The organism is Pseudomonas fluorescens, assembly GCF_902497995.1.
Classification (GTDB): domain Bacteria; phylum Pseudomonadota; class Gammaproteobacteria; order Pseudomonadales; family Pseudomonadaceae; genus Aquipseudomonas; species Aquipseudomonas fluorescens_BK.
Genome location: NZ_CABVII010000021.1, coordinates 57,252 through 114,922, shown reverse-complemented (window position 1 = coordinate 114,922; position 57,671 = coordinate 57,252). Strand labels below are relative to the sequence as shown.

49 protein-coding genes, 1 tRNA gene and 1 pseudogene (2 of these 51 cut by a window edge) are annotated in these 57,671 nt (G+C 58.9%); 31 read left to right on the top strand and 20 right to left on the bottom strand.

Going from position 1 to position 57,671, the window contains the following annotated elements; all coding sequences use genetic code 11:
* Window positions 1–335, bottom strand: partial view of a carboxypeptidase regulatory-like domain-containing protein gene (locus tag F8N80_RS22985; RefSeq protein WP_150744880.1) — the 5' portion only. It extends 115 nt beyond the left edge of the window; only the first 335 of its 450 coding nucleotides appear in the window; its start codon is at window positions 333–335; the stop codon falls past the left edge of the window.
* A 261-nt stretch (window positions 336–596) separates the two neighbouring features.
* Here F8N80_RS22985 and F8N80_RS22980 point away from each other — a divergent pair, with 261 nt between their 5' ends.
* Genes F8N80_RS22980 through F8N80_RS22965 form a run of 4 tightly spaced genes read left to right on the top strand, consistent with a single transcriptional unit; the run spans window position 597 to window position 3,612 of the window.
* The gene (locus tag F8N80_RS22980) at window positions 597–1,676 is read left to right on the top strand and encodes a PDDEXK nuclease domain-containing protein (protein ID WP_150784760.1); all 1,080 of its coding nucleotides are present in this window, start codon (window positions 597–599) and stop codon (window positions 1,674–1,676) included.
* Window positions 1,677–1,724: 48 nt separating this feature from the next.
* On the top strand, window positions 1,725–2,699 hold the full coding sequence (locus tag F8N80_RS22975; RefSeq protein ID WP_150784759.1) for an alpha/beta hydrolase family protein: 975 nt from the start codon (window positions 1,725–1,727) through the stop codon (window positions 2,697–2,699).
* A 37-nt stretch (window positions 2,700–2,736) separates the two neighbouring features.
* Window positions 2,737–3,153 (top strand): hypothetical protein, encoded by a 417-nt coding sequence (locus tag F8N80_RS22970; protein ID WP_150744877.1) that lies wholly within the window; start codon window positions 2,737–2,739, stop codon window positions 3,151–3,153.
* A 6-nt stretch (window positions 3,154–3,159) separates the two neighbouring features.
* A complete protein-coding gene (locus F8N80_RS22965; protein WP_150744876.1) occupies window positions 3,160–3,612 on the top strand; it encodes a hypothetical protein in 453 nt (150 codons plus the stop codon).
* Between the two features lie 75 nt (window positions 3,613–3,687).
* Here the strand turns inward: F8N80_RS22965 and gabP are convergent, their stop codons facing one another.
* Window positions 3,688–5,079 (bottom strand): GABA permease, encoded by a 1,392-nt coding sequence (gabP, locus tag F8N80_RS22960; RefSeq protein WP_150744875.1) that lies wholly within the window; start codon window positions 5,077–5,079, stop codon window positions 3,688–3,690.
* A 562-nt stretch (window positions 5,080–5,641) separates the two neighbouring features.
* Here gabP and F8N80_RS22955 point away from each other — a divergent pair.
* The 11 genes from F8N80_RS22955 (at window position 5,642) to F8N80_RS22900 (ending at window position 23,507) form a co-directional block, all read left to right on the top strand.
* Entirely contained in the window at window positions 5,642–6,415 is a 774-nt protein-coding gene (locus F8N80_RS22955; protein ID WP_150744874.1) for an ABC transporter ATP-binding protein, read from the top strand.
* A gap of 13 nt (window positions 6,416–6,428) precedes the next feature.
* On the top strand, window positions 6,429–7,175 hold the full coding sequence (locus F8N80_RS22950; RefSeq protein WP_150744873.1) for an ABC transporter substrate-binding protein: 747 nt from the start codon (window positions 6,429–6,431) through the stop codon (window positions 7,173–7,175).
* Between the two features lie 78 nt (window positions 7,176–7,253).
* Complete coding sequence (locus tag F8N80_RS22945) at window positions 7,254–7,949, top strand: ABC transporter permease (RefSeq protein WP_150744872.1); 696 nt, start codon at window positions 7,254–7,256, stop codon at window positions 7,947–7,949.
* Window positions 7,946–8,635 (top strand): ABC transporter permease, encoded by a 690-nt coding sequence (locus F8N80_RS22940; protein ID WP_064675426.1) that lies wholly within the window; start codon window positions 7,946–7,948, stop codon window positions 8,633–8,635. Before F8N80_RS22945 ends, F8N80_RS22940 begins: the two co-directional genes overlap by 4 nt.
* The gene (locus F8N80_RS22935; protein ID WP_150784758.1) at window positions 8,616–9,845 is read left to right on the top strand and encodes a methyltransferase; all 1,230 of its coding nucleotides are present in this window, start codon (window positions 8,616–8,618) and stop codon (window positions 9,843–9,845) included. Before F8N80_RS22940 ends, F8N80_RS22935 begins: the two co-directional genes overlap by 20 nt.
* A gap of 299 nt (window positions 9,846–10,144) precedes the next feature.
* Window positions 10,145–11,386 (top strand): nucleoside deaminase, encoded by a 1,242-nt coding sequence (locus tag F8N80_RS22930; RefSeq protein WP_150784757.1) that lies wholly within the window; start codon window positions 10,145–10,147, stop codon window positions 11,384–11,386.
* A 129-nt stretch (window positions 11,387–11,515) separates the two neighbouring features.
* Window positions 11,516–11,591, top strand: a tRNA-Thr gene (locus F8N80_RS22925).
* A gap of 428 nt (window positions 11,592–12,019) precedes the next feature.
* Window positions 12,020–13,747, top strand: a complete 1,728-nt coding sequence (locus tag F8N80_RS22920; RefSeq protein ID WP_150784756.1) for a ShlB/FhaC/HecB family hemolysin secretion/activation protein — start codon at window positions 12,020–12,022, stop codon at window positions 13,745–13,747.
* Between the two features lie 30 nt (window positions 13,748–13,777).
* Window positions 13,778–22,309: a two-partner secretion domain-containing protein gene (locus F8N80_RS22915; RefSeq protein ID WP_150784755.1), complete on the top strand. Its 8,532-nt coding sequence runs from the start codon at window positions 13,778–13,780 to the stop codon at window positions 22,307–22,309.
* Window positions 22,306–22,839: a hypothetical protein gene (locus F8N80_RS22910; RefSeq protein WP_150784754.1), complete on the top strand. Its 534-nt coding sequence runs from the start codon at window positions 22,306–22,308 to the stop codon at window positions 22,837–22,839. The genes F8N80_RS22915 and F8N80_RS22910 overlap by 4 nt, the downstream gene beginning before the upstream one ends.
* 452 nt (window positions 22,840–23,291) lie before the next feature.
* Window positions 23,292–23,507: a hypothetical protein gene (locus F8N80_RS22900; RefSeq protein WP_150744858.1), complete on the top strand. Its 216-nt coding sequence runs from the start codon at window positions 23,292–23,294 to the stop codon at window positions 23,505–23,507.
* A 101-nt stretch (window positions 23,508–23,608) separates the two neighbouring features.
* On the opposite strand, the gene F8N80_RS22895 is transcribed toward F8N80_RS22900, so the two are convergent.
* The 5 genes and pseudogenes from F8N80_RS22895 to F8N80_RS22875 form a co-directional block, all read right to left on the bottom strand.
* Entirely contained in the window at window positions 23,609–23,965 is a 357-nt protein-coding gene (locus tag F8N80_RS22895; protein ID WP_224790743.1) for a hypothetical protein, read from the bottom strand.
* On the bottom strand, window positions 23,931–24,329 hold the full coding sequence (locus F8N80_RS22890; protein ID WP_150784752.1) for a carboxymuconolactone decarboxylase family protein: 399 nt from the start codon (window positions 24,327–24,329) through the stop codon (window positions 23,931–23,933). The genes F8N80_RS22895 and F8N80_RS22890 overlap by 35 nt, the downstream gene beginning before the upstream one ends.
* A gap of 257 nt (window positions 24,330–24,586) precedes the next feature.
* Complete coding sequence (locus tag F8N80_RS22885; protein ID WP_150784751.1) at window positions 24,587–25,297, bottom strand: SDR family NAD(P)-dependent oxidoreductase; 711 nt, start codon at window positions 25,295–25,297, stop codon at window positions 24,587–24,589.
* A 43-nt stretch (window positions 25,298–25,340) separates the two neighbouring features.
* A pseudogene (locus F8N80_RS22880) lies at window positions 25,341–25,995 on the bottom strand (DsbA family oxidoreductase).
* Window positions 25,992–26,213 carry a tautomerase family protein gene (locus F8N80_RS22875; RefSeq protein ID WP_150744855.1) on the bottom strand — a complete coding sequence of 74 codons (222 nt, stop codon included), beginning with the start codon at window positions 26,211–26,213 and terminating at the stop codon, window positions 25,992–25,994. The pseudogene F8N80_RS22880 and the gene F8N80_RS22875 overlap by 4 nt, the downstream one beginning before the upstream one ends.
* Before the next feature lie 220 nt (window positions 26,214–26,433).
* Between F8N80_RS22875 and F8N80_RS22870 the strand changes: the two genes are divergently transcribed.
* The 3 genes from F8N80_RS22870 to F8N80_RS31240 all read left to right on the top strand — a co-directional run bounded on the left by F8N80_RS22870 (window position 26,434) and on the right by F8N80_RS31240 (window position 28,193).
* Window positions 26,434–26,757 carry a helix-turn-helix domain-containing protein gene (locus F8N80_RS22870; RefSeq protein WP_150784750.1) on the top strand — a complete coding sequence of 108 codons (324 nt, stop codon included), beginning with the start codon at window positions 26,434–26,436 and terminating at the stop codon, window positions 26,755–26,757.
* A gap of 464 nt (window positions 26,758–27,221) precedes the next feature.
* Window positions 27,222–27,515: a DUF3077 domain-containing protein gene (locus F8N80_RS22865; RefSeq protein ID WP_150744853.1), complete on the top strand. Its 294-nt coding sequence runs from the start codon at window positions 27,222–27,224 to the stop codon at window positions 27,513–27,515.
* Window positions 27,516–27,854: 339 nt separating this feature from the next.
* On the top strand, window positions 27,855–28,193 hold the full coding sequence (locus tag F8N80_RS31240; protein ID WP_191632965.1) for a hypothetical protein: 339 nt from the start codon (window positions 27,855–27,857) through the stop codon (window positions 28,191–28,193).
* 32 nt (window positions 28,194–28,225) lie between these two features.
* On the opposite strand, the gene F8N80_RS22850 is transcribed toward F8N80_RS31240, so the two are convergent.
* The 6 genes from F8N80_RS22850 to F8N80_RS22820 all read right to left on the bottom strand — a co-directional run bounded on the left by F8N80_RS22850 (window position 28,226) and on the right by F8N80_RS22820 (window position 36,327).
* Window positions 28,226–28,516 (bottom strand): type II toxin-antitoxin system RelB/DinJ family antitoxin, encoded by a 291-nt coding sequence (locus tag F8N80_RS22850; protein WP_150748714.1) that lies wholly within the window; start codon window positions 28,514–28,516, stop codon window positions 28,226–28,228.
* Window positions 28,517–28,835: 319 nt separating this feature from the next.
* Window positions 28,836–30,122: an OprD family porin gene (locus tag F8N80_RS22845; protein ID WP_150748715.1), complete on the bottom strand. Its 1,287-nt coding sequence runs from the start codon at window positions 30,120–30,122 to the stop codon at window positions 28,836–28,838.
* A gap of 525 nt (window positions 30,123–30,647) precedes the next feature.
* The gene (locus F8N80_RS22840) at window positions 30,648–30,860 is read right to left on the bottom strand and encodes a hypothetical protein (protein ID WP_150748733.1); all 213 of its coding nucleotides are present in this window, start codon (window positions 30,858–30,860) and stop codon (window positions 30,648–30,650) included.
* Window positions 30,861–31,103: 243 nt separating this feature from the next.
* On the bottom strand, window positions 31,104–32,210 hold the full coding sequence (gene aguA, locus F8N80_RS22835; protein ID WP_150748716.1) for an agmatine deiminase: 1,107 nt from the start codon (window positions 32,208–32,210) through the stop codon (window positions 31,104–31,106).
* A 5-nt stretch (window positions 32,211–32,215) separates the two neighbouring features.
* Complete coding sequence (gene aguB, locus F8N80_RS22830) at window positions 32,216–33,094, bottom strand: N-carbamoylputrescine amidase (protein ID WP_150784749.1); 879 nt, start codon at window positions 33,092–33,094, stop codon at window positions 32,216–32,218.
* Window positions 33,095–33,414: 320 nt separating this feature from the next.
* Window positions 33,415–36,327, bottom strand: coding sequence for an aminotransferase (locus F8N80_RS22820; RefSeq protein WP_150784748.1), 2,913 nt, complete (start codon window positions 36,325–36,327; stop codon window positions 33,415–33,417).
* A gap of 130 nt (window positions 36,328–36,457) precedes the next feature.
* Here F8N80_RS22820 and F8N80_RS22815 point away from each other — a divergent pair, with 130 nt between their 5' ends.
* The 3 genes from F8N80_RS22815 to F8N80_RS22805 are packed head-to-tail and all read left to right on the top strand — an operon-like array spanning window position 36,458 to window position 40,149.
* Window positions 36,458–38,266: a sensor histidine kinase gene (locus F8N80_RS22815; RefSeq protein ID WP_150748719.1), complete on the top strand. Its 1,809-nt coding sequence runs from the start codon at window positions 36,458–36,460 to the stop codon at window positions 38,264–38,266.
* A complete protein-coding gene (locus tag F8N80_RS22810) occupies window positions 38,263–39,654 on the top strand; it encodes a sigma-54-dependent transcriptional regulator (RefSeq protein WP_150748720.1) in 1,392 nt (463 codons plus the stop codon). The genes F8N80_RS22815 and F8N80_RS22810 overlap by 4 nt, the downstream gene beginning before the upstream one ends.
* A gap of 39 nt (window positions 39,655–39,693) precedes the next feature.
* Window positions 39,694–40,149, top strand: a complete 456-nt coding sequence (locus F8N80_RS22805) for a thioesterase domain-containing protein (protein ID WP_150748721.1) — start codon at window positions 39,694–39,696, stop codon at window positions 40,147–40,149.
* 95 nt (window positions 40,150–40,244) lie between these two features.
* On the opposite strand, the gene cysQ is transcribed toward F8N80_RS22805, so the two are convergent.
* On the bottom strand, window positions 40,245–41,072 hold the full coding sequence (cysQ, locus tag F8N80_RS22800; RefSeq protein ID WP_150748722.1) for a 3'(2'),5'-bisphosphate nucleotidase CysQ: 828 nt from the start codon (window positions 41,070–41,072) through the stop codon (window positions 40,245–40,247).
* Window positions 41,069–41,635 (bottom strand): ADP compounds hydrolase NudE, encoded by a 567-nt coding sequence (gene nudE, locus F8N80_RS22795; protein WP_150748723.1) that lies wholly within the window; start codon window positions 41,633–41,635, stop codon window positions 41,069–41,071. Before nudE ends, cysQ begins: the two co-directional genes overlap by 4 nt.
* A gap of 90 nt (window positions 41,636–41,725) precedes the next feature.
* Between nudE and yrfG the strand changes: the two genes are divergently transcribed.
* Window positions 41,726–42,388 carry a GMP/IMP nucleotidase gene (gene yrfG / locus F8N80_RS22790; protein WP_150784747.1) on the top strand — a complete coding sequence of 221 codons (663 nt, stop codon included), beginning with the start codon at window positions 41,726–41,728 and terminating at the stop codon, window positions 42,386–42,388.
* Window positions 42,389–42,603: 215 nt separating this feature from the next.
* Here yrfG and lysM read toward each other — a convergent pair whose 3' ends face one another.
* Window positions 42,604–43,053 (bottom strand): peptidoglycan-binding protein LysM, encoded by a 450-nt coding sequence (gene lysM, locus F8N80_RS22785; protein ID WP_150748725.1) that lies wholly within the window; start codon window positions 43,051–43,053, stop codon window positions 42,604–42,606.
* A gap of 127 nt (window positions 43,054–43,180) precedes the next feature.
* On the opposite strand from lysM, the gene F8N80_RS22780 reads away from it, so the two are divergent.
* The 4 genes from F8N80_RS22780 to F8N80_RS22765 all read left to right on the top strand — a co-directional run bounded on the left by F8N80_RS22780 (window position 43,181) and on the right by F8N80_RS22765 (window position 48,194).
* Window positions 43,181–44,068, top strand: a complete 888-nt coding sequence (locus F8N80_RS22780; protein ID WP_150784746.1) for a LysR family transcriptional regulator — start codon at window positions 43,181–43,183, stop codon at window positions 44,066–44,068.
* Window positions 44,069–44,160: 92 nt separating this feature from the next.
* Window positions 44,161–45,015, top strand: a complete 855-nt coding sequence (gene fdhD, locus F8N80_RS22775; RefSeq protein ID WP_150784745.1) for a formate dehydrogenase accessory sulfurtransferase FdhD — start codon at window positions 44,161–44,163, stop codon at window positions 45,013–45,015.
* The gene (locus F8N80_RS22770) at window positions 45,012–47,360 is read left to right on the top strand and encodes an FdhF/YdeP family oxidoreductase (RefSeq protein ID WP_150784744.1); all 2,349 of its coding nucleotides are present in this window, start codon (window positions 45,012–45,014) and stop codon (window positions 47,358–47,360) included. The genes fdhD and F8N80_RS22770 overlap by 4 nt, the downstream gene beginning before the upstream one ends.
* Before the next feature lie 345 nt (window positions 47,361–47,705).
* Entirely contained in the window at window positions 47,706–48,194 is a 489-nt protein-coding gene (locus F8N80_RS22765) for a glycine zipper domain-containing protein (protein WP_150748729.1), read from the top strand.
* Between the two features lie 69 nt (window positions 48,195–48,263).
* Here F8N80_RS22765 and F8N80_RS22760 read toward each other — a convergent pair whose 3' ends face one another.
* On the bottom strand, window positions 48,264–48,695 hold the full coding sequence (locus F8N80_RS22760) for an acyl-CoA thioesterase (protein ID WP_150784743.1): 432 nt from the start codon (window positions 48,693–48,695) through the stop codon (window positions 48,264–48,266).
* Window positions 48,696–48,906: 211 nt separating this feature from the next.
* On the bottom strand, window positions 48,907–50,883 hold the full coding sequence (locus F8N80_RS22755) for a RecQ family ATP-dependent DNA helicase (RefSeq protein ID WP_150784742.1): 1,977 nt from the start codon (window positions 50,881–50,883) through the stop codon (window positions 48,907–48,909).
* A gap of 267 nt (window positions 50,884–51,150) precedes the next feature.
* Here F8N80_RS22755 and F8N80_RS22750 point away from each other — a divergent pair, with 267 nt between their 5' ends.
* From F8N80_RS22750 to F8N80_RS22730, 5 genes are all read left to right on the top strand, one after another.
* The gene (locus tag F8N80_RS22750) at window positions 51,151–52,224 is read left to right on the top strand and encodes a S8 family peptidase (RefSeq protein WP_150784741.1); all 1,074 of its coding nucleotides are present in this window, start codon (window positions 51,151–51,153) and stop codon (window positions 52,222–52,224) included.
* A 273-nt stretch (window positions 52,225–52,497) separates the two neighbouring features.
* The gene (locus F8N80_RS22745) at window positions 52,498–52,794 is read left to right on the top strand and encodes a hypothetical protein (RefSeq protein WP_150748732.1); all 297 of its coding nucleotides are present in this window, start codon (window positions 52,498–52,500) and stop codon (window positions 52,792–52,794) included.
* Window positions 52,795–53,200: 406 nt separating this feature from the next.
* Entirely contained in the window at window positions 53,201–53,497 is a 297-nt protein-coding gene (locus tag F8N80_RS22740; RefSeq protein WP_150747234.1) for a hypothetical protein, read from the top strand.
* A 365-nt stretch (window positions 53,498–53,862) separates the two neighbouring features.
* On the top strand, window positions 53,863–54,351 hold the full coding sequence (locus F8N80_RS22735; protein ID WP_150784740.1) for a helix-turn-helix domain-containing protein: 489 nt from the start codon (window positions 53,863–53,865) through the stop codon (window positions 54,349–54,351).
* 2 nt (window positions 54,352–54,353) lie between these two features.
* Window positions 54,354–55,625: a type II toxin-antitoxin system HipA family toxin gene (locus F8N80_RS22730; RefSeq protein WP_150784739.1), complete on the top strand. Its 1,272-nt coding sequence runs from the start codon at window positions 54,354–54,356 to the stop codon at window positions 55,623–55,625.
* Window positions 55,626–55,856: 231 nt separating this feature from the next.
* Here the strand turns inward: F8N80_RS22730 and F8N80_RS22725 are convergent, their stop codons facing one another.
* A complete protein-coding gene (locus tag F8N80_RS22725; RefSeq protein WP_150747231.1) occupies window positions 55,857–57,398 on the bottom strand; it encodes a phosphoenolpyruvate carboxykinase in 1,542 nt (513 codons plus the stop codon).
* A gap of 179 nt (window positions 57,399–57,577) precedes the next feature.
* On the bottom strand, window positions 57,578–57,671 hold the 3' portion of the coding sequence (gene hslO, locus F8N80_RS22715) for an Hsp33 family molecular chaperone HslO (protein WP_150747229.1). It continues 809 nt past the right edge of the window; 94 of the gene's 903 nt are visible here — the last part of the coding sequence; its start codon lies beyond the right edge, outside the window; its stop codon occupies window positions 57,578–57,580.

Below are 57,671 nucleotides of genomic sequence, written 5' to 3'. Positions count from 1 at the left end.
GGCAGCTGAACGTAAACCAGCGGGCCAGCCTGACTCAGGGTCAGCACGGGTTGCCCCTGGGATTTCTGAATGACCACATCCACATCGGGGATGTATTTGTTTTCCGGTCCGATAGCGAACGTCATGTGCAGGTTGTAGCCAGTAGTCTGCTGGATCGCCTTCGCCTCATCCTCGCCAACTCCGCCGGAGAGGTAGGTAATCCCGTTTTGCTCTTGCCGCTGAACTTGCACGCCTGTGCTGTCGATCGGTTCAAGACTGGCCGCCTGCAACATCATGGGAAACATCAACAACCCCACGGCAGCGAGCGGCAAAATGAACGCATGGACATGTTTCATGATGGGCACTCCCGGGCTCCGCAGAGCCCAATCGTTACCTTGTCTTTGATTTCCCTGTGCCCGGCCGGTTTTAGAATGATTCGGCCTTGAACGCACTGCGAAATGGACTACAGGCTGTACTGCTCAAGCAGGGACTGCCGTCGGAGCGATCCCGCAGAATCAATCGGGTTTTCCTTACCATTTACCAGACGCGCCCGGCATCGCCGCCCCACCCGCCTCTGCAATCCTCTTCTGCCTGTTCATACATTTGCGGAAGACTTCATGAGCACACTCAGACCCGATAACGCCCAAGACCCACAACTCGCTTCACTGCTTGGCAATCTTGGCGAGCTGATCCGCGATGCACGCCAGAAGGCGCTCCGAACGGTCGATACGGTCCAGGTGCAAACCTGCTGGCAGATCGGAAGGCATGTTGTGGAGTTCGAGCAGGAGGGGGCTCGGAGAGCGAGTTACGGGAAGCAATTGCTGACGAATCTGGCGCAGAATCTGACGGAGGAGTTTGGTAAAGGCTTTGACGCCTCCAACCTTCGCTACATGCGCCTGTTTTACCAAGCATTCTCAATTCGTGACGCACTGCGTCACGAATTGAGCTGGACCCACTATCGCAAGTTACTGCGCGTCGATAACGAACACGCTCGCCATTGGTACATGAATGAATCAGCCATCCAGAACTGGTCATCCCGCGCCCTGGAACGCCAGATCAACACCCTCTACTACGAACGCCTGCTGACAAGCCGCGACCGTCCTGCCGTAGAGCAGGAAGCCGCCACCAACATCCAGAAAATGAACGCACACCCGCGTGATTTCATTCGAGATCCGGTGATGCTGGAGTTTCTTGGCCTGCCCAACGCGGGCTTGACCCAGGAAACCAATCTCGAACAAGCCTTGATCAATCAACTCCAGGGCTTCCTGCTCGAACTGGGCAAAGGCTTCGCCTTCATCGCCCGCCAACAACGCATCAGCACTGACAGCAAGGATTTCTACATCGACCTGGTGTTCTACAACTACCTGCTCAAGTGCTTCGTCATCTTCGATCTGAAGCGCGGCGAACTCACCCATCAGGATGTGGGCCAGATGGACATGTACGTGCGCATGTATGACGACCTCAAACGCGGCGCGGAGGATGGCCCGACCGTCGGCATCATTCTCTGCGCGCAAAAAGACGAGTCAGTGGTGCGCTACTCGGTGTTACAGGGCAACGAACAACTGTTCGCCAGCAAGTACAAGCTAGTGCTGCCGAGCGAAGAGGAGCTGCGTGCGGAACTGGACCGGGAACGGGCCGCCATTGAGGAGCGACTGTTCGATCAGGCACCCGGATCCATACGAATGGATTGTCCATAAGCTGCGCGAGGACTATCGTTGGCAGCTACCCGCATAGGTCCGAAGCCGATGAATTTGCAGGACATGCCACCGCTGGCGCCCTTTCAAATCGAGTTGCCGCCGAACACCGCCATTGCTGGCGAAGTGTTCAAGGAGCCCGCCGCAGACGGCTTCATCCTTGGCGGCTTCACTTGGCGACACCCCTCTGGAGACATCGCGCGCCCGATCGTCATCATCAACGCCGCCACTTCGGTTCGCTGCCGGCACTACTCACGATTTGCCGATTACCTGTTCGCCAACGGCTTCGACGTCATCACTTATGACTACCGCGGCATCGGTGAGTCTCGACCGGCGTCATTGAAAGGCTTGCAAGCCACATGGTCCGACTGGGGCGCACTGGATTTCGAGGCGATGCTCAAGCGCGCCCAGCGAGAGTTTCCGGGCCAGCCCATCGATATCGTCGGCCACAGCTTTGGAGGCTGTGCAGCAGGCCTGGGAGCCTCTGGACACCTGATCCGACGCCTGGTGACCGTGGGCGCGCAATTTGCCTACTGGCGCGACTATGCGCCCGCTCATCGCTGGCGGATGTTCGGCAAGTGGCACCTGGTGATGCCTGTGCTGACGCTGCTCTATGGCTACTTCCCCGGAAAACGCCTTGGCTGGCTGGAAGACACGCCCGCTGGCGTGGTTCGCGACTGGAGCATGCCCACCGCAGAATACGAAACGCGCCCCAGCGGTCGCGTTCTCGCCGCAAAACACGGCTCGTTGCCCTTCGCGATGATGACAGCCAAAACCCTGGCCATCAGCATCAGCGACGATCCTTACGGCACAATCGCGGCCATAGAACGCCTGCTCGGCTACTTCACCGGGAGCACCAATACCCACTTGCGAATCACTCCCGAAGACATTGGCGAAGAAGAAGTCGGACATTTCGCCTTTTTTCGCAGCCCATACCAAGCCACACTATGGCCCATTGCATTGTCCTGGCTGCAAAGCGGCGAACTGGCCCCCGATACCCCCGGGCGGCTAGTGCCACGTAGCTGATCGACTTGCCCACTCAACGAAATACGGAACGACGCCCATGGCATCCGCCAACAAGCAGCAAAAACGCGCCACCCGCGCCAAGGCAAAGGCCAAGCAGAACCGCAGCCAACGGGCCGCCGCGCCGATCGAGCTGGACCCGAACGACGATCGCATCGACTTCGAATCGGTTGACCTGACCGATCTGTTCAAAGAAATGATCGAGGCGCAAAAGATCAGCCAGCAAGCCATGTGCGCGGCCTTTCTTGAACACCCGCTGCTCGCGCTGGTGCTCGAGCAGGAAGGCGAAGAAACCGCGACAGACTTCATCATCGGCGCGCTGATCGAGTACCGCCAATGGTCCACCGAAGTGGACGAAGCCGGCGCCCTGGCATGGATTGAATCCCCGGCCTTCCAGGCAGATTACGTGGCTGCGTCCGAAATCATCGCAGCCCAAAACCAACAGAAACCGAACTGAGTTCCCATGGCCTCCCTGAACAAGCAACAGAAACGCGCCAAACGCGCCAAGATCAAAGCCAAACAAATCAACATCCACGGCAGAAAACCCGCCGCACTGGACGATGACCTGGGCGAAATCGGCGAGCCGATCCCGGAATACACCCTGTCGATGTTCAGCAAAATGCGCGACGCGGAAGCTACCAGCCGCGACGTCATGCTGCAGACCTTGCTGTCGAACCTCGCCGAAATCATCAGTGACCACCCAGACCTGCTGGACATGGAAAACGCCGACGACGAAGCCATGGCCGCCACCCACCTGGCCGCCGACATGCTGATCGACTACCGCATGTGGGCCGACGGCATGGATCGCGATGCGGCCCAGGCCTGGCTGACCGATCCGCAGTTCATCACCGACTTCGGCAAGGCACTGGACAGCTATCGCCAGACGCTGGATGCGCAGGAAGAAAAGGGCGAGTAGCCGCCCTTCCCTTCAAAAACAAAAACGGCCGCGTGTCATCACTGACAGCGGCCGTTTTGCGTCACAGGGTACGAATCAGTTCAGCACTGCCGCACCCAGCCTCTGCAGCTTGCGACGGCGAGCCACAAGCAAACCGGTAGCCACCACCAACACGCTCAACAGGCCGGTCGCGAGGATCTCCACACGATGGGCTTCCTGGAACAGCATGATCGTCAGGATGCCAACGATGAACACGATCACCGCATAGGTCAGGCCAGGGAACAGCCACATCCGGAAGGCAATCTTCTCACCGGCGGCCATGCGCTTCTGACGCATGCGCAACTGGGAAACCGCAATCACCAGGTACACCAGCAACGCGATGGCGCCGGAGCTGGCCAGCAGGAATTCGAACACGGCGGCCGGAGCCACGTAGTTGGCGAATACCGCGAGGAAGGCGGCGGCGGTGGACAGGATCACGGCCCAATACGGCGTGCCGCTGCCATTGGTGCGCGTGGACACGGCCGGCGCATCGCCGCGTTTGCCCAGGGAGAACAGCATCCGCGAGGCAGTGTAGAGCGCCGAGTTCAGGCAGCTGGTCACGGCAACCAATACCACGATGTCGACGATCAGCTTGGCGTTCGGGATGCCCATGCGCTCAAGCACGGTCTGATAGGAACCGACAGCGGCGAGTACCGGGTCATTCCAGGGCACCAGCGCCACGACGATGAAGATCGACACGAGGTAGAACAAGCCGATCCGCCAGATCACCGAGTTGGTGGCCTTGGAAATTTGCTGGCCCGGGTTCTTCGATTCCGCGGCCGCGATGGTCACGATCTCGGTACCCATGAAGGAGAACATGGTCGTCAGCATCGCCGCCAACACCGCACCCATGCCGTTTGGCAGGAAACCTTGGGTATCGAACAGGTGCGAGACGCCGCTGACCTGGCTGGTCGGCAGGAAGCCGAAGATCGCCAGAACGCCGAGGACAATGAAACCGATGATTGCCAGGACTTTGACCAGGGCGAACCAGAATTCGAATTCACCGTAGTTCTTCACGCTGAACAGGTTGGTCACCGTCAGCAGCAAGGTGATGACCAGGGTGAAGACCCAGATCGCTACGTTGGGGAACCAGGCATGCAGGATGGTTGCGGCGGCGTTGGCCTCCAGCGGGATCACCAGCACCCAGAACCACCAGTAGAGCCAACCGATGGTGAAACCGGCCCAGTGACCGATCGCGCGATCGGCGTAGGTCGAGAAGGAGCCGGTGTCCGGCGAAGCGACGGCCATTTCGCCGAGCATGCGCATCACCAGCACCACCAGGGTACCGGCGGCCGCGTAGGCCAACAGCACAGCCGGGCCTGCTGCAGCGATGGCGTGGCCGGAGCCGACGAACAGGCCGGCACCGATAACCCCGGCGATCGACAGCATGGTCACGTGACGCGGTTTGAGCCCCTGTTCGAGGCCATTGGAGCTTGGGGTACTGCTCATTGAAACTACCTTTGTAAGGAAAAGCGAATGCGTACATCCCGCCAGGTGTTCCTTCTTGTAAAAAGAAACCAACGGAGCGTTCCTTATTCTGCACGCAATAATTGCGCCAAAATATTACAAACCCCCAGAATCCGGGGCCTGTAGCCTGAGCGGACAGTCATCGCAAGTCATTGAAATGCATGGCACTTTGCCAAAACGTTACCCTGCGACACATTTCAAGAACGAAACAGCGCACCGGAAACACACTAAAAAAATGCTCGACGCACACTAAAAGTGCGGATCCGCAACGTTTGGGCGGTTTGCGCTTCCAACCCCCCGGCAAAGCTGGCAACATCGCGCCCTTTTTTGCGCCACCCGCCGCGCTTTTTATTTGAAAGCAGGGTTCAAACGGCCGTTTGGTTGATAGCAGCGCGACAGTCTGCTGTACCGATGCGACAACCTGCCACACACCACCCGTTTACCGCCCCTGGCGCTGTTGGCTGCCATTCAGACGCTATGCTAGCTTGGCCGCCTCGCCAGGAAGGCCACCAACAGCAGGAGCGAAACATTATGAGGAACGCACATGGCTGAGGCCACGCCCGCGCTTGAAATCCGCAACTTGCACAAACGCTACGGACAGCTTGAGGTGCTCAAAGGCATCTCGCTGACCGCCCGCGACGGCGATGTGATCTCGATCCTGGGTTCCTCCGGTTCCGGCAAGTCCACGTTCCTGCGCTGCATCAACCTGCTGGAAAACCCGCACCAGGGCCAGATCCTGGTGGCCGGTGAAGAACTCAAGCTCAAAGCGGCGAAGAACGGAGAACTGGTCGCTGCCGACAGCAAGCAGATCAACCGCCTGCGCAGCGAGATCGGTTTTGTATTTCAAAACTTTAATCTGTGGCCGCACATGAGCGTGCTCGACAACATCATCGAAGCCCCGCGCCGCGTGCTCGGCCAGAGCAAGGCCGAGGCCATCGAAGTCGCCGAAGCCTTGCTGGCCAAGGTCGGCATCGCCGACAAGCGCCACGCCTACCCGGCGCAACTCTCCGGCGGTCAACAGCAACGCGCGGCCATCGCCCGCACCTTGGCGATGCAACCCAAGGTGATCCTGTTCGACGAACCCACCTCCGCCCTTGACCCGGAAATGGTTCAGGAAGTACTTAATGTCATCCGTGCATTGGCCGAGGAAGGCCGCACCATGTTGCTCGTGACCCACGAAATGGGCTTTGCCCGTCAGGTCTCCAGCGAAGTGGTGTTCCTTCACCAAGGCCTGGTAGAAGAGCAAGGATCGCCACAGCAGGTGTTCGAAAGCCCGCTTTCGGCGCGCTGCAAACAATTCATGTCCAGCAACCGCTAACGGAGCTACCCGCATGCAGAACTATAAAAAGATCTTCCTGGCTGCTGCCGTCACCCTGGCCTTCAGCGCCGGTGCCGCCGCCCAGACCTTGAAGATGGGCATCGAAGCGGCGTACCCGCCGTTCAACAACAAAGATGCCAGTGGCAATGTCGTCGGCTTCGACAAGGAAATCGGCGACGCCCTGTGCGCCAAGATGAAAGTCGAGTGCACCGTGGTCACGTCTGATTGGGACGGCATCATCCCGGCCCTGAACGCCAAGAAGTTCGACTTCCTGATCTCCTCGATGTCGATCACCGACGAGCGCAAGCAAGCGGTGGACTTCACCGACCCGTACTACTCCAACAAGCTGCAGTTCATCGCACCGAAAAACGTCGACTTCAAAACCGACAAGGACTCCCTGAAAGACAAAGTGATCGGCGCCCAACGTGCGACCCTCGCCGGCACCTGGCTGGAAGACAACATGGAAGGCGTTGAAGTCAAACTCTACGACACCCAGGAAAACGCCTACCTCGACCTGACCTCCGGTCGTCTGGACGCCATCCTGGCGGACAAGTACGTCAACTATGAGTGGCTGAAAAGCGACGCCGGCCGCGCCTACGAGTTCAAGGGCGACCCGGTGGAAGAAAGCGACAAGATCGGTATCGCTGTGCGCAAGAACGACCCGATCCGCGAGAAGCTGAACACCGCGCTGAAGGAAATCGTTGCTGACGGCACCTACAAGAAGATCAACGACAAGTACTTCCCGTTCAGCATCTATTGATTCTGACTTGCCTGACGGGCGCCGTTCGCTGACGGCGCCCGTCCCTGGTATTGCCTGCCGCGATTTGAAAAGACATCCATGACTATCGATCTCTACGGATTCGGCCCGGCGCTCGCCGCTGGTGCGCTGATGACTGTGAAACTGGCACTCTGCGCCTTGTGCGTGGGGCTGGTGCTCGGTCTGCTCGGCGCCTTGGCCAAGACTTCCCCGTACAAGCCGCTGCAATGGCTTGGCGGCACTTATTCGACCCTGGTGCGCGGTATCCCGGAATTGCTCTGGGTGCTGTTGATCTACTTCGGCACGGTCAACCTGATGCGTGCCTTGGGCGAGTTCTTCGGCAACCCCGACCTCGAACTCAATGCCTTCGCCGCTGGCGTGATTGCGCTGGGCCTGTGTTTTGGCGCCTACGCCACGGAAGTGTTTCGTGGGGCGATCCTGGCGATCCCCAGAGGACACCGTGAAGCCGGCATGGCCTTGGGCCTGTCGAAGTTTCGCATCTTCACCCGGTTGATAATGCCGCAGATGTGGCGCATCGCCCTGCCGGGCCTGGGCAACCTGTTCATGATCCTGATGAAGGACACCGCGCTGGTATCGGTGATCGGCCTGGAAGAAATCATGCGTCACACACAAATCGGCGTGACCATATCCAAGCAACCGTTCACCTTCTATATGGTGGCCGCCTTCATGTACCTGGGCCTGACCATTCTGGCCATGACCGGTATGCACTTTATGGAACGACGCGCCGCTCGCGGCTTCGCGAGGAGCACCCAATGAACTGGGAAGTCATCATCAAATGGCTGCCGAAACTGGCTCAGGGCGCGACCCTGACCCTGGAACTGGTGGCCATTGCCGTGATCGCCGGGTTGCTGCTGGCGATTCCGCTGGGCATCGCCCGTTCTTCGCGACGCTGGTATGTGCGGGCAATTCCCTACGGCTACATTTTCTTTTTCCGTGGCACGCCGCTGCTGGTTCAACTGTTCCTGGTCTACTACGGCCTGGCGCAGTTCGACGCGGTCCGCAACAGCTCGATGTGGCCCTACCTGCGCGATCCGTTCTGGTGCGCCACCGCGACCATGACCCTGCACACCGCAGCCTACATCGCCGAGATCCTGCGCGGCGCGATCCAGGCGATTCCACCGGGTGAGATCGAAGCGGCGCGGGCACTGGGCATGTCCCGGGCCAAGGCGCTGTTCTACATCATCCTGCCCCGGGCCGCGCGCATCGGCCTGCCGGCCTACAGCAACGAAGTGATCCTGATGCTCAAGGCCAGCGCCCTGGCGAGCACCGTGACCCTGCTGGAGCTGACCGGTATGGCCCGCACCATCATTGCCCGGACCTATCTGCCGGTGGAGATCTTCTTCGCCGCGGGCATGTTCTATCTACTGATGGCTTATGTGCTGGTTCGCGGCTTCAAGCTGCTGGAGCGCTGGCTGCGCGTCGATGCCTGTCAGGGACGCTGATGCCCGCGTGCTGACGGGCGAAGACTTGTTCGCCCGTTTCGCCGCGGTGGATGCGTTTCTGGTCGAGCATCAGGGGCTGTGGAAACCTCGGCCGTTCACTCATCTGCAACTTCCCTGGGAAGCGTCCTACCCGGAGTTGGCGCTGTGGCTACGGGCGCGGTCGCTGGAAGACGCAGAGAACAGCCATAACCAACCTTGCTTGCTGGATGCGCCGCAGCCGTTTGCTTCATGGGCGATGCTGTCGCTTGAGTTGAGCGCGGTGGGTGAATTGCCGGCGCATACGCTGGAAGCGGCCGGGCATCGCTTGAATGTCGATGTGCCGGGGCGCAAGTGGCAGCAGATTGAGGCGTTCGCCAGTCGGCTCGCATTGGCCTCTCCCCCGCAGCATTGGCTGGACTGGTGCTCTGGCAAGGGCCATTTGGGGCGACGCTTGCTGCGACCCGGCCAGCAACTCACCTGCCTGGAATATGACCCGGCATTGGTCGCCAGCGGCCAGGCCCTCAGCCAACGTCATCAACTGCATGCGCTTCACGTCGAGCAAGACGTGCTCGCGCCGGGTGTCACCGCCTTACTGAATGCTGACCACACGCCGGTAGCGCTGCACGCCTGCGGTGATCTGCATGTGCGACTGATGCAGCTCGCCAGCGCGACAGGCTGCAAACAAATGGCCATCGCGCCCTGCTGCTACAACCGGATCAGTGCCAGCGAATATCAGCCGCTTTCCATCGCAGCCAAGGGCTCCAACCTGCAGCTGACACTCGATGATCTTTCGCTACCGATGAGCGAAACAGTGACCGCCGGCGCCCGCGTCCGACGTCAACGCGACACTTCAATGGCCCGGCGCCTGGGCTTCGACCTGCTGCAACGGCAACTGCGCGGCGTTGACGACTACCTCCCCACCCCCTCGCTGCCCAGCGCCTGGCTGGATAAATCCTTCGCCGATTACTGCCATCATTTGGCCGCGCTTAAAGACTTATCCACAATCGTTGCGCAGGACTGGTCAGCCCTGGAAGCGGCCGGATGGCAGCGGCTGGCCGAAGTGCGCAACCTGGAGCTGCTGCGCGGACTTTTCCGACGCCCATTGGAGTTGTGGCTGGTACTCGATCGGGCGCTTTTCCTCTCAGAGCAGGAATATACCGTTCGCCTCGGCACCTTCTGTGACACCCCGCTCACACCGCGTAATTTCCTTCTGCTCGCCGAGCGCTCCTAAAGCGTCTAAACCTGTGGATAACTCTGTTGATGAAATTATCCTGGATCCAATATCTACGGCTGTTTCGGCGCTGAAACACAATTGTTCAAATTCCGTACACCTGTAAAAAAACCGGAAAAACAGGCAGTTGCGAGCAGCTGAAAAAGAGTCTGCAATTTTTCCTCTAAGCAGCAGTGGGAAAGATCCCGTTGTGCATAAGCGTTAAGTCAAATGAGCATAAACGTCCCCGCAAATCCTCAACTATCTTTGCCAAGCGCCAGAATTGTCTGGCACTCAATCAGCAAGGAGCTGGGAAAAACATGAGCGCATTGAACAGTGCACAGGAAGCCGTCGACACCGTCGCCAACCAGGCCATCGAAGCTGCGCTGCAGCAAACCTTCGCCGTAGGCGGTGCCATCATCAACACTGCCACCGGCGAAGTCATCGCTGCGCTGCATAACAACGTGCTGATGCCCTTTCCCAGCACTGGCACCACCTACTTCCTGCCCCATGACCCGACCGCCCACGGTGAACGACAGTTGGTGGACTGGTACTACGAAAACGTCGCGCCACTGAACCTGCCGCCACCCAGCCAATTGACCGTGGTCACTACGCTGGACCCGTGCGCCATGTGCGCCGGCTCGCTGCTGACCGCAGGCTTCAACGTCGCCGTCAGCGCTATCGATGACTACGCCGGTATCAACTACAACAGCCAATTCGACTTCCCGTCGCTACCGCCGCAGATCCGCCAGCAAGCGCAAGACACCTGGGGCTATTACGCAATTGCGGCACCGGTCAGCCGCGCCTATCAGGGCTCGAACAGTCCGGTGTTCGCTGGCGAAACCATCGATTCGGCGGCCTACTTCCTCACCAGCTCCATCTTCTCCGCCAGCGTCAACACCGTGCGCGAGGCCAGCAACAACAGTGGCCTGCCGCCGGATCAACTGCAAAACCCGGCAAACCTTCCGGCCAACAGCAAAGTGCGCAAGGCACTGACCGCGCTCAGCCCGTTCGCCCTGACCGTCCAATCGGCCAACCCCCGGGACCCCGGCGCAGAACTCGCCCCGCCACTCCTGAAAACCGCGCAAAAAGGTAAGGTATTCAACTCGGTGGCCCTCATCGATCCGTTCGGCAACCTGCTGGTGTGCCTGGCAGGCGTCGAGAACCAATCCCCGATTCGCACAGCCTTCATGGAAACCACCCGCAGCTATGCAGTCATGCGCTGGACCCTGATGAACGACCCCGACCCGATCGTTCGCGCCCAGGCCGAGCAATACCTGACCCATCCGAAGTACGGCACCTTCGTCTTCCTCTACGCCCCCGACCCCACCACACCACAGGCCGTGATGACCTTCGGCGCCTACGGCTCGACCATGGAAGGCCCCGTGCCGCAGAGCTATCCCTCCAACCTGCAATACGTGCTGCTGCCGGGCAACACCACTGCACAAGCGTTGTCGACACTGGCCCAGAACCTGCCGCCGTTCTACACCCAAAGCGTGCAAGTGGCGCCCGCGCAGGTGCTGAGCCAGGACCTGATCAACGCCGTCAAAAACGGCGTGTAAGGCGCTAAAGCAAACCCATTGGCCAGCCCCGCGCAAGGGTTCGCGGGACTGGCCTGACGCCTGCGCAAAAATAGTCTGAATTCAGGGGTTTACAGAACCAATCCAATCGCTATAATCGTCGCCCAACACGCCGGTATAGCTCAGTTGGTAGAGCAACTGACTTGTAATCAGTAGGTCCCGGGTTCGACTCCTGGTGCCGGCACCATACAAGGTTCCAGAGAAGGCTTTCAAAATCTCTGGAACCCCCGAAAAACCCGCCTTCTGGCGGGTTTTTTCTTTTTGGCGTCTGAGACCTAGCACTGCTTCAGCTGTCTCCGGTTTTTTGCTGACTGCATGCCAAACTTGCGCCACACAGTCCAGCACCCAATCTCCCGTTGCACGCTAACGTCGGTCCTAAGCGTCAACCCAGCCGCCTCGAATCATTGGCTCTCCTTTTCGATTTCCTCCCAGTACGTGACACATCTCACAATAATTTCCTCCCCGCTGAATTTTTCAAAATATATGCAGTCTGTTTCACGTCACTGCTGACCGAAGTCATTTTGCCAGCATTTCTGACATCAGTTTCAGGGTGACTGTCACCCTACCCCTGCGGGCATCAATCTGCGCCCTCAGCACTTATTACGATGGAGCGTTATGTTTATCTCCCCACGGATGTGGCCGGTGCTGTGCACGCTATTGCTTGGCTTGAGTGCGCAACACAACGCCTATGGCGCCAGCCTGCCAACGCCTGGCGATCAGGACCTGATCCGTGATCGCCAGAATCGCCTGATTGAAGAGCAGCAGCGTCGACTGGAAGAACTCAAGGAGTTGCCGGGCAAGCCAGCATTGCCCGCAACACCTGCCGCTCCAGTGGATACACGTTGTTTTCCTATCAAGGACATCGAGCTCAAGGGCGCCGACAGTCTTTCCGCTGCCGACCGCAAGGGCTTGCTCAAGCCTTATATCGGTCAATGCCTGGGCGTCTCGCAACTCAACGAATTGCTAAAGGCCATCACCGACCATTACATCGGCAAGGGCATGATCACCAGCCGCGCTTACTTGCCGCAGCAAGACCTCTCCAGCGGCCATTTAAAAGTGCTGGTGGTCGAGGGCAAACTTGAGGGTTTGAAGGGCGCCGAGGGCAGCAATATCTCCGATCGGGAGCTGTCCATGACGTTTCCCGGCAAAACCGGCGACTTGCTCAATCTGCGTGATATAGAACAATTGGTGGATCAGTTGAACCGCCTGCCCTCCAACCAGGCACAAATGGAATTGACCCCTGGGGTTCAGGTCGGCGGCAGCAATGTGCTGGTCAGGAACACCCCGCAAAAGCCTTGGCGTGCCAATCTGTCGCGCAACAATGACGGTCAGAAAAGCACCGGTGAACAGCAGTGGGGTGCAGGCCTGGAGTGGGATAGCCCGTTGGGGCTGGCCGACCTGTTGATGGTGCGCGGCGGCCATGACGCGGTGAGCGATCATCAGCAAACTTCGAAAAACGCCATGCTCTATTACAACGTGCCTTGGGGCTGGTGGAACTTCAGTTATACCTACAGCCAGAGCGAATACCGCTCTCAGGCCCAGGGCGATGGTTTCAATTTCAGCCAGAGCGGCGACAGCGAGAATCACCAATTGCGCGCTGAACGTCTCATCCATCGCGATGGGGTGAGCAAAACGTCGATCAATGCCGGCTTCGCCCACCTGCGCACCAACAACTACATCGAAGACAGTCGTCTGGATAACAGCAGCCAGCGTATTACCGAAGCCCAGTTGGGTATCAACCATGGCCGGCGTATCGGCCATTCGTTCGTCAACCTGGATCTGGGCGTGCAGCAGGGCATTGGCGGGCTGGATGCGCAAGGCAACGACCAGCGTCGTGATGAGGCCGGCAACCTGACGCCCAACGCTCGCTATCGAAAGTACACCGCCACGGCCAGTTACCTGTTGCCGTTCACCTGGCTGGGCGAGTCCTTTACGTTCAGCAGTCTTGCCACGGGCCAGCGCAGTGAGGACGTGTTGTTCAGTCCGCAACGCATCAGCCTTGGCGGCAGTTCATCGGTGCGTGGCTACAAAGACCAGTTTTTATCCGGGGACAGCGGCGGTTACTGGCGCAATGAGCTGCGCTGGACCCGCCCGATAACCGTCGATTGGCTGCGCCCGGCACTGAGCGAATACGGCACCAGTGTCGGCTATGACCAAGGTGTGATCAGCAATGGCCGATACAACAGCGAAGTGCATGGCCGAATGTCCAGCAACTCGCTGGAGTTCTTTGCCCGCGGCAAGTACCTCGCCACTCGCGTGACGTTTGCCCACTCGCTGGAACGCCCCACGGTGCTCTCCGAGCGCGAGGCGCCGATCTATTTCCAGGTCGACCTGTTTCTTTAATTGATTTGTTCTTGCGTCGGGTTTTTGAATATGGATGTTCACCAGTTTGCCTTTCTGTCCCGCCAGCCTTCGGCTGCCGTGGCCCCTCGCACGCACTTCCTGGGCATGCCCAAACGCTTGTTGGCATTACTGTTGGCGAACGTCATGTTCTGGCAGCCGATCTGGGCCCAGGCCGAGGGCATCGCCGTCAGCGGCAGCACCCAGACCGGCCTGGGACAGGCCGGCAACGGCGTTCCGGTGATCAATATTGCCGCGCCCAACGGTGCCGGGCTCTCGCACAACCAGTTCAAGGATTACAACGTCGGTAGTCAGGGCGTGATCCTCAACAACGCGACGAACGCGGTGCAGAACACCCAGCTGGGCGGCAACATTCTGGGTAACAGCCAGCTCGGCGGACGGGCAGCCAGCACCATCCTCAACGAAGTCAACGGCGGCAGCCCCAGCCAGCTCAACGGCTACACCGAAGTGGCAGGCCAGTCGGCACGGGTCATTGTCGCCAACCCTTACGGTGTGAGCTGCAACGGTTGCGGTTTCATCAACACGCCACGTGTGACCCTCAGCACTGGCAAGCCTGTACTCGACGGCAGCGGCAAGCTTGATCACTTCGAGGTCGATGGCGGCAGCATCACCGTCGATGGCATGGGGCTTGATGCGGCCAACATTGATCAATTCGACCTGATTACCCGTTCGGCGAAGATTAACGCAGACATCCATGCCCGGCAGTTGAATGTCATTACCGGTGCCAACAACGTCAACGCCGACAGCCTGGCTACCACGCCTCGCGCGGCCCGTGATGCCGACAAGCCTCAACTGGCAATCGATGCGGCGGCGTTGGGCGGGATGTATGCCAACACCATCAAACTGGTGGGCACCGAGCAGGGTGTCGGGGTCAAGCTGGCGGGCAACATGGCCGCCAGTGCCGGCGATATTCAAATCGATGCCGGCGGCCATCTGAGCATGGCGCAGACATCGGCCCAAGGTGCCTTGCGGGTCAACGCGCAGAGTGTCGAGATGACCGGCAAGGGTTACGCCGGCAGCGTCGATGTGCGCACGCCCGGCGAGCTGGTCAACCGGCAGAGCCTGGCCGCACGCGATCGCATCGACATCAAGGCCGACAATCTCAGTAACCCGGGCGTAATTGCCGCTGGCATCGAGGCCGATAACAGCCGCAACACCACGGGCGACCTGAGCATCACCAGCCCCTCCGTGACCAACAGCGGCAGCCTCGAAGCCAGTCGTTCGTTGAGTATTCGTGCGAGCAAAACCCTGACCAATCAAGGCGTGGTTCAGGGTACGGCGGTCGACTTGGCCAGTGCCCGGGTGACCAATCAGGGTGCTGCCGCGCGAATCGTCGGTGACCGCTCGCTGGTGTTCAATACGCCGGCCATCGTCAACCTGGCCGGGGTGATCCGTTTTGGTATGCAGCAGGCGGCCACCTTGCAACTCGACAGCCTGGACAACCGCGATGGCTTGATCCAGGTGCTGGGCGGCAACCTGACAATCAATGCCCGCCAGCTGGATAACCGTGGCGGGCAAATCGACGCCGACGGCCTCATTGTCGATGCCGGCACCCTTGATAATCGCTCCGGGTTGCTTTCTGCCAGCGCAGGTAATGCGCAGGTGAACTCCCGCGGAAAATTCGACAACACTTCCGGCACTCTCCAGGCACAAAACCAGCTTTCAGTCACGGGCCAGGAGGTCATCAACCAGGGCGGCAAACTGCTGGCGGTCAACGGTGATCTCGATCTGCACGCCTCGGGTCTCGATAACCGGCTTGGCAGCGTGCTGGGGGCCAAGGTCCGCCTTCGCGCGCCTGGCGGGCAGGTCGACAACCGCGGCGGGAAAATCATCGGTGAGCGCATTGATCTGAGCGCCACGGGGTTCGACAACAGCAACGCAGGGCTGCTGGTTTCCGGCGCCCAGGGCATGAGCCTGATCTTCGATCCGGCGGCCATCAAGGCGCAGTTGCTCAATAACAACGGGCGCATTCAGAGCGACGCCGGCCTGTTGCTGCAAGGTGGCTGGCTGGATAACAGCGCAGGTACGGTACTCGGTAAAACCATCCAGGTGGATGCTCAACGCCTGATCAACAACAGCAAGGGCGCGCTGGTCAGTAACGGTGGCGATGTTGTCCTGAATGTCAGCAATGTGCTGAGCAACCTGACCGGGGTAATCGATGCCGGTAACAACACGGCTACCGTCACCGGCGTGAGTCTGATCGACAACCAGGGTGGCACGATTCGCGGCCGACAACTGGGCGTTCAGGCGGTCACTTTGCTCAACGGCCAGAAGGGGCAACTGGTTGCAGGCAGCGGCGGGTTGACCTACAGCGGTAACCGGCTGGACAACAGCAGCGGAGTTATTCTCGCTGACGGTGGGCTGGCTGATTTTAAACTCGGCCAGGGCAGCATCGCCAACCTGGGCGGCACGATCCAGGGCGACACCGTCGAGGTGACCGCCGGCCGTCTCGATAACAGCAGCGATGGCACCAAGGCCGGCATGATCGCCAGCCTGGCAGGCGAGCTGAAGCTGACCGTCGATACGCTGAGCAACCGCGTCGGCAAACTCTTCGCCAAGACCGCCCTGGTGTTCACTGGCGCCACGCTGGAAAACAGCGGAGGACAGCTCAGCGGCAACACCCTTGACCTGACGGCCGCCCACTTGATCAACCAGGGCGGCCTGATCGAATCCAACACCTGGTTTGCACTCCAGGGTGGCGCATTGGACAACAGCGCTTCGGGACGGATCCGCGCGCTGGGCAATTACGCCAGTGCACCGGGCGCCGCGACAAACGACAGCAGCAGCTTCGACTTCAGCAACACCGTCAATAACCACAACGGCACCATCGAAGTCGGTAACTCGTCGTTCACTTTCAAATCCCGTGCGCTGGACAATCGTAGCGGCAGCCTCGAACACGCCAACACCGGGTTGTTCACGCTTCATCTCGATCGCCTGACCGGTGCCGGTGGTGATATCACCGGCCTGGGCAGCGGCGACTGGAACTTTGGCGCGGTTGATGGCCTAGGGCGTGCACAGCTCAACGAGGCCCTGACTTACACCAATGATTCGCTGACGCTCAAGTCCGGCGATCGCCTGGCCAGCAGCAGCGCTCTGGTGCTCAACCTTGGCAGCCTGAACAACGGCGGCGAGCTGCTCAGCGATGGCGACCTCACGTTGAACCTTACGGGTGATCTGTTCAACAGCGGTCGGTTATCCGCGCAAAAAATGCTGGACATCACCGCCCATGACGTCAGCCAGAACGGCGGACGCATGGGTGCCGGCACCGACACACGCCTCAACCTGAGCGGTACGCTGGATAACCTGGGTTACCTGACTGCCCGCCAGAATCTGCGCATCGACGCGGCGCAAATCGACAACCGCGGCACACTGGGTGCGCAAGGCAAGGTCGACCTGACCGCCACCGGCGGCATCACCAATGGCGCCGATACCTTGCTGTTCAGCGGCGGCGACATGAGCTTGCGCGCCAGTAGCCTGCTCAACTGGTATGGCGACCTCTACAGCGCAGGCAATCTGAGCTTCGCCGGCGTTGGCGGCGTCGCCGCACAAAACTTCAGCAACCTCTCCGGCACTGTCGAAAGCCAAGGCACCATCAACCTCTACGCCGTCTCACTGGAAAACGCCAAGGCCGAATTCGAGCTGGGCCAGCAACGGGTGAATGGCACCTTGAGCTGGGTGTGCGGCCAACACTGTGGCGGTCATGACTCCTTCAAACGCGGCCAGATCACCCTCGGCCAAACGTTCATCGAGCGCGCCATCAAGGACTCTGCCTCGGCGCGCCTGGTCGCAGGCAAAGACCTCAACATCCAGGCCTCAAGCGTGCAAAACCGCTACAGCCTGATGGCCGCCAATAACAACCTGACCATCATTGCCGATGACCTGCTCAACCAGGGCGCGTCCACCCGCACCGGGCAGAACACCATCAAGATCGGCACACCGGCACGCATTGCCACCGGTTACTGGGACCAGATGGAGTTCGTCGACGTCCCGGCCTTCAACGCGGCCGTTGCCGCCGGCCATTACGACGACGCCCGCTTCGAGCTGCTGAAATCGCGTTCCAGCGACAGTCGCTTCCAGGAGCAAAGCAACGTCACCGTCTGGACCGACAACCCTGAGCCGACCTACGCCGCCACGATCCAGGCCGGCGCCACCGTCAACCTGAATGTCACGCGTGCCGTGCAAAACGGATCGCTGCACCAGAACACGCTCGAACAACTGACCGGTACGCTGGGCGAGGACCAGACCGGGGTCGCGGTCGGCGGGATCGACATCAACCTTAACCCGCAGGCGACCGCTATCGACGCCGTGACGCCTGCCGCCCTGCAACCCGTCGAGCGTATAGCAGCGGATGGCAGCCTACACACCGTGTTCAAACCGGTGGATTACAGCGGCCTCCCCTTCACCTCCGTGGACCCGACGGCCGGCCCCACCTTCCAATTGCCCAAGGGCGATTACGGGTTGTTCATCAAGAACCCCGACCCCACCAGCCACTACCTGATCGAGACCAACCCTAATCTCACGAACCTGTCGCAGTTCTTTGGTTCGGACTACCTGCTCAAACAGTTAAACGTCAGCGCCGACAGCAACTGGCGCCGACTCGGCGATGGCCTGTACGAGCAGCGACTGATTCGCGATGCGGTGCTGGCGCAAACCGGCCAGCGTTTTCTCGCGGGCGGTTTGACCAGCGATTACGACCAATACCGCTACCTGATGGATAACGCCCTCGCCAGCAAAGACGCACTGCGCCTGAGCCTTGGCGTCACGTTGACGGGCGAGCAAGTCAGCGCGCTGACCCATGACATCGTCTGGATGGAAAACCGCGTTGTCGACGGGCAAAAAGTCCTGGTGCCGGTGCTGTACCTGGCCCAGACGAACACCCGCAATGTACGCGGTAGCAGCCTGATCCAGGGCCGGGACCTGAACCTGTTCACCGGCGGCGACCTGGTCAACGTCGGCACACTGCGCGCCAGCAACAACCTTAACGTCCAAAGCGCCGGCAGCGTCTATCAGGGTGGGCTGGTCGAGGCCGGCAACGACCTGCAAATACTGGCGCAAGACAGTATTCGCAACGCCATGGCCGGCGAGATCCGCGCCAGCCAGGTCAGCCTTGTCGCGCTCAAGGGCGACATTATCAACGACCGCACCGCGATCCAGGTTCGCGACGGGTCCGGCATGCGTACCCTGACCGACGCGGGCAGCAGCATCAGCGCCCGGGACAACCTGGCCGTTGCGGCCGGCCGCGACCTGGCCAACCACGGCGCATTAAACAGCGGCGGCAACGCAACCCTGACGGCGGGCCGGGACATCAACCTGGCGGCCAAAACCGATACCACCGAGAAACACGAATTCAGCGACGGTGGCCACAAGTCGAGCATTACCACTGACGTGAAGAACCTCGCCGCAAGCGTTACCGTCGGCGGCAACCTGAACATGAAAGCCGGGCAAGACGTCAACATCCTCGGCAGCACCGCCACCGCCAGCAAAGACCTGAAAGTTCAGGCCGCGCGCGACCTGAACATCGTGTCGGTCAGCGATATGCACAACGTCGAGGGTAAGGAAAAGGACGGCAAGAAGCGCATCAAGACTTCGAATGATCAGACGACTCAAGTGGCGAGTTTGCTGGCGGCGGGCGGGGACTTTACCAGCCAGGCTGGGCGCGACACGACAATTGTGGCGAGCAAGATCAGTGCAGGGAATGAGGCGTATCTGTACAGCGGGGATAAGTTGAATCTGCTGGCCGCGCAGAACAGCACTTACACCCTCTACGACATGAAAGAAAAAGGCGGCTGGGGCGCCAAGAAAACCCAACGTGATGAAGTCACCTACATCACTAACGTAGGGACTGAAATCAAGACCGGTAGCGACCTGACGTTGGCCAGTGGTGGCGATCAGCTGTATCAGCGAGCCAAGCTCATCAGTGGCAACGACCTGACGATTGCCAGCGATGGGGCTATCACCTTCGAGGCAGTCAAGGACTTGCATCAGGAGAGTCACGAGAAGAGCAAGAGCGACTTGGCCTGGACCAGCTCCAAGGGCAAGGGCAACACCGACGAAACGCTACGCCAGAGTGAGTTGGTGGCGCAGGGGCAGCTGGCGATCAAGGCCGTAGATGGCTTGAAGATTGATATCAAGCAGATTAATCAGAATACGGTTAGCCAGACCATTGATGTGATGGTGAAGGCTGATCCGCAATTGGCTTGGTTGAAAGAGGCTGAGAACCGCGGGGATGTGGATTGGCGGCATGTGAAAGAGTTGCATGATTCCTTCAAATACAGCCACTCCAGCCTCGGCCAGGGGGCGATGCTCGCGATCATCATCGTTGTAACGGTGTTGACGGCAGGTGCCGCCAGTACGCTTGCGGCAGCAGCCGGTAGTGCTGCAGGCGCCGGCTCGACTATGGCGGCGGCAACGGCAGCCACAGCTGCAACGACGACCGGTGCGGCTGTAGCGGGTACAGCAGCAGGTTTAGGAAACATCATTGCCACCGCGTCGTTGACCTCCCTTGCCAGTACGGGCGTGGTCAGCACGATAAACAACAAGGGCAATCTGGGAGCCGCATTCAAGGAAACCTTCAGTAGCGACAGCATGAAACAAACGCTGATCGCGGGCGCCTCAGCAGGATTTGTGAATTACGCCAGTGGCAACTGGTTTGGCGCGCAGAGCGACCCTATCACTAACAAAGTGAGTGGCCCCAGTGTAGTACCACATTGGAACGATCCAGCGTCGATTGGTCGGTTCGGTACGATCCAGTTGGCGGGCGGAGCGGTGCGCGGAACGCTTTCTGAAGCCCTTGGGCAGGGCGGCTTCAAGGACGCAATGAAGGGCAGCGTCTTTGATGTGCTACAGGCTACTGCTTTCACAGGTGTTGGTGATTTTGGCGAAGCCTTCAAACTTCAAGACAGCGGGCTAAGTAAAACTGCTCTGCATGCTGTCGTGGGTGGGTTGCTTTCAGAAGCAATGGGTGGCGACTTTAAGACGGGGGCGATCGCCGCGGGCGCTAATGAGGCGCTTATCGCGAGCTTGGATAATACACAGTTACTGAGTAGCGATGACCCCACAGAGCACGACCGGCTGGTAAATGCTGCGTCCAAACTGGTGGGGTTGCTGGCGGCAGCAAGTGTTGATGGCGACGTTTCTCTAGGCTCGGAAATCGCCGGGAATGCACAGTCTTACAACCGCAAATTGCACGTTCAAGAAGAGAAAAGACTTGCTATCGAGGCTAAGAATTTAGAGGCCTCAACTGGCAAAAGCCAATCTGGCTTCGAATGGAACGCTCTACTGACATTCGTAGCAGGTGGTGAAGTCGATAAGCAGACCAACAATGAACTACAGGGAATTCTGTCCGGCTATAGCCCGAATAACCCAGAGGGACAGCACTTGGCTGACGACCTGCGTGTCGCCCGAGGAGTGGTCACTCAACTGCAGAACGAGAAGGTGCTTTTGACGTGGGCGGATGGGAGCCCCATCGTCGCGAACGGCGACAAGGTCGTTGCATTCACGTCTACGGACAGACAGTACAACGACTCGCACCTCTTCAATCCTTCGAACAACTCCACCTACAACAACGCCCCAGGTGGCATGGGTGTCGTACCGGACAAGTGGGCTGAGCAGTACGGGGATTCCATTGCTATCAGGAAACTTCCTGAAATTGGTGCACTCAGTGCCGATACTGCGGCCCAAGCAGAACAAATGGACCGGTTACGTGTTCTAGCGAGTGGCGGAGTCAATTCGAATATCGATCTCAAGCTACTTGCTGAGCTTATGCCCATAGCCGGGGTGGGCAAGGGAACGCTTCTAAGCGCAATCAAGGACTTGGCAGCGCGAGATGTATTGGCGGTCAAAGGTGCGGAGGCTATTGCTGGGAAGGGGATTGAGTCTGTTGCAGGGAAAGACGTATTGGAGAAGCGCCTCATCGAGTTGAACGCTACTCGTGATGCCGAAGGATTTGGGTTGGCTGCGCAGCGTGACTTTGTTCCAGGCAAGGAGCATCGTGCGGAGAACATCAATGCAGGGCAGGTTACGGACCGTGATGGCCTTCCGCGTGTCGATGATGAGAAGACCTCGAACGATCTGTTCTTGAAGGAGCAGGCAGGTGGAGTGGCGCCTCCCTATTGGGGAACGCAGCGTGCGGCCTGGAAAGAAGGAACGATCGTGACGGATAAGGTATTAGATAAACCACGTACTATGACGATGACCATAAACGAAGATCAGCTTATCAAGATGCAGAATGCATTGGATTCTGGTAAAAACCCGTCCTCTGCTCTCGGAGGGTGGGCAACGGATACTCCGATAAACTCTGTAGCGGACGTTCGAAATAAACTTGCAGTTTCTGAAGAGTTTAAAAAAGGGCCGTTGTTTCAAGTTGAATTTACGGTTAAGCCAGGTGTGGGCATTCGAGAGGGTGCCGTAGGCGATATGTGGGATGCGATCAATGGGGTTCGTTTACCAGGAAGCGGGCATCAAATAAATTTTATGGATAAAGCGCCCCGAACCAACCCAGAAATGTATGAAGTTAATATGAGTTCCTTGAGGGAGCTAGAATGATGCAGTTGATTAGTGAAGTTAGAACAAGAAGAGAGTTTGATGATGGGCAGCAATTGGAACAGTTTGTCCGTTGGGATGGAGTGCGCACAGGTTTCGATGAGCTTAAAAAAAATATGATCCATGCTCAAAAGCACAAGGTTGCAAGTGTTAATCAGGTCTTAGTTTTAGATAGTGGTGTTGAAATTAGTATACCGATACACGAGAGGCTTAATTTGCTTCCTGATAGAACTGGTGTTTTGGTGGTTTTTGAGAAGGAACCCTCAAGATTTAGTTGTCCTGAAGCTCCCTGGTTTTTTGATTTTCCCCATAATGCCGCGATCTACAATGCCGATGGGTCACTGCGTTTTCAACTGCACAACCCTGAAGGTGAAAATAGTTATATTGGAGGAATCCACAGCGGTGCGATGCCCAATCATCCTGACATGTTAGGTGTCTTGGTAGGAACGGTAGGGCATGATCCGGAATGGCTTTATTTGGTTGATTGTAATAATCCAGAAATAATAAGTACGGGCAAGTGGATTCGCTATTAGTTTTGGGGGGATAGGGGACGGATTCATTTGTTTGCTTCGGGTGTAATGGCCAGAAAATAAATCTGTCCCTTGTTCCCTTCCCTTGTTCCCTCTAAATCGAAGTCATCACCATGCCCACCATCACCATCCCCGACGACGAAGACCTAGAGCCTGAGCTGTTCGATCCAGCACCTGGACCTGCGCCTGAGCAGTACGACTTGTTCACTGAGGTGTCGACCTCGCAGGATGCACCAGGGGAAGCGCATAAGGTAGCCTGTGTGGTTGCCTCATACCCATTCCGTACCCCCTTCAGAAACAGTGCAGATTCTGAACAAATGTGTCACGTAACCACCGCAAGTAACGTTAACGGCTAACATCCCCACTTGAGGAAATTGCCAGCACGGTATAGCGAGTAGAGCACTAGAGATCGGCAGGCGATCCATAAATTCTTGCTAAGTGCGGAGTGCCTCGCCATGCCTACCCTATCTATTGACGTTGAAACCCGCCTTGCGCTCGCACAGGCGGTACTGCAAAGCCCCGAAACCATTTCTATCGTTACGCTGCCCTCCGGCGTGCGGCTACCGCTGCTCAATCACTTCGGCCATGTCGCCCTGGAGGTGATCGCCGGGGAGGATTTGTTTGGTGACGTTAGCGCGCAGATAGCAGCGCTGGAGGAAAATCGAGACTGAGCATTTTGACTGGCCCGGCTAGTCCGGGCCTCTTTACAGCAGGTCGCGGCCCCGTCGCGAAAGGCTTCGGGCCAATTCAGCGGCGGATCGCTTCGGCCTTCTCAGAGGTCATTGCTCCCGGATGCCGCTCCCGCCCTGGGGCTTTCGCCGAGAAAGGGGGCAGTTTCAACTTCCAGCATCAGCAACACCATTTCCGTCAACTCGGCGTCGGACTTCTGTCCCGCATAGAGGTCATGGAGTGCTTTGGCGAAGGGAATGCGCAGGTCCTGGTTTTCTTCGCGGGCAGTATCGCTGTACTGCATGAGTTCGCCGATGGCTCGCAGCACAGCCGCTTGCCACCGAGCGGTGGTCCTCGGACCATCGCTGGTGATTGCAATCAACTTATCCTTCGTCAGCTGGCGAAGGGCTGGTTCGCGCAACGGCTTAAGCGGCTTTGGATTGCGAGTGATCTTTGACATACCGGACGATACTCAGGGTTTCCTGCCGGAACTGCTCGTAGTCGATCTGCTGGGCGTTAACAAAGGTGCTGCCCATCATGGTCAACGCGCCCATGAAGCTGGCTTCGGATATTTCCTCGTCGCTCGCGCCAAACAAGCGCGCGGCTTCGGTATGGAACAGGGCGCAATACTTACAACGAGTTGCCCCGGACACTGCCAGACCTATCAACTCCTTGTACTTATTGGGAATCTTGGTATCCGCCAGCCAAAAGTCCCGGGCTACGCCCCAGAATCCGCTCGCTCCGCCTTCCGGCATCTGCTTAATCCACTCTGGTACTTGACCCAGGGTCTGTTCAATTTCCCGATAGGTATCTTGAATGGCCATTTGACACCTCCTACCTCTATAGAGACATCTGCTCCAGAGATACAAGTTTAGTTCGCTGGCGGCGATGCCAGAGCCCGCAGCAGGACGACTCCAGCAATGAATTCTTAAACATCGTAGAAACAACAGGATGGATTTAGATTTTTTCGGCGCAATGACGCCAAGTGGCCAGTGCGAGAAATTCTAATGTCGATGAAACCGCTTTGACCGGGAGCCCCAAACAGCGCCGCCGAGGTTAGTCGGCGACGCTTGCACTGGCTTTAATGACCTGCGCTCTGCCCACCATCAACGTGCAGAATTTCCCCGGTAACAAAGTTGGCGCCGTCCAGATACACAACCGCCTGAGAAATGTCCCTGATCTCGCCCATGCGCCCCACCGGGTGCAAATTCCCCAGCGCTTCGTGAGTTTCTTCACCGTGCATCGGCGTCTTGATGATGCCGGGAGAAACCGCGTTCACCCGAATCCCGCGCTTGGCGTACTCGATGGCCAACGACTTGGTCGCCGCGTTCAGGCCACCCTTGGTCAACGAAGCCAGTACCGATGGCACACCGTCGATGGCGTGATCCACCAGGCTGGTGGTGATGTTAACCACGTGTCCGCTGCCTTGTTTTTCCATCTCGGTAATTGCGAGCTGGGTGATGTAGAAGAAGCCATTCAGGTTCACCGAGAGCACATTGGCGTAGTCTTCAGCGGTGTACTCGGTGAACGGTTTGGCGACGAAGATCCCGGCGTTGTTAACCAGGGTGTCGATTCGGCCGAAACGTTCGATCGTTTCACGGATCACTTGCTGAGCGACCTCCGGGTTACCGATGTCGCCCGCCACAGTGAGGATGTCCGGGTCGGTGGACGGTTTGATCGAACGCGATGTCGCGACAACTTTGTAATCCAGATCACGAAACGCCTTGACCATGCCTGCGCCGAGACCTTGGGAGGCGCCAGTAATTACGATGACTTTTTTCGAATTGCTCATGATGAACCTCTACTCATAAATGATGGTTTGAAAAAACAAGTAATCAGGCTTCGGCGGGGGCTTTCGCCATTTGTCTCAACATCTGTTCGTAGTACTCGACCGACTGCGAACCGGACACCAGATGACGACCGTTGAGGATCATGGCCGGGACCGAGTTGATGCCGTGCTGACGGTAAAACGCTTCAAGCTCTCGCACTTCGTTGGCAAACGCTCCGGACGCCAACACCTCTTGAGCCGCCGCCGCATCCAGTCCTGCTTCAGTGGCCAGACGAACCAGCGTCTCGCAATCGCTCGGGTCCTGGCCGTCGGTGAAGTAAGCGCGCAACAGGATCTTCTTGAGTGCGACCTGCCGCCCTTCCTGCAACGCCCACAACATCAGCCGGTGAGCATCAAACGTGTTGTAGAAGTGAGTGCGCTTCTCCAGATCGAACGTGAAACCGATGGCCGCGCCACGTTCGATCTGCATGGCCTTGCCAGCGGCGACGTCTCCGGCGGTGCGCCCGTATTTGCGCATCAAGTGCGCCACCGCCTTCTCGCCTTCCGCCGGCATGTCCGGGTTCAATTCGAACGGCTTGTAGGTCAGCTCGACCGAGACCTCACCCGACGTTCCCGATCGCTTGTTCCAGCGCCGTCCCGCCCAAGGCGCACCACGGGCACACCACGTCGGAGATGAAATCGATGGAGACCGACGGCGTCACGACTTCCCCTCCCCTTCAGCCAGTTGCTTGCGGTACTGGGTGGTGGTGATGCCGGCATAGCCCCAGTTATCGGTGTCGACTTCTTCGATCACGATGTGGGTCAGGTGCGGGTCCTTGTGGAGCACGCGTTCCAGTGTTTCAGTGATTTCGGCGATCACCTGAGCTTTCTGCTCAGAGGTAACGCCATCGCGGGTGATGCGTACGCTTACGAAAGGCATGAGGAAGATCTCCAGTGACCTGCTCATCGGGGTGATGGGTAGGTGTTGGAGCTCAATGTATGGGGTTGGCTGCAGGGGATAAAGGTGGGGGCGGGAACATCATTAGTTACGTGGTGTAATGAGTTTGTCGTGCAGACAGAAAAACGGTTGCATCAAATGATCAATCAGCCAACCTTAATTTATCTTAAATTTTAGATAACGGCCAAGAGGGTAAACGTCCATGACAATTCAATTCTTCGACAGCCCCTTCCATGTCACACATGACGAGGAAGTCGCCAGCAAAAAGGCTTTGAAAATAGAGCTATCAATCTTCATCACTGACTGCATAAAAAAACTGGGCCTCAAACAGAATGAAGCCGCAGCCCGGTTGAACGTGACCCAATCGCGCATCTCAGAGCTCACCACTGGCAAGATCGAGAAATTTACGATCGATGCAATGATGGACATGTTGGATAAACTCGGCTTCCGCACCACTTTTACCTTAGCGTCCAGCGATGCCGGGGCTATGCCTCAGATCGTTATTTCGCGAGCTAGCGCCTGCTAGATTTCCATTCCTGATGCCGCCTTCAGAAGATAAAAATTATGCCTGGACACCAATTATTGCCCAGCCATAAAAATCACCAAAACCTCTCACTTACGCCACCACCTAGCCACGATTGCGCACTCCTCTCAGGCTACCTTCGTACCGTCGCTGCCAATTCAGCGACCGGGCCTGAGAACCCGGGTAATATGCGCGCGCACCAGCGCCCTAAATCACGATTGCCGGCGTTTTTTTGTGCCTGCATTTCCGTGCAATGGCGGCTGTGCGTGGGAGACCTTCGGGTCTGCCGGGTCGTGCATACCGGTTTCTCAGCCTGCGCATAGCTGCCACCCATTCGCCTGAGAACGAACGTGGCAGCTCTACTTTGATTTCGGAGTATTGCTAATGCACGCTATTGATCCGTTCAAGACTTCCACCTCTGCTGCATCGGTCATCACCCACCACCGCCCAAAAAACGGAGGTGCCCAATGACCAACCCCCAAGACCTCAAAACCATCGGTCTCACCCACTTCTCCTTCCACGCCAACGAACCGCTGTTCCGCATCAACGCCGGTGTCCCGGTGATCCAAGCCCTCTCTCACGCCTCGGACCTGCTCCACGTCACCAAACTGCTCGCTTCCGATGCGGCCATGGTTCGCGACACCGACCGGCATGCCTGGGCGTCGCACTATTTGCAGGATATGAGCAAGGCGATCATCGATGATGTGGTGAAGGTGCTCGACGCGCCGTGTAACAATCGAGCCAGTAACGTCGCTCCATAAGCAAATCGCACGCAGTAAAAAGCCCCAAATTATCGGGGCTTTCTGGCGCTGAGCAATCTTCTTTTCGACCATGTTGCTGATGCGGCGGGCCTGTCGGCTTGCCATGGCAGAAGCGGTTCGGTCATGGATGCGATCCTGATCATTTTGTATGTTTTTTGAGCAGAGAGAGGCTTCCCTCATGTCGCCAGTGTAGACATGAGGCCTTAACGTGTCGCAATTTTCCACTTTTTGCGACACGTCTTGGGAACATGTCGCCGCGGACGACATGTTCGCGACACGTGTTACCAAAACGGGATTTTGGCGACATGACGTTGTGATCGCTTTTCGTAGGAGCCAGGCTTGCCGGCGATAGCGATCCTGAGGACGCCTTCGCCGGCAAGCCTGGCTCCTACAGAGTTCGGTGTTCTAATCGACGATCACGGTTTGCACAGTGATTTGCTTGAGGGCATGAAAGGGTGCAAGTGCCGCTTCATCCGCAGTAGCCCCGGTAATCAACCGTCACTCCCGCTCAATCGGCGTCCAATGCTGCTGCCGGGCACGGCCGAACTTGTCAGTGTCGCCAAGGACGACAAACTGCGCTACCTGTTTGATGATGCATTCCTTGAGATAAGCCTGCTGCGCACTCGCTTCGCACAAACCGAATTCCGCGACGTTTGTAACGTTCCCACGACTTCTTGAATTCAGACGTTTGTGCGCATTGCGCGGGCAGCTCAGCGCGTTTTTGCTTTTTCTCCGGTTTCGCCATCAGCGTCCCTCAGCATTTCGTCTATCGAGTCGAACCGCTGGCGAATATCTCGAGCTTGCATCATGGCGCGGGCCGTCTTCTCCGAAGGGACGCGAACCTCAAACGGAAGGCCCTGAGTCGCTACGACCTGACGCAAAAAAAGACGCATGGCGTCACTGATGCTCAGGCCGCACGCACTCAAGACCTCAGTAGCACGCGCCTTCAAATCTTCATCGATACGGCAACGCACATCTGTGGTTTTCAGCAATGCACCCATGGTGATAACCTCATCGCTAGTTTGTAGCTACATTGGCGCTACCTCGTTTCATTGTGGGTGAGCAGAGTCTTTCAGGTCAACTTCAGCTCGATGGTCGGTTTCAATACTTGGGATGGGGCCATCAGCGGGACCTATTTTCAATCGTTCAAGCACGCAATGAATAGCAGCCCTGATCCCTTTCGCGCTCCAGAACCGTCCCGATTCAGTGCAGGAAATATCTGATAGCGCTGAGCTCTGAATCGCACCCACAAAAAAGCCCCGAACCAGTCGGGGCTTTTTTTCTCAGCCTTGAATCAGGCTTCGATACCGCAACCGATCATCAGAAAACGTTGATCGGGTAATCCACAAACACCCGTACTTCGTTGCCGCTGACGTTGTATTCGCTGGATTTCTGCGACACGCGCAGGACCGAGCTGCGCAGTCTCACGCTCAGGTCTTTGGCCGGGCCGGTTTGCACGACGTATTTGAACTGATTGAAAATTTCGCGCTCGGTGCCGCCTTCGCTGGTGGACGTGGTGATGTTGTCGCCACGCACATAGGCGAAGTTGTAGGTCAGGCCTGGAACACCGAACGTGGTGAAGTCGAGGCCGTAGCCCAGCTGCCAGCTGCGTTCGTCTTCGGCGTTGAAGTCGGACCAGTAGGAGTTCGCCAGGTAGATGGTGTTGCCGCCGTCGCCGACGCGACCCTGATCCTTCTGGTAGCCGCCGTAGGCGTAGCCCAGGTTGCTGTCGCCCGTGCTGCGCTGGTGGGCGAGGGTGAACGAGTGTGCGCCGGTGGCAAAGGTGGCGGCCAGGCTCCAGATCTTGTTGTCGTCACCGGTGGCACCGCTTTCGCGGACGTAGGCATCGTCCAGCTTGGTGCGGTAGCCGTTGAAGTCCAGGGTCAGGGACTGATCCTTGTCGATCGGGAACGCATAGTTGGCGTTCACGTATTGCTTCTTCAGCACGTCTTCGACGTCGGAGGCGTACAGCGCTGCCTTGAACTGCTCAGTGAACTGGTAGCTACCACCCAGCACGTTGATCGATTTCAAGCCACCGCTGTCACGGCCTTCCGCGCTTTTGCGCGATTCGGCGGTGAAGCGACCGGCGTTCAGCTCCAGGCCCTTGATCTCCTTGGAGGTGATCAGGGTGCCGGTGAAGCTTTCCGGCAGCAGGCGGCCGTTGTCGTAGCTCAATACCGGCAAGACCGGCATCTGGTCGCCGTAGGTCAGCGTCGTACTGGAGAGACGGAATTTGACCGCTGCGCCGCCCTTGGACAGGTCGTCAGCCGCGCTGCCGCTGTCGCCCTTTTTAAAAAAGTCGATGCCTTGCGCGCCGGTGCGACCTTTGCCGCCATCCAGACGCAGTGCGTACATACCGAAAGCATCCACACCCACACCGACGGTGCCTTGGGTGAAGCCGGACGAGAAGGTACCGATGGCCGCTTGGCCCCACTCGGCTTTGTCCGGGTTGCCGTCTTTGTAGTCACGATTGATATAGGCATTGCGCAGCAGCACCTTGAGGCTGCTGTCTTCAACAAAACCCTTGGATTCGGCCTGGTCGTTAGCCATGGCCTGTGTGGCACTCAACATCCCCAGAGCGATCAGGCTGATTCGCTTGTTCAACATTTTGTTTTTTTCCTTATTGCGGGTTGATACGCGCTGTGTCCAACGGCTGAAATGGCGCTTTTGCGCTCTTTTTTCACCTTAAAACAATAAGGCCCGCCCACGACGAGTCGCGGCGGGCCTTATTGTAATTTTATGAGTCATGGCGGTTAGCCACAGGCGTTGGCGAATCGTAGCCGCGCCGTCAACAGTGTGTCAATTTCATGAATCGTCTGTGAATAGGCAGAAATCGTCTAAGAAAAGATTTATCCACGTTTACTCTCTGTCCGATTTAAACCATTTTACCTTCAGCTCAGACGTGCCAATCAGTCATATAAAGGGTTACAAACTATCTATTTGAGAATATGTCATTGGTAACGACTACAGCGCAGATCCAACCGGGTGAACCACATAGTCTGGGGTGAGCGTGATCTATAACGTCTAACATCAATGTCGATCACAGATAAAAAACCACACGCGAAAAACCTCTCGCCCATAAAAAAGCGCCACCATCCCGGCAGCGCTTTTATCAATCCATTGTTTTGCTTTTTATCCTTCCATCACATCCCACAATGCTTCCAGCTCCGCTTCGCTGAACAAACCAGCGGGGTAGCGCTCGATCATCGTCCGGCGCGGATCAGTGTCTTTGATCGGACGCGTTCCATTGGACTTCAACCAGTGCGCCAGGATCTGGAGCGATTCCCTGTTTACTGCCAGGGGATGCAACGCCCGCTCGCTCACTGCTTTCACTTCGGCGTTCATTTCCACGCTCTCTCCTGGTTCGTGAGCGGCTAACTTATCCAAGGTTTATGACAGAACATCGCAGTTCTCCCCTCCCTGCTTTACACCAGGACAGATACAAGAGCTGTGCCAAAGTATCGGAATCGTCGACGGACGAAGACAAAAAGCCCGCAATCGCGATGGGCTGCGGGCTCTTTGCAAGGCGCTGGGGAGAAAGCCTTGCCGAGTCGATTTTGCAGGTAACTCAAGCTGTTACAACCGCACTCACTCCTGGTGTGGCGCAGGTTGTTGTTGGGTAAGGCAGTGGATATTGCCGCCACCCAGTAACAGTTCGCGACCCGGTACCATCACCACTTCGTGCTGCGGGAACAGCGCCTGCAAAATCTCTTTTGCCGGACCGTCCAATGGGTCGTCGAAACTCGGCGCGATGATGCCACCGTTGACGATCAGGAAGTTCACATAGGAACCGGCCAGACGCACCGTCGGATTACGTTCCTGAGTGCCATCCACCGGGTCGACACCTGCGCATTCTTCTTCGGTCGCATACAGCGGCCCCGGTATCGGCATCTTGTGCACTGTGAATGGGCGACCCTTGGCGTCGGTGCTGCCTTGCAGCACTTTCATTGCGGCCTGACAGCGCGGGTAGTTCGAATCTTGCGGATCATCGGTCCAGGCCAACAGCACTTCACCCGGGCGCACGTAGCAGCAGAAGTTATCCACATGACCATCGGTTTCGTCGTTGAACAAACCATCCGGCAGCCAGATGATTTTATCCACAGCCAGATTCGCGCTGAGCACCGCTTCTATTTCTGCCCGGTTCATGTGCGGATTGCGATTGCGGTTGAGCAGGCATTCTTCAGTGGTGATCAGCGTGCCTTCGCCATCGACGTGGATCGAGCCGCCTTCGAGCACGAAGCCCTCGGTGCGGTAGCGCTGGCTGCGCTCGATCTCGAGGATCTTGCCGCCCACTTGCGAATCACGGTTCCACGGCGAATACAGGCCTCCATCGAAGCCGCCCCACGAATTGAAGTCCCAGTTCACACCACGGACTTCACCACCGTTATTGATCACGAACGTCGGGCCGGTGTCGCGCACCCAGGCGTCATCGCTGGACATTTCGACCACACGGATATTCGGCACGTCGAGACGGGCGCAAGCATTTTCATATTGACCGGCGGACACCGCCACGGTCACAGGTTCGAAACGGGCGATGGCTCTGGCCACCGCCACGTGCGCGGCTTGCGCCGGTTTGCCACCCAGGCGCCAGTTGTCCGGGCGCTCGGGCCAGATCATCCAGGTCTGGGTGTGTGGCGCCCATTCGGCCGGCATGTAAAAGCCGTCAGCGCGAGGGGTGCTGTTCAAAGTGGTCATGGCGATCAGGACTCCAGGGAACCGTCGAGGGTTTTCAGCGCGCCGTACAGGTTCGGGCGACGATCACGGAAAGACCCCCACGCGCTGCGGATGTGCTCGAGCTCGTCGAGGTCGAAACTGTGTACCAGAATACCTTCTTCGGTTTTGTTGAGCTCCTGAACTTTGTCACCAAACTGGTTGGCGATGAACGACGAGCCGTAGAACGTGATGTCGTAGCCATCCTGCTCTTCGTTGCCGATGCGGTTGCTGGCGATCAGCGGCATCAGGTTGGCGCCGGCATGGCCTTGTTGCACACGCTGCCAGTGGTCACGGGACGAAATGGTTTTGTCGTGCGGCTCGCTGCCGATGGCGGTCGGATAGAACAGGATTTCCGCGCCTTGCAGCGCCATGCTGCGCGCGCACTCAGGGAACCACTGGTCCCAACAGATGCCCACACCGATTTTCGCGTAACGGGTGTTCCAGACTTTGAAGCCGGTATCACCCGGGTTGAAGTAATACTTTTCGTGATAGCCAGGGCCGTCAGGGATGTGGCTTTTACGATAAATCCCGAGGTTGCTGCCGTCGGCATCGATGATCGCGATGCTGTTGAACCGCGCGCGGCCGGCCAGTTCGTAGAAGCTGATCGGCAGCACCACTTGCAGTTCCTTCGCGACTTTCTGGAAGTGCTTGATGGCGACATTGTCTTCAACGGTCGTCGCCAGCTGCAGGTAATCAGGGTTCGGCTTCTGGCAAAAGTACGGAGCTTCGAACAACTCCTGGATCAGGATGATCTGCGCGCCTTTGGCCGCGGCCTCGCGGACCAGCTTCTCGGCGGTCTCGATATTGGCTTCAAGGTCCCAGGAACAAGCCATCTGGGTAGCGGCGACGGTAACGATACGGCTCATGAATCGGCTCCTGAGCAAGTGCTTTGAGGGTCGAGTGTGGCATTGACCGATGACAGAAATGGGAAGCGCCGGGCGCGGTGAGGCACACCGTGGGCAACGACGACTTTATAGCCGATAAATATCGACTATAAAAGCGACAATCTCTCCATTCGTCGAAATATAGTCGATTAAATACGATAATAATCGAATTAAACGCGCTCCCTGTGGGAGCGGGCTTGCTCGCGAATGCGGTACATCAGTAGACATCAATGTTGGATGAGTAACCGCATTCGCGAGCAAGCCCGCTCCCACATTAGTCCGTGTACACAGGGAAAATGTGTTTACAGACCTTCCGCGAGCACCTTCGCCAACATGTCGACAAAGAAATCCACACTCCGGCGCGAGGTGACCATCGGCGGTTTGATCTTGAGGATGTTCAGGTAGTCACCCGTCGGCTGCATGAAAATCCCCAACTCCCGCAGGCGATCACACAGCACCGTGGTTTCTTGCGTCGCCGGCTCCAGGGTTTCACGGTTGCGAATCAGCTCGACGCCCAGATAAAAACCGGAACCATGCACCGCGCCCACCAGCGGATGACTATCGATCAGCGCCTCAAGACGCCGCTTGAAATACCCGCCCACGACCTGTGCGTTTTCCCAAAGTTTTTCTTCTTCCATTACCTCCAGCACCGCCATGCCGATCTGGCAACTGACCGGACTGCCCCCGGCCGACGAGAAGAAATACCCCTCGGCCTCCAGCGCTTCGGCGATTTCCCGGCGGGTGATGACTGCTCCCAGCGGCTGCCCGTTACCCATCCCCTTGGCCATGGTGATGATGTCCGGCACCACGCCCTGCTCTTCAAAGCCCCAGAAGAAGTTGCCCATGCGTCCGTAACCGACCTGCACTTCGTCGGCGATGCACACGCCGCCCTGGGCGCGAACCAGCGCGTAGACCTGTTGCAAGTAGCCCGGCGGCAGCGAAATTCCACCGGCGTTGCCGTACACCGGTTCACAGATGAAACCGGCGAGCTGACGGTTCTGCCCGGCAATTTTTGCCAGGTTGTGTTCGACACTGCGCACGTAGTCCGGCGCACTGTCGGCGCCGCGGAATTCGCCGCGATAGGTGTTAGGCGCGGTCACCGGATGTACCCAGTCCGGGCGGCTGCTCAATGCCTTGGGGTTGTCGGCAATCGAGGTCGAGACCGCGTCCGCTCCCACTGTCCAGCCGTGATAGGCCTCCAGCACGCTGAGCATATCGCGACCGCCGCTGTAGGCCCACGCCAGGCGAATCGCCAGGTCATTGGCCTCGCTGCCGCTGTTGACCAGGAACACGCGGTCCATGGAGTCCGGCGACAACTTCAGCAAGCGCTCGGAGAACTCGGCAATCGCCGCGTAGTTGAACCGCGAGTTGGTGTTGAGCAGCGACCACTGACGGCTGGCGACCGCGGCCATGCGTGGGTGTCCGTGGCCCAGCACCGCAACGTTGTTGAGCATGTCGAGGTAGGACCGGCCCTGCATGTCGATCAGGTGATTGCGCCAGCCGCGTTCGATGCGGGGCGGGTCGAGGTAATAGTGTTTTTGGGTGCGGGCGAAACTGGCGTCGCGGCGAGCCAGCAATGTCGCCGAATCGAGCTCCTCTTGTGCATCGCAGGCCAGCCCCAGCACCGATGCCGGCGACGGGCACAACGCTTGCCAGGCAGCGGCGCGAGATGGCGTGCAAAACAGCGGCGCATCGAACGATGGGCCTCGGCACAACTGCACCACCAACGGCCCGCTGACCGAACCCAACACCTGGCCTTTGACCAGCGCCGCGCCTGTGTGCAACGACGGCGTCACGCCCCATAACCGCACGCTCAATTGCGGGCCGTCCAGTTGCACCATGCCTGCCGCCGGTTGATGAACCACACCGGCAAACGGCGATTCCACTGCAGTGCCATGGGGCACTCGCAACTCTACGTGCAACGGGTAACTGTCCGGTTCAATGGCACTGTCCGGCCGGGTACGGGACAGCCGGTATTGCCCATAACGGCTGGCCGCCAGACCGTGAGTCGCCGCCGCTTCGGCCAACAGACGCTGGTCGATGCCTGCTTGCTCCCAGTTACCCGCGTCGAAATGCGGGCTGAGTACGCCCAAGTCGATCAAGGCAAACTCACGCCCGACCAGGCCCGGCAGCAGCGGTGCAAAACCTTCGCTGTCGATACCCGGCAGGCCCTGACCGACCGCAGCAAGAATCGCCGCCTCCATCAACTCCAACGGCACCGAGGTGGCAACGCGGAAGATTTCCCACTCATGGGTCAGGTTGTCGCGACTGTATTCATTACCCGGATCGATACTGACCTGCTGCTCGCCGCTGAGCACCAGCACCGCCGCCCGCGCGACAATCAACGGCCAGAGCGCCTGCAGTTCTGCAGGCTGCAACGGATTGAGTGCGTGATAAGCCTGGACTGCCGGCAAAACATAGAAAGGATCGCCACCGGCGTGATGCAACAATGCCGCGCACGTCACCGACAGATCGGTGATGCGCCAGGTGCGAACCAGGTCGCCGAAATCGATCACACCCTGCAATTGCCATTGTCGCTGCGAATCTCGCTGCCAGACCACATTGTCATCGGTAATGTCCATGTGGATGGCCTGCACCGGCAACTTATCCACAAGCGGTTGTAAATGGCGCTCGGCGCGCTCGGCCACTTCGGCGATCACCTGGCGTTGCTGGTCGTCCTTGATCACCGGCAACAAATGAGCGATCAGCGCAGTGGCGTGGCGAGCGTCCCATTGCAGGGTGCGTTCAAGGCCCGGATGGTCGAACCCGGCCAGCGCCAGATCCATCTCGCCGCAGAGTCGTCCGAACCCGGCCACCACTGATCCGGGCAGGTGGTCCAGGTGCGTGAGTGACCGGCCTTCGATGTAATCGAGCAAGCGCACATGCACCGATTGGCCGCCGACTTCCAGGGTCAGCAGCTCTGCACCATTTTTCGCAGGGATCACCCGCGGCACCTGCACCTCGGGATGTTCAGCCAAATGCCTGAGCCCCGCATGCTGGGCCTGCAGCTCCAGCGCTGAATAATCGCCACGGCAGATTTTCAGGACGAATTGCCCCTGGTCACTGTCGACGCGATAGTTGAGGTCCTGCTGGCTGCCGAGGGCCTGCAACCTGCCGCTCAGCCCATAATGCCCTTCGAGCAGCTGCAGAGCTTGCGCCATGGACACTTGCGGACCGGGCAGACTGGCGCGATGAATCAACGTGGCGAGCGGCATACAACGACCCCTGAAATTTTATTAGGCGCTTATATCGCCACTGCCGGGGACGATGCGCAACCCCCCTTCCCGCAGACTGCGCCCTCAAGCCTAGGCATAATGCGCCTGTACCCCCAGGCGCCTGATGCTCATGACTCCGACCCTTCCTCGCAGACCCCGCTGGCGCAGCCTGGCGCTGCTCGCGCTGTGCCTGGCGCCATTGCTGTGGCCGCTGGAGCATCTGGCCGAGCGCTATTACCGCAGCGAACTGGCCGGACAGAACCGTCAGACCCTCGATCTCTACGTCGCCAACCTGCTGGGCACCCTGCACCGTTATGAAGTACTGCCGCAGATCCTCGGCGAGCTGCCGGCCCTGCGCGCGGTCCTCGGCGCACCGGACGATAGCGTCACCCAGGGCAACGCCAACCGTTTATTGAAAAACATCTGCGCCCAGACCGGCGCCGAGGTCATGTACCTGATGGACACCACGGGCAAGACCCTGGCCGCGTCCAATTGGGATAAACACGACAGTTTCGTCGGGCGAAATTTTTCCTTCCGGCCCTATTTCAGCGAAGCGATGGCTGGACGGCTGGGACGCTTTTTCGGGTTGGGCACCACCTCGGTCAAACGGGGTTACTTCTTCGCCGCGGCCGTGCGCGATCACGAGAAAATGCTCGGCGTACTGGTGGTCAAGGTTGACCTGGACCATACCGAAAGCCTCTGGGGCAAAACCCCGGAACAACTGCTGCTGACGGACCATAACGGTGTGGTCATTCTCACTTCACGGCCTGAGTGGCGATTCCGCTCGACCCGTCCATTGAGTGACGAAGAGCGCAAGGCCATCATCGCGATGCAACCCTATCCGACCCGCGATCCAAAACCGTTGAATCTCAACCCCGACGCCTGGCTGACTCAGACCCAACAGATCGAAGAAACCGGTTGGAACGTCAGCATCCTCGCCCCCCGAACCCTGATCGATCGCCCGGTGCGCACCGTGGTCGCCATCGGTGGCGCGACACTGTTGGTGTTGATGCTGTTACTCGGCCTGATGATGCAGCGCCGGCGCCATTACCTGGAGCGGATCGCTTTCGAAGCCAAGGCCCGCCGCGAACTGGAAGGTCGGGTAGCCGAGCGGACCAGCGACCTGGAAGGCCTCAACCGACGATTGAAAGAAGAAGTGCTCGAGCGCGAACAGGCCCAACAGGAACTGGTTCGCGCCCAGGACGATCTGGTGCAGGCCGGCAAGTTGTCGGCGCTGGGCACGATGTCGGCGAGCATCAGCCACGAACTCAATCAACCGCTCGCCGCGATCCGCAGTTACGCAGAGAACGCCGAAGTACTGCTGGATCACCAGCGCACCGACGATGCCCGCGGCAACCTCAAGTTGATCAGCGAACTGACCGGGCGCATGGCCTCGATCATTGCTCACCTGCGCGCCTTCGCCCGGCGTGATCGCCACGCCCCGGAAAGTGTCGCCCTGCAACCGGCGCTGGACGATGCCCTGGCACTGCTGGCCAAGCGCCGACGCAGCATGGAAGTCGAACTGATCCGCGATTTGCCGGCCGCCGCCCTGTGGGTCGAGGCCGGGGAAACCCGTCTGCGCCAGGTGCTCGGCAACTTATTGGCCAATGCCCTCGATGCCCTGACGGAAAAAGGTCCGCCGCGTAAACTCTGGTTGAGTGCCCAATCAACCGCCGACGGCGTCACTCTGTACATTCGCGACAATGGCCCAGGCTTTTGCCTGGAGGCACTGGGTCGCGCCAGCGAGCCGTTCTACACCACCAAGACCCGTACTCAGGGCCTTGGGTTGGGGCTGGCGATCTGCGAAACCCTGATGCGCGCCTTTGGCGGTGAACTGTCGTTCTCCAACCACAAGGAAGGCGGCGCCCTGATTACCCTGAAGTTGCGCCCAGGCGCACCGGGCGTGAGCCTGCAACCGTCCGAGGACCGAAGTGAATGACCATCGACAACCGCATCCAGGTCGTGTTGATCGACGACGATCCCCACCTGCGCCAGGCCCTGAGCCAGACCCTGGATCTCGCCGGCCTGAAGATCCTGCCGCTCGCCGAAGCCAAGGGCCTGGCCGGGCAACTGGAGCGCGACTGGCCCGGCGTGGTCGTCAGTGACATCCGTATGCCCGGCATGGACGGTATCGAACTGCTGACCGAACTTCACGCCCAGGACCCGGAGCTGCCGGTGCTGCTGATTACCGGTCACGGCGATGTGCCGCTGGCGGTGCAAGCCATGCGCGCCGGGGCCTATGATTTTCTGGAAAAACCCTTCGCCAGTGACGCGCTGCTCGATAGCGTACGTCGCGCGCTGGCCTTGCGCCGACTGGTGCTGGACAACCGCAGCCTGCGTCTGGCGCTGAGCGATCGTAATGAACTGAGCGCGCGACTGGTCGGGCAATCGGCGCCGATGCTGCGCCTGCGCGAACAGATCGGGGCATTGGCGGCGACCAAGGCCGACGTGCTGATCCTCGGCGAAACCGGTGCCGGTAAAGAAGTGGTAGCCAGGGCGCTGCATGACCTGTCGAGTCGGCGTAACGGTCCGTTCGTGGCAATCAACGCAGGAGCCCTGGCCGAGTCAGTGGTTGAAAGCGAGCTGTTCGGCCACGAGCCTGGCGCCTTTACCGGCGCGCAGAAACGCCGTATCGGCAAGTTCGAATTCGCCAACGGCGGCACGCTGTTCCTCGATGAAATCGAAAGCATGAGCCTGGATGTGCAGGTGAAATTGCTGCGCATGCTGCAGGAGCGCGTAGTCGAGCGCCTGGGCGGTAACCAGCTGATCCCGCTGGACATCCGCATCATCGCCGCGACCAAGGAGGACCTGCGCCAGTCTGCCGACCAGGGGCGCTTCCGTGCCGACTTGTATTACCGCCTGAACGTTGCGCCGCTGCGCATTCCGCCCCTGCGTGAGCGTGGTGAAGATGCGTTGATGCTGTTCCAGCATTTCGCCGATGAAGCCAGTGCCCGCCATGGCTTGCCACCCCACGAACTGCAACCGGGACAACGGGCCCTGCTGCTGCGCCACGCCTGGCCTGGCAACGTGCGTGAACTGCAGAACGCTGCCGAACGCTTTGCCCTGGGCCTGGAACTTGCGCTGGACAACAGCGCGCCTGACGCTGCTGCTGGCAGGACGGTAGAGGTGGTCAGCGGCGGTCTCAGCGAGCAAGTCGAACACTTCGAAAAGAGCCTGATTGCCGCGGAACTGGCGCGCTCTCACACTTCCGTGCGCAGCCTCGCCGAAGCCTTGGGCATTCCGCGCAAAACCCTGCACGACAAACTGCGCAAGCACGGGCTGAACTTCGCCGACAGCACCCACACCACCCACGACGAGCTCGACTGAGCTACCGTCAAACCATCATCTCCATGCCTGAGGCCCGTAATGAACCGCGACAGCCGTCACCTGGAATCGATCCTTCACCACGACATTCCCCTGACGCGGGACATGGGCCTCAAAGTACTCGACTGGCACGACCAGCAACTGCGCCTGCACCTGCCGCTGGAAGCCAATGTCAACCATAAGAGCACCATGTTCGGCGGCAGCCTGTATTGCGGCGCAGTGCTGGCCGGTTGGGGCTGGCTGCATTTACGCCTGCGTGAAACCGGCATCGAAGACGGGCATATCGTGATTCAGGAAGGGCACATCAGCTATCCGCTGCCGGTGACCAGCGATGCCACCGCGATTTGCCAAGCGCCGAGCGCGGCGGTCTGGAAGAGGTTTGTGGCGATGTATGAACGCTATGGCCGGGCGCGGTTGACCCTGCATTCACGGATTGTGAATGCAGGGAGTGAGGAGGACGCGGTGACGTTTACCGGGCAGTACGTGCTGCACAGGTAAATCGGAACACCACAAAACCTGTGGGAGCGGCGGTGCGGCGATCCGACATTGGTTCATAAAACTGGCTGGCATTTGGGCAAGTTATCTCGTCCCAGTCAGGACCGAGCCAGCTCCAGCAGTTTTTCCCGCCATGCAGCCTTGGCCGGCAGCGCCAGGAAATACTCATTCAACAACGACTCCCGCGCCGGATAGCAGAACGGCTGACCGTGCAAATCCAGCACCTCGCCTCCTGCCCCTTCCAGCACCCCCTGCGCCGCCGCCGTGTCCCACTGCGAAGTCGGCGCCAGGCGCGGATAACAATCCGCAGCCCCTTCCGCCAACAAACAAAACTTCAGCGAACTGCCGATATTGGCCAATTGCAGTTCACCCAGGCTGTCGCTCAACCCGGCCAGCAAGCGCTCCTGCTCCGGACTCGAATGCCTACGACTGGCCACCACCGTGAACGCTTCGCCCATCGCTGGAACGTCACGCACCTGAATCGGCGACGGCTCGCTACCCTTGTCGCCACGCCAGGCGCCCAGCCCCGCGCCACCGACATAGAAGCGGCCGTTGGTCGGCATCGACACCACGCCAAACACCACCCGTCCCTGCTCGATCAACGCGATGTTGACGGTAAATTCTTCGCTGCCGGCGATGAACTCCTTGGTCCCGTCCAGCGGGTCCACCAGCCACCAGCGCTGCCAGCCGGCGCGTACGCTCTGTGGGATGTTGGCATCCTCTTCAGACAATACCGGGATAGTCGGATCCAGCGCGGTCAGCCCGGCCAGAATCACATGGTGGGCGGCCAGGTCTGCGGCAGTGACCGGAGAGTCGTCAGCCTTGGCGGTCACGGCAGTGCCTGTGCGCCAGAACGGCAGGATCGACTCACCAGCCTTCAATGCCAGCTCGACCACCGGCGCCATCAGCGAATGAGGGAAATTCATGGCACAAATACCCCGCGCTGAGTCAGCAGATCACGGGCCAGATACAGCGACGCCAAGGCACGACCCTCGGTGAATCGCGGATTCTGCGCCAATGCCGACAGTTCACGCAGGTTGATCTTGTCCACGCCCATTGGCTCAGGCTCGTCGCCTTCAAGACGTTCTTCATACAGGTCGGTGGCCAGCACCACCTGAATCTTCTGGCTCATGTAACCGGGTGACAACGACAACTCGGTCAAATGCTCGAGTTGCCGCGCGCCATACCCGGCCTCTTCCTTGAGCTCACGCTCGGCCGCCGCCAGCACGTCCTCGCCCGGCTCGATCAAACCCTTGGGCAGGGACAACTCATATTCATCGGTGCCGCCGCAATACTCTTCCACCAGCACCGCGTGGTCTGCATCCAGCATCGCTACGATCATCACTGCGCCATACCCGGCGCCCTTGCCGACCAGTCGCTCATAAGTGCGCTCTACACCGTTGGAAAAGCGCAACTGCACCGCTTCGACGCAGAATAAACGGCTGGTGGCAACAATCTCGCGGGCGAGGATGGTGGGTTTCTGGCGCATGAGCGGCTCCTGGGTGATAGCGGGTTACTATACCCGGCCTATCCTGATTGTTGACCCTGGATATCTTTTTTACCGCTGGAGAAGTTTTTTATGTCACTGCTGCCCTGGCACAACATCGACACCGTTCTGCTGGACATGGACGGTACGCTGCTGGACCTGCACTTCGACAACCATTTCTGGATGGAGCACCTGCCACAGCGTTACGCCGAGTTGCACGGGGTAAGCCGGGCCATGGCCGAGATGGAATTGCAGCCACTGTTCGAACGCCATGCCGGCCAGTTGCAGTGGTACTGCCTGGACTTCTGGAGCGCCGAACTGCAGCTGTCGGTGCGCGAACTCAAACTGGAAACCGCTCACCTGATCGCCCTGCGCCCGGATGCGGACACGTTCCTGGCGGCGATCAAACAGGCTGGCAAACGTGTGGTGTTGATCACCAATGCCCACCGCGATTCATTGTCACTGAAGCTGGAAAGAATCGAACTGGCGCCGTACTTCGAGCGTTTGATCAGTTCTCACGATTACGGTTTCGCCAAGGAAAACCCGCAGTTCTGGGATGCCTTGCAGGCGGACATCGGTTTCGATCCGGCGCGCAGCCTGTTTATCGACGACACCTTGCCGATCCTGCGCAGCGCGCGGGATTTTGGTGTGGCGCATTTGTTGGCGGTGAGCGAGCCGGACAGTCGCAAGGGGCCGAAGGACACGGCGGAGTTTGCGGCGGTTGGGGATTATCGGGAGCTCATTGCAGGGCTTTAGACCGAGTTGTCTGCATCGCGGGCAAGCCCGCTCCCACAGGATCTATGTCGTTTGCATCCTTCGTGAACGACACAATTCCCTGTGGGAGCGGGCTTGCTCGCGAAAGCGGTGTGTCAGGCGACATCAATATTGACTGGGCCGTCGTCTTCGCGAGCAAGCCCGCTCCCACATGGCATTGGGACTTGCCCGCGAAGGCCATCACACGGACTTGAGCCCTAGTCAGGAATCCGCAACGACTGCCCCGGATAGATCTTGTTCGGATCCTTGAGCATCGGCTTGTTGGCCTCGAAGATCTTTTGATATTTGTTCGGATCGCCATACACACGCTTGGAAATGGCACTGAGCGTGTCGCCTTTCTCGACCGTGACAAACTTCGCCGGTGCGGCCACAGGTCCAGTCACCGTGATCTGGTCATCCACACCGCTGATACCGGCCACATTACCCAGTGCCAGAAGGATTTTTTCCTTCTCTTCCTGACTGGCGGCCTCACCGGTGGCAATGATTTTCTCGCCCTCGACTTTCACTTGAATCTTGGAAGTGTCGATTCCCGTCAGTGCGTCCTTCACATGCTGGGTCAGTTTCTCGCTGTTGGCCTCGGCCTTGTCCGGCGTCAGCGCATCGAGGATTTTTTCACCGGCTTCTTTCAAAAAGCTGAAAAGGCTCATCGTGTTCTCTCCTTGGGATTGGGTGTCCAGAGGCAAAAGATTAGACCACACCGGCAGACCGCGATTGCCACCCGACCAATGACGCCGCTTGCTAGAATCTGGAGCTTGACCGCGCCCTGGAGCGAAGATGGACATCAAGCAGCTGAAATTCCTCATCGCCCTCGACGAAACCCGACATTTCGGCCAGGCCGCCGCGCGCTGTCACATCACCCAGCCGACCCTGTCCATGCGCCTGCGCAGCCTCGAAGAAGAGCTCGAGTTGCCATTGGTCAACCGTGGCCAGCGCTTCGAAGGTTTCACCGCACCGGGCGAGCGGGTGCTGGCCTGGGCACGCACCGTACTGGCAGCCTGCGACGGCTTGCAGGCCGAAGCGGCAGCCTGTCGCGGCAACCTGGTCGGCACCCTGCGGCTGGGCGTCGTGCCACTGTCGAGCTACGATCCAGTGCCCCTGATGCAACGGCTGCACGCCGATCACCCCAACCTGCGCTTCGAACTGTCGGCCCTGAGTTCCGAACAGATCCTCGAACAACTGGCGAACAACCGCCTGGACATTGGCGTCTCGTACCTGGAACGCCTGGACGGTGAGCGCTTCGATTCCCTGGCGTTCAGCGAAACCCGCATGGGCCTGCTCTACGATCAACGCTTCTACAATTTCGGCGAGTCCGCGCTGAGCTGGGAATCGTTGATCGAATTACCCTTGGGCATGCTCACCAGCGGCATGCATTTTCGTCAGTCCATCGACCACAACTTCCACAGCCGCGGCCTCACCCCGCAGCCTTTGTTGCAGACCGATGCCGTGCATCAACTGCTCCAGGCCGTGCACGGAGGCCTGTGCTGTGCGGTGATGCCGCTGGATGGCGGCCTGGAAAAACTCACTGATCATCTGCGCCTGCAGCCCATCGAACACGCACAGACCCTCGGCAAACTGGGACTGATCATGCGTCGCAGCGCACCGCGTTCGGCATTGGCAGAAGCCTGTTTCGCGATCTATCAGAAATCGCCGAAAGACTCTTGATCGACGCCATCTATCGGCGGATCAGTAATAGCGATTAGACGCGACAACTTGACGCGCATAGGCTTAAAGCTATTCAAACCGTCGGTGATGCCATGAACGCCAAGCGCCCTGTCTGCGCGGCGCCTGCCCTCGAAACGCCCGCGCCCGCTGCCAGCCAGACCTATAGCTACAGCAACCTTCGCCATACCGAAACCCAAAGTGCCGAATCGGACAGCACCGCGCTGGCCGAGGAAGTCGCGCTGGCGATTGCCTATAACGGCATCAGCCAGGCCGTGATGCTGGTGACGCCGACGGATCTCGAGGATTTCATCGTCGGCTTCAGCCTCGGCAGCGGCATCATCGAAGACGCCACCGACATCTACGACTTGCAACTCAGCGGTTCGGGTTCGGCGCAGTACGCGCAAGTGACTATCGCCAATCGAGCCTTCTGGAACCTCAAGCAGCAGCGTCGGCAACTGGCCGGCACCAGCGGTTGCGGGCTTTGCGGTGTAGAAGCGCTCGAGCAGGCATTACCAGACCTCAAAGTGTTGTCCGGCGCACCCTTGCCGCCCGCCGAATGGCTCGATGGCCTGCGCCAACGCATCAGCGCGTTCCAGCCGCTCGGCCAGTACAGCGGCGCGGTGCACGCGGCGGTGTTCATGGACGCCAGGGGCGAATTGCTGCTGGGCCGTGAAGACATCGGCCGGCACAACGCCCTCGACAAGCTGATCGGCGGGTTGATCCGGCAAAAGATCCCCACTACTGGCGGCCTGGCGATTGTCACCAGCCGTTGCAGCCTTGAATTGATCCAGAAAGTATTGCGCGCCGGCATCCAGACCCTGGTCAGCCTGTCGTCGCCCACGGGCCTTGCCGTGCAATGGGCCCGCCGCCATAACCTCAATCTCATCCACCTGCCGCAAAAAAGTGCGCCCCGGGTCTACAGCCCGGCATTGGAGAATCAAGCGTGAGTCAACATCGTCAAGCCGACCAGAAACCCGTCCCCCGCTATAAGCCCTACAAAGGCCCGGCCGGTGGCTGGGGCGCACTGATCAGCGTGGCCCAGGCCTGGTTGACCAGCGACAACGCACTGAAAAACCTGCGCATCATGCTCAAGACCAACCAGAACGGCGGTTTCGACTGCCCCGGTTGCGCGTGGGGCGATTCTCCGGAAAAGGGCCTGGTGATGTTCTGCGAGAACGGCGCCAAGGCGGTGAACTGGGAAGCGACCAAACGGCGTGTCGATGGCGCGTTCTTCGCGAAGCACAGCGTCACTTCGTTGCTGGAACAGAGCGACTATTGGCTGGAATATCAGGGCCGTCTGACCGAGCCGATGCGCTACGACGCCGAGACCGATCGCTACAAGCCGATCAGCTGGGAAGCGGCATTCGCGCTGATCGGTAAACACTTGCAAGGGCTGTCGAGCCCGGATCAGGCCGAGTTCTACACCTCGGGCCGAGCCAGCAACGAAGCGGCGTACTTGTATCAGCTGTTCGTGCGCGCCTACGGCACCAACAATTTCCCCGACTGCTCGAACATGTGCCACGAGGCCAGCGGTGTGGCGTTGGCGCAAAGTGTCGGCGTCGGCAAAGGCACCGTGACCTTCAACGACTTCGAACACGCCGATGCGATTTTTGTCTGGGGCCAGAACCCGGGCACCAACCATCCGCGGATGCTCGAACCGTTGCGCGAAGCAGTGAAACGCGGCGCTCAAGTGGTCTGCGTCAACCCATTGAAAGAGCGGGGACTGGAGCGCTTCCAGCACCCGCAGCACCCGATTGAAATGCTCACCAATGGCGACAAGCCGACCAACACCGCCTACTTCCGTCCGGCGCTGGGCGGCGACATGGCAATCCTGCGCGGCATGGCGAAATTCCTGCTGCAATGGGAGCGCGATGCACAGAAGGCAGGCGAGCCTGCGGTGTTTGACCACGATTTTCTCAATGAACACAGCGTCAACGTGCTGGAATACCTCGGCGTCATTGACGATACCTCCTGGGCGCAAATCGTCGAGCAGTCCGGCCTGACGCTGGTGGAGATCGAGCAAGCCGCTCGCATGTACGCCAAGGGCAAGAACGTGATCATGTGCTGGGCCATGGGCATCACCCAGCATCGCCATTCGGTGGCGACCATCCAGGAAATTGCCAACCTGATGCTGCTGCGCGGCAACATCGGCCGGCCGGGCGCCGGCCTGTGCCCCGTGCGTGGCCACAGTAACGTGCAGGGCGACCGGACCATGGGCATCAACGAATGCCCGCCGGTGGCCTTCCTCGACTCGCTGGAGCGTCGCTTCCAGTTCAAGGTGCCACGGGACAATGGCCACAACGTGGTCGAGGCGATCCACGCCATGGCCGATGGCCGGGCTAAAGTGTTCATCGGCCTGGGCGGTAACTTCGCCCAAGCCACACCGGACAGCACCCGCACCTTCCAGGCCCTGGCCAATTGCGACCTGACCGTACAGATCAGCACCAAGCTCAATCGCAGCCATCTGGCCCATGGCAAGGACGCGCTGATCCTGCCGTGCCTGGGCCGCACCGACATCGACATCCAGACCGAAGGCGCGCAAGCGGTGACCGTTGAAGACTCGTTCAGCATGGTCCACGCCTCAAACGGTCAGTTGCAGCCGCTGTCGAACCAGATGCGTTCGGAGCCGGCGATCATCGCGGGTATCGCTGCCGCGACCCTGGGCAGCAAACCGGTGGACTGGAACTGGCTGGTGGCCGATTACGGCCGTATCCGCGACCTGATCGCCGACACGATTCCCGGCTTTCGCGACTTCAACGAGAAGATCCGCAATCCAGGCGGTTTCTACCTGGGCAACAGCGCCGCCGCCCGTCGCTGGACTACGCCATCCGGGCGGGCGAATTTCCGCCCGAATATCCTGCCCGAGGATCTGGTGCACGAACGCACTCGTGCCACCGGGGTGTTGCCGGATCTGATCATGCAGTCAATGCGTTCCCACGATCAGTACAACACCACTATTTATGGCCTCAATGACCGTTATCGCGGGGTGAAAGGTCAACGGGACGTCTTGTTTGTAAACGAGGCCGACATCATTCGCCTGGGGTTCAAACCAGGGCAGAAGGCTGACATTGTTTCGATCTGGGATGATGGCCGCGAGCGCCGGGTGAAAGGCTTCACACTGCTGGCGTTTGATATCCCTGCCGGGCAAGCGGCGGCTTACTATCCGGAAGTGAATCCGCTGGTACCGCTGGAAAGCATCGGGGATGGCAGCCATACGCCGACGTCGAAGTTTGTGGCGATCCGGTTGGAAGCGGCGAGTGAGACTGGGCTGATCATGGCCAGGTCGGCTTAACGCGGCGCCTGAGCCGGCCTATTCGCGAGCAAGCCCGCTCCCACATTCGATAGCGTTCTTTCTGGAAGAACTCGGTCAACTGTGGGAGCGGGCTTGCTCGCGAAGGCGATGGAACATTCAACGAATCTTCCGGATCAATTACTTTCCAATCGCCCACAAAAAAGGCCGTTTTTTCCCAAAAACGGCCATTCCGAAGTAACTAAAGACCGGCGAAAAACAGTTAAGTTCCGCCTAAAAAACAGTAACTTATAGAAATGTGTTGAAGTCGTGTTACTCGTCGGATTTCGATTGTAACAACCATGACACAGCCTCAGGATCGCGCCGTCATCCCCTTGAGGTTTCTCTATGAAGTTCTCCTCGATTCTCTTGTTGTCCCTTGGCCTGATCAGTGGCTTCGCTTCTGCCGGCGGCACCACCGAAGCAGGTGTGGGCGGCGCATTGGGCGGGGTTTTGGGCTCGGTCGTCGGTCAGTCGTTAGGCGGCAGTACAGGTTCCACCATTGGCGCGGCCCTGGGCGGCGCGGGTGGTAGCGCAGTCGGCGCAGACAAACGCAGCCGTGGCGAAGCCGCCATCGGTGGTGCGTTGGGCGCAGCAGGCGGTAACGTGGTCGGCCGCAGCATGGGCGGCACCACCGGCAGCCTGATCGGCTCCGCAGCAGGTGGCGGCGCCGGTGGCGCGCTGGGTAACTACATGGGCAACAAGAGCGATGACGACGATGATGATCGTCGCTCCCATCGTGGCGGCGATGACCGTCGCTACTACCGGGACGGTCACCCGGGTCGTGGCCATGCCTATGGGCATCGCAAACACCACAAGAAATACCGTCATCACTGAGGCCTGAACAGCTCCACTGCCAGGTAGATCAAAAAATCGCAGCCCAATGGCTGCGATTTTTTTTGCGCGTCAAACCACCAACCGCTCCAGCGACCCGCGCAACGCGGCAGGAATCGCCACCGGCAGATTCGATGTCCGATCCACGAACACATGAACAAAACACCCCGCCGCGCAGGCTTCCGCCTCCCCGACCTTGAACACCGCCAGTTCATACTGAACCGAGCTACTGCCCAACTTGCCGACGCGCAAACCGATCTCGATCCAGTCAGGGAAGGCGATGGAGGCAAAGTAGTCACAGGCCGAACTCACCACAAAGCCCACGACTTCGCCGTCATGGATATCCAGGCCGCCAACTTCGATCAGATAGGTATTCACCGCCGTGTCGAAGAAACTGTAGTAGGTGACGTTATTGATGTGGCCATAGGCATCGTTGTCATGCCAGCGGGTGGTGATGGGTTGAAAGTGGAGATAGTCGGTGCGTTGAGGCATCGGGGTAGACATCAGTGTCGGTTCCTGGCGTTGGATTGCGAGTTTAAGGTGAAAACCGCGTCGTATTCATCGCGAGCAAGCTCGCTCCCACATTAAATCTCCTGTGTACCCACATCTTGTGTCTGGCAAAGTTCAAGTGTGGGAGCGAGCTTGCTCGCGAAGAGGCCCTCACAGGCGCCATATAAATCACATGTCAGCAAACCCTTTCCTCTGCGCCGCCAACTCACCGATCAACCGCGCCGGCCTCCAGTGATCGCCCTGCCGGGTCTCCAGAAAGGTGCGCTTCAGCCCATTCCCGCACTTCGGCATAGGGATAGTCCTCCAGCGCCGCAAACCCCGAAATGGACCTGGCCTTGAGCTTGGTAAACAGCGGAACGCTGATCCCGCACAAAAACCGCGTCACACGCTCGGCCGATGGCACGCTGCCGGTGTACTGCTCATGCCTGTGGATAAAATTGGCGCACAACGCCTCGAAGTTTTTATCCACAAGCGCCGGTAGCTCTGGTGGTGCCGGCAGTCGAGCCACCTGCCCGTGACACACCGAACAATGCCCGCATTGGCGCGGCGCATTTTCGTCACCGAAGTACGCCGCCAGGCGATACCCCAGGCAATGGTCGGTGGCGAACAGCTCGAGCATGGCGTGAATCCGCGCGATTTCCGTGCGTTCATGCTGGGTGAAACAAGCGTGCAGCTCAGCGCTCAGGGCCTCGCTGTCGAAATCCGTTTGCAGCAGGCTGTAGACATCGGTCATCTGCTTGCTTTCAAGCTCAATCCAACCCTTCTCCTGGAAATAATCCAGCGCCCTGACCACTCGATTGCGCTCGGCTTGATGCTGCTGGTACAGCGCATCGAAATTCACCGTAGCCCAGGTCCGCGCACGGGTGGAGGTCTGGATGATCGCCGCGACGAAATCCCTGCGCTCCCCCTCGAAACGAGCCAGCAAGAACTCGGGTTCCTGCACATACTTGAAGCGGTATTCGGCGTAATAGGCATAACGCGGCGCGATGATCCCGCGCAGCTCCAACTGCACCAGCAAGGTCTTGAGCGGTAACTGGCGAATGTTGCTCTGATCCGCCAACGGCCCCAGCAAAAACTCCCATTGCCCTTCGGGCGCGGCGGCTTGCAACTCGTCCAGCACGCACCGGATGCCCTCCAGTTCCGGCGTGTCGCCGTAGACGAAATTTTCCAGCACGTTGAGGCTGTCGCGGTTGGCCAACACCAGGCAGTCGGACGGCTCTCCATCACGCCCGGCGCGGCCGATTTCCTGGCTGTAGTTTTCGATGGATTTAGGCAGGTCGAAATGCACCACGTTGCGGATGTCACTCTTGTCGATGCCCATGCCGAAGGCGATGGTGGCGACGATGCAATTGGACTGTCCGCCCATGAATCGCTTCTGTATCGCTTCCCGTTGCTCATGTGGCAGGCCGGCGTGGTAGGCCTCGGCCTGAATGCCGTTGCGGCCCAAGTGTTCGGCGATGTGCTCGGCCGTTTTCTGCAGGGTGACGTAGACAATGCTCGGCTGGCCGGGACGTTGGCTCATCCACTCGACAAGACGCCGGCGTTTGTCCTGCCCGCGCACCGGCTCCACCAATAGATTGAGGTTGGACCGATAGAAGCCGGTGGCCACCACATCGTCCGGGGCGATGGCGAATTTCGCCTCCATGTCGGCGATCACCTTGGGTGTCGCAGTAGCGGTCAGCAGCAGCGCCTGAGGGATGTTGAACTGGCGCTGGTAGTCGGGAAGCTTGAGGTAGTCGGGGCGGAAGTTGTGGCCCCACTCGGAAATACAGTGGGCCTCGTCCACCACCAGCAGCGAGATCGGCACCTGCTGCAGGAAATTGCGGAAACGTTCGTTTTTCAGGCGCTCCACGGAAATCATCAAAATCTTCAGCTCGCCGGACTTCGCCCTGGCCATCACATCGCTGGCATCCTCGCGGCTCTGGGCCGAATCGATACTGCCCGCCGCAATGCCGTGGCGTTGCAGGAACGCCAATTGATCCTGCATCAGCGCCAGCAACGGCGAGACCACCAACGTCAGGTGCGGCAGCATCAAGGCGGGCAATTGGTAGCAAAGCGACTTGCCGGAGCCAGTCGGAAAAATCGCCGCCGCCGAGCGCCCGGCCAACACCGCGCTGACCGCCGCTTCCTGGCCGGGCCGAAACTGTGGATAACCGAAAACCTGTTCCAGGGTGTTGTGCATAAGCTGTCACTCCATTGACTGCTGCGATGCCAAAAGCCTAGCCGGCAATCGCAGCGAGTCGAGAAAAGGTCTGGGGCAAAAACGATACGGGATGATACAGCGTCCATTGGGTCAACCTTCGCCGCAGGTCGAAACAATCGAGGCACTTTGCCGCCATCCCGTGCGCCCGATTCCACCGGTAAGGTTCACCTTCGAATAAACCACTTTGCGCGAAATTTAATCACGGCAGGACATCCGATGCGCGCGGATATCCATCAAGGAACGACCATGCTTCAACTATCCGGCTTTTCACTTGCCCCTGCGCTGGCGCTGCCATTGCTCTTAAGTGGCTGTCTCACAAACCCTGTGCAACCCGCCATCGATCCGACCCGGTTCGAAACACCGGAGTATCGAGCCCAGAAGGGCCTGGCAGTCATTCACGCTTCAACCCTTTATGCCCGTGGCGGCACCGGCCAGGGCGTGGCCGTAGCCTTGGTCGACTCAGGCCTGAACAGTAGCCTGCCAGCATTTCAGGGAAGAATCCGAGACCCGGGCTTCGATTATGTCGAGAACAAGGTCGGCACCCTCGACCGGATCGGTCACGGCACCCAGATGGCCGGCATTCTCGCGGCCAACAAGGATGACCATGGCATGCACGGCGTTGCGTTCAACGCACAACTGATCCCCTTTCGTTTTGGCGACGACAACGAGCCATTTTTCTTTGACAGTGAGATTGCACAATCCTGGCAAACCGGTTTCGACAAGGGCGCGCGCATTCTCAACAACTCGTGGGCCAATGCCATCCCGGCGACCGAGATCAACGAGGCACGCTACAACCAGGTCATGCCAGAGTCGTTGGTGACCGCGCGAAAACTGGTCCGGGACGGCGCGGTATTCGTGTTCCCGACCGGTAACGAACTGAAACGAGAACCCCTGGCCGAACCCGGCTTGCCACTCGCCCTGCCCGAACTGGAAAAGGGCTGGATCGCTGTGGTGGCATTGAAAAGCGACGGCAGCGGCATCAACGCCAAGTCCAACTACTGCGGCGTGGCGGCAGCCTGGTGCATCGCCGTACCGGGTGGCGATTCCGGCGCAGGGCAAGGCCTGCTGACCACCAGCAAGGACGGGCAATACGTACAGACCGCAGGCACCTCACCGGCTGCCGCGCTGGTCAGTGGTGCTCTGGCGGCATTGCACAGCCGCTATCCCGAGCTTACCGCGCAGCAAGTGCGCGAACGCCTGCTGGCAACGGCGAACCGGACTGGCATCTATGCCAACAGTGAAGCGTACGGTAGAGGATTGATGGACCTTGAAGCGGCCTCACGCCAGCCCCCAGCCAACAATCACGACCAGACACTTTAGAAAAGTCGTACACAGTCCGGCGCGCGCCATACCGAGGGGTGTCGCGCTCTGCCTGACAAACCCGTGGGATTTTTCACCTCCAGGGAATCTGCTGTAAAAAACCGCGCAAACCTGTAGGCCGAATCCCAAAGGGCCGGTAAACCCCCTACAAAACCTGTCCATCGCGGCCGTCTTGTCCCCTGGTGCCTCCCCCTTCTATAGTTTCCGGCGAGGCTGAAACAGTGTGTCGGCCTGCCGGCGAGACTGCCCGACTTCCCCACAGGACTGACCTCGATGAACAACCCCGATCCGCTCACAGACCGCTACCGCCCCCTCAGGACAAGCTACAGCGACACCCCCGTGCTGGTCATCGACACCGAAGCCGACCCTCACGAAATCCTCGACGCCGCCCACCAACGCATCCGCGCCGCCAGCGACCTGCTCGAAACACTGTATTGCCTGTGCTTCAAACAGGCCGACGCGAGTGATATTCCCAACATCGTCAGCGCGCTGTACCTGCTGACCCAGGACGGACACGACCTGCTCGAGGTGGCCCGACAGCGACTACCGAAAACCACCAACCCGCTGTAGGAGCGAGGCTTGCCCGCGAAGAACGATAACGCGGTGCGGCTGATGAAAAAAACGCCCGATTTGAAGGGATAGCTCCGTCAGCAACGGCCTATTAAATCTTCATCCCCTTCCTACAACCACAGACGCCTTGTCGCCTATCGCTACCTGGATATAAACATTTACTGTCTCGTCATCGCTGCAAAATCAGCGATCAGGTTTGGTCACCTGAGAACAACGCACACATGTGTGCCATCATTCGCGCCGCGGACATCTATGTCCTCGCAGTGCATTGCTATGGCGGCTGTGTGCGGGACGCCTTCGGGCGAGCCGGGTTGTTGTTCTCGGTTGACCAAACCTGCGCACAGTCCGCCTCCCATCGTTTGGTCACGGTGCTGGCGGTTACTTAACAACAAACCGAGTCATTCATATGCAAACTCTAAATCCGTTTCCAAATCGCTACCGCCCACTCCAAACCAACCTCACCGATTCCCCGCCCCTGATCATCGACACAGAAGCCAACCCCCAAGACATCCTCGAAGCGGCCCTCCAGCGCATCCGAGCCTCCAGCGAACTGCTCCAAACCCTGCACTGCCAAGGCTTCGAGCAAGGCGACCTCAAAGACATCCCCCACATCACCCACGCGCTCTACCTTCTGACCCAGGACGGCTGCGACCTGCTAAAAGTCGCCCAACAACGCATGCTGAACTGGAAAGCCCCGGCCTGACGCGGCCTGGAGATCGTTCCCACGCTCTGCGTGAGAATGCCTCTACGGACGCTCCGCGTTCAGCTCTTGGGACGCAGTGCGTCCCGGGCTGCATTCCCACTCAGACCTTGGAACGATCAAAGTTGCAACGGTGGGATACAAAAGCTCTGGAAGAGATCTAGCCGACCACTTAAGTGGTAATATTCTGGCTGTTTTTTGCGATTTAAGTTGGAATAATGGCAGTTCTACTAACCGCCTCCCACCTATATCTGGAGTGGCCGTACTAGCAGAGAGGGCCTTGCTACACGTTGGGGCGGCCCAGCAAATCACCATATAAGTGCTATTATTCTGGCAGTTAAGGCCTAAAAACGAAGGAATAATGGCACATGGCTAAAAAAACAGCACCCCTGTTGCCGGCCGCATCCAGGTTGCTCGCCGAGTTTGGAGAACGACTCAAACTCGCTCGGCTACGTCGCAAGCTGACAGCCAAGCAAGTGGCTGAGAGAGCAGGCATGTCTCTGACAACGCTACGCTCGTTGGAGTCCGGCGGTTCAGGCGTGACGATGGGGGCCTATACGTCCGTGATGCAGGTTCTGGGCCTGGAGAAAGACTTGAGCAAGCTCGCCGCAACGGATGAGTTGGGACGCCAACTGCAAGACGCGCAATTAACCCCACGAGCGAGCGCCGCAACCAGTAAACACCGACGAGTGCGCAACGTGGCTCCAACGAAAGCATCGTCACCCATTCAAGACCGGACGACGCAAGCACCGGAAAGCCCCATCTCCGATTCGGATCTTGAGGTTGATTTCCCACTGAACACCCACTCTTTCTCCAATTTGTTTACCAAGAAAAAATCTAAACCTGAGACGGATTAAAAATGACACTGATCGCGGTGTATGCCGATTGGGAAACCCTGCAAAGACCAAGGCGTCTTGGGTTTCTTCATGCCGGAAAGGCTCGCTCCACTAACGTGTTCGAGTTTGAGTACGACACTGCTGCTTTGGCCGATCCCGAGTTGAATTTCACGACGCTGGATCCCCGCATCAAACTCTTCGAAGGGCGACAGTTCCCAGAACAGCACCAGACCCGCTTCGGCGTTTTTGCCGACTCAAGCCCGGATCGCTGGGGTCAATTGCTGATGAAACGCCGACTGGAACGGGACATCCGCGACGGCTTGGCCCCGAAGGGTACCAAGCTCTATGAGTCGGATTTCCTGTTAGGCGTTCATGACCGCTATCGAGTCGGCGCTATTCGCTACAAGCTCAATGACGAAGGCAATTTTCTGGATGATCGAGACGGATTGGCAGCACCTCCCTTTGTCGAATTACGCGCGCTGGAGCAGGCAAGTCGAGCGTTGGAAAACGATCCAGACAACACGTCACTCGATGGGCGCGAGTGGCTGAGAATGTTGATCGCACCCGGTGGTTCATTGGGCGGTGCCAGGCCCAAGGCCAGTGTTGCTGACAAGAATGGTCATCTGTGGATCGCCAAGTTTCCGAGCACTCGGGACGACTATGACGTCGGCGGATGGGAATTCGTGGTGAGTGTTCTGGCGAATCAATGCGGTCTGCGGGTGGCGAAGGGTATTGCACAACGCTATGCGAGCGACCATCACTGCTTCATGGTCAAACGCTTCGACCGTACCGAAACGGGTGGGCGACTACATTTCGCCTCAGCCATGACCATGACTGACCGCGTGGACGGTGACGATGCATCGGTGGGCGCCAGCTATCTAGAGCTGGCAGAAGTACTCATGGAGCATGGCTCAGAACCCGACAAAGATCTCCGCGAGTTGTGGTCACGTATCGTGTTCAACATCCTGGTCTCCAATACCGACGACCACATGCGCAACCATGGTTTTCTCCTTGACCCCGGCCGGGGGTGGCGCCTGTCTGATGCCTACGACATGAACCCGGTTGCACACGCCGATGGGTTGAAGCTCAACATTACAGATGCCGACAATGCTTTGGATCTCGAACTCGCTCGCGAAGTGGCAGGGTACTTTCGGGTTAGCCGTGTTGATGCGGGAGAAATAATTGAGAACTTCCAAGAGGTGGTGAGCCAGTGGTCAAAAGTCGCTGGCGCAGCAGGGTTGTCGAAACGCGAGCAAGACAATATGGCTCACGCGTTTCGCCTGTCTGCCGAGTGACCCCCGTACTGCTCGTCTTTCGCACACAAAAAAGCCGCCTCGAAGGGCAATGCCAGTCAGTTAAGCGAAATCCCTGTGGGAGTGGGCTTGCTCGCGAAGACTGCGGCACAGTCAACATTGATGTCGCCTGATCCACCGCTTTCGCGAGCAAGCCCGCTCCCACAGGTTCTGCAGCTTAACTGACTGACATTAGCCTCGAAGGGCGGCTTTTTCATTCGCTAAATCCGCCCCTTACAACTTCGGCCCAGCAGCCTTGATCGCGTCGCTCACATCGAACTTCTTGAAGTTCTCAACAAACAACCCAGCCAGTGCTTTAGCGGCTTCATCATAAGCAGCCTTGTCAGCCCAGGTATTACGTGGGTTCAACAGCTCAGTATCAACGCCCGGTACGGCCAGTGGCACGTCGAGGTTGATGGTGTCGAGGTGTTCGGTTTCAGCACCGATCAACGCGCCGCTCTGGATCGCTGCGATCACGCCGCGAGTGGTCGGGATGTTGAAGCGTTTGCCCACGCCGTAGCTGCCGCCGGTCCAGCCGGTGTTGACCAGGTAGACCTTGGAGCCGAAGCCGCGGATGCGCTTGATCAGCAGCTCTGCGTATTCGCCGGCCGGACGCGGGAAGAACGGTGCGCCGAAGCAGGTGGAGAAGGTCGACTTGATGCCGCTGCCGGAACCCATTTCGGTCGAGCCCACCAGTGCGGTGTAGCCGGACAGGAAGTGGTAGGCCGCTTGTTCTTCGCTGAGGATCGACACTGGCGGCAGGACGCCGGTCAGGTCGCAGGTCAGGAAGATCACAGCGTTTGGCTCGCCACCGAGGTTTTTCTCGGAACGCTTGGCAACATGCTCCAGCGGGTAGGCGGCGCGGCTGTTCTGGGTCAGGCTGACATCAGCGTAATCGGCGTGTTTGGCTTCATCGATAACGACGTTTTCCAGGACTGCGCCGTGCTTGATGGCTTTCCAGATGACCGGCTCGTTCTTCTCGGACAGGTCGATGCACTTGGCGTAGCAGCCGCCTTCGATGTTGAAGACAACGCCTTCACCCCAGCCGTGCTCGTCGTCACCGATCAGGTAACGGCTTTCATCGGCGGACAGGGTGGTCTTGCCGGTGCCGGACAGACCGAAGAACAGGGTCACGTCGCCCTCTTCACCGATGTTGGCGGCGCAGTGCATCGGCAGCACGTCGGCGGCCGGCAGCAGGAAGTTCTGCACCGAGAACATGGCTTTCTTCATCTCACCGGCGTAACGCATGCCGGCGATCAGCACTTTCTTCTGTGCGAAGTTGAGGATCACGCAACCGTCGGAGTTGGTGCCGTCACGTTCTGGCACGCATTCGAAGTTGGCAACGTTGAGCACCTGCCACTCTGCACGGTCAGCCGGGTTGTACTGGGCCGGATTGATGAACAGGCAACGACCGAACAGGTTCTGCCAGGCAGTCTGGGTGGTCATCTTCACGGCCAGGTAGTGGTCTTGCGACGCACCTACATGCACATGGGAAACGAAATGCTCTTGCGCGTTGTTGAACGCCTCGACGCGAGCCCACAGGGCATCGAACTTGTCGGCCGGGAACTTGCGGTTGATCGGGCCCCAGGCGATAGCGTCCTGGGTGGTCGGTTCTTCAACGATGAAGCGATCGACTGGCGAGCGGCCGGTACGGTGACCGGTGCGAACAACCAGCGCGCCGGTATCGGCAAGCTCGCCTTCACCGCGATTGAGGGCTTCTTTAACCAGATCATCAACACTCAGATCGGTGTACACGGCGTTATTGGCTTGCGTCATGAGGTTCCCCGTCGGCCATTGGCCGAGTGCTCCAAACGTTTTGTAGTAGAAAGTCGTGCACTACTACCGCGAAAAAAGTGGCCCGGATTATGCCAGAAACGCCCAAAAATAGTAGGGCCCTCCCGTCGTAACGGCGTTAATCCGGCACTAACCAGTGAATTTACCTGCGCTGAATCGTTTTAGTGACGGGTATCTGACGGTGTCTCGACACCCGCACCGGCGAACAATTGAACGATATCGGCGGCGTCGAACAGGTAGCGCTCGTTGCAGAAC

Bases quoted from the DNA above. Each gene is read 5' to 3' on its own strand.
- F8N80_RS22755 (WP_150784742.1), bottom strand. From the start codon at position 50,883: ATGCACAACACCCTGGAACAGGTTTTCGGTTATCCACAGTTTCGGCCC.
- F8N80_RS22965 (WP_150744876.1), top strand. From the start codon at position 3,160: ATGGCCTCCCTGAACAAGCAACAGAAACGCGCCAAACGCGCCAAGATC.
- F8N80_RS22730 (WP_150784739.1), top strand. From the start codon at position 54,354: ATGACACTGATCGCGGTGTATGCCGATTGGGAAACCCTGCAAAGACCA.
- F8N80_RS22810 (WP_150748720.1), top strand. From the start codon at position 38,263: ATGACCATCGACAACCGCATCCAGGTCGTGTTGATCGACGACGATCCC.
- F8N80_RS22975 (WP_150784759.1), top strand. From the start codon at position 1,725: ATGAATTTGCAGGACATGCCACCGCTGGCGCCCTTTCAAATCGAGTTG.
- F8N80_RS22890 (WP_150784752.1), bottom strand. From the start codon at position 24,329: ATGGCCATTCAAGATACCTATCGGGAAATTGAACAGACCCTGGGTCAA.
- F8N80_RS22955 (WP_150744874.1), top strand. From the start codon at position 5,642: ATGGCTGAGGCCACGCCCGCGCTTGAAATCCGCAACTTGCACAAACGC.
- fdhD (WP_150784745.1), top strand. From the start codon at position 44,161: ATGAACGCCAAGCGCCCTGTCTGCGCGGCGCCTGCCCTCGAAACGCCC.
- F8N80_RS22920 (WP_150784756.1), top strand. From the start codon at position 12,020: ATGTTTATCTCCCCACGGATGTGGCCGGTGCTGTGCACGCTATTGCTT.
- F8N80_RS22895 (WP_224790743.1), bottom strand. From the start codon at position 23,965: ATGTCAAAGATCACTCGCAATCCAAAGCCGCTTAAGCCGTTGCGCGAA.
- F8N80_RS22735 (WP_150784740.1), top strand. From the start codon at position 53,863: ATGGCTAAAAAAACAGCACCCCTGTTGCCGGCCGCATCCAGGTTGCTC.
- F8N80_RS22980 (WP_150784760.1), top strand. From the start codon at position 597: ATGAGCACACTCAGACCCGATAACGCCCAAGACCCACAACTCGCTTCA.
- F8N80_RS22865 (WP_150744853.1), top strand. From the start codon at position 27,222: ATGACCAACCCCCAAGACCTCAAAACCATCGGTCTCACCCACTTCTCC.
- F8N80_RS22820 (WP_150784748.1), bottom strand. From the start codon at position 36,327: ATGCCGCTCGCCACGTTGATTCATCGCGCCAGTCTGCCCGGTCCGCAA.
- F8N80_RS22740 (WP_150747234.1), top strand. From the start codon at position 53,201: ATGCAAACTCTAAATCCGTTTCCAAATCGCTACCGCCCACTCCAAACC.
- lysM (WP_150748725.1), bottom strand. From the start codon at position 43,053: ATGAGCCTTTTCAGCTTTTTGAAAGAAGCCGGTGAAAAAATCCTCGAT.
- F8N80_RS22950 (WP_150744873.1), top strand. From the start codon at position 6,429: ATGCAGAACTATAAAAAGATCTTCCTGGCTGCTGCCGTCACCCTGGCC.
- aguB (WP_150784749.1), bottom strand. From the start codon at position 33,094: ATGAGCCGTATCGTTACCGTCGCCGCTACCCAGATGGCTTGTTCCTGG.
- F8N80_RS22935 (WP_150784758.1), top strand. From the start codon at position 8,616: ATGCCTGTCAGGGACGCTGATGCCCGCGTGCTGACGGGCGAAGACTTG.
- F8N80_RS22745 (WP_150748732.1), top strand. From the start codon at position 52,498: ATGAACAACCCCGATCCGCTCACAGACCGCTACCGCCCCCTCAGGACA.
- F8N80_RS22900 (WP_150744858.1), top strand. From the start codon at position 23,292: ATGCCTACCCTATCTATTGACGTTGAAACCCGCCTTGCGCTCGCACAG.
- gabP (WP_150744875.1), bottom strand. From the start codon at position 5,079: ATGAGCAGTACCCCAAGCTCCAATGGCCTCGAACAGGGGCTCAAACCG.
- F8N80_RS22780 (WP_150784746.1), top strand. From the start codon at position 43,181: ATGGACATCAAGCAGCTGAAATTCCTCATCGCCCTCGACGAAACCCGA.
- F8N80_RS22930 (WP_150784757.1), top strand. From the start codon at position 10,145: ATGAGCGCATTGAACAGTGCACAGGAAGCCGTCGACACCGTCGCCAAC.
- F8N80_RS22875 (WP_150744855.1), bottom strand. From the start codon at position 26,213: ATGCCTTTCGTAAGCGTACGCATCACCCGCGATGGCGTTACCTCTGAG.
- F8N80_RS22940 (WP_064675426.1), top strand. From the start codon at position 7,946: ATGAACTGGGAAGTCATCATCAAATGGCTGCCGAAACTGGCTCAGGGC.
- F8N80_RS22840 (WP_150748733.1), bottom strand. From the start codon at position 30,860: ATGAACGCCGAAGTGAAAGCAGTGAGCGAGCGGGCGTTGCATCCCCTG.
- nudE (WP_150748723.1), bottom strand. From the start codon at position 41,635: ATGCGCCAGAAACCCACCATCCTCGCCCGCGAGATTGTTGCCACCAGC.
- F8N80_RS22805 (WP_150748721.1), top strand. From the start codon at position 39,694: ATGAACCGCGACAGCCGTCACCTGGAATCGATCCTTCACCACGACATT.
- F8N80_RS22970 (WP_150744877.1), top strand. From the start codon at position 2,737: ATGGCATCCGCCAACAAGCAGCAAAAACGCGCCACCCGCGCCAAGGCA.
- F8N80_RS22750 (WP_150784741.1), top strand. From the start codon at position 51,151: ATGCTTCAACTATCCGGCTTTTCACTTGCCCCTGCGCTGGCGCTGCCA.
- cysQ (WP_150748722.1), bottom strand. From the start codon at position 41,072: ATGAATTTCCCTCATTCGCTGATGGCGCCGGTGGTCGAGCTGGCATTG.
- F8N80_RS22765 (WP_150748729.1), top strand. From the start codon at position 47,706: ATGAAGTTCTCCTCGATTCTCTTGTTGTCCCTTGGCCTGATCAGTGGC.
- F8N80_RS22870 (WP_150784750.1), top strand. From the start codon at position 26,434: ATGACAATTCAATTCTTCGACAGCCCCTTCCATGTCACACATGACGAG.
- F8N80_RS22815 (WP_150748719.1), top strand. From the start codon at position 36,458: ATGACTCCGACCCTTCCTCGCAGACCCCGCTGGCGCAGCCTGGCGCTG.
- F8N80_RS22910 (WP_150784754.1), top strand. From the start codon at position 22,306: ATGATGCAGTTGATTAGTGAAGTTAGAACAAGAAGAGAGTTTGATGAT.
- F8N80_RS22945 (WP_150744872.1), top strand. From the start codon at position 7,254: ATGACTATCGATCTCTACGGATTCGGCCCGGCGCTCGCCGCTGGTGCG.
- F8N80_RS22850 (WP_150748714.1), bottom strand. From the start codon at position 28,516: ATGGGTGCATTGCTGAAAACCACAGATGTGCGTTGCCGTATCGATGAA.
- F8N80_RS22915 (WP_150784755.1), top strand. From the start codon at position 13,778: ATGGATGTTCACCAGTTTGCCTTTCTGTCCCGCCAGCCTTCGGCTGCC.
- yrfG (WP_150784747.1), top strand. From the start codon at position 41,726: ATGTCACTGCTGCCCTGGCACAACATCGACACCGTTCTGCTGGACATG.
- aguA (WP_150748716.1), bottom strand. From the start codon at position 32,210: ATGACCACTTTGAACAGCACCCCTCGCGCTGACGGCTTTTACATGCCG.
- F8N80_RS22725 (WP_150747231.1), bottom strand. From the start codon at position 57,398: ATGACGCAAGCCAATAACGCCGTGTACACCGATCTGAGTGTTGATGAT.
- F8N80_RS22885 (WP_150784751.1), bottom strand. From the start codon at position 25,297: ATGAGCAATTCGAAAAAAGTCATCGTAATTACTGGCGCCTCCCAAGGT.
- F8N80_RS22845 (WP_150748715.1), bottom strand. From the start codon at position 30,122: ATGTTGAACAAGCGAATCAGCCTGATCGCTCTGGGGATGTTGAGTGCC.
- F8N80_RS22760 (WP_150784743.1), bottom strand. From the start codon at position 48,695: ATGTCTACCCCGATGCCTCAACGCACCGACTATCTCCACTTTCAACCC.